This is a genomic window from Tropicimonas omnivorans, assembly GCF_031846565.1.
Classification (GTDB): domain Bacteria; phylum Pseudomonadota; class Alphaproteobacteria; order Rhodobacterales; family Rhodobacteraceae; genus Tropicimonas_B; species Tropicimonas_B omnivorans.
In genome coordinates, this window is the sequence record NZ_JAVRHL010000001.1 from 388426 (window position 1) to 445970 (window position 57545).

Annotated in this window: 53 protein-coding genes (2 of these 53 only partly in view); 31 read left to right on the top strand and 22 right to left on the bottom strand. The window is 67.2% G+C overall.

Annotated features, from left to right (window positions below):
• The 5 genes from RM543_RS01970 to RM543_RS01990 all read right to left on the bottom strand — a co-directional run.
• Window positions 1–1557: the 5' portion of a mechanosensitive ion channel domain-containing protein gene (locus RM543_RS01970; protein ID WP_311689114.1), read on the bottom strand. Its footprint begins 933 nt before the window's first position; 1557 of the gene's 2490 nt are visible here — the first part of the coding sequence; the start codon lies at window positions 1555–1557; its stop codon lies beyond the left edge, outside the window.
• Between the two features lie 118 nt (window positions 1558–1675).
• The gene (locus RM543_RS01975) at window positions 1676–2536 is read right to left on the bottom strand and encodes an NAD(P)-dependent oxidoreductase (protein ID WP_311689116.1); all 861 of its coding nucleotides are present in this window, start codon (window positions 2534–2536) and stop codon (window positions 1676–1678) included.
• 37 nt (window positions 2537–2573) lie between these two features.
• Window positions 2574–3743 carry a tricarballylate utilization 4Fe-4S protein TcuB gene (gene tcuB / locus RM543_RS01980; RefSeq protein WP_311689118.1) on the bottom strand — a complete coding sequence of 390 codons (1170 nt, stop codon included), beginning with the start codon at window positions 3741–3743 and terminating at the stop codon, window positions 2574–2576.
• Window positions 3733–5136, bottom strand: coding sequence for an FAD-dependent tricarballylate dehydrogenase TcuA (gene tcuA, locus RM543_RS01985; protein WP_311689120.1), 1404 nt, complete (start codon window positions 5134–5136; stop codon window positions 3733–3735). Before tcuA ends, tcuB begins: the two co-directional genes overlap by 11 nt.
• Window positions 5133–5846 (bottom strand): GntR family transcriptional regulator, encoded by a 714-nt coding sequence (locus RM543_RS01990; RefSeq protein WP_311689122.1) that lies wholly within the window; start codon window positions 5844–5846, stop codon window positions 5133–5135. The genes tcuA and RM543_RS01990 overlap by 4 nt, the downstream gene beginning before the upstream one ends.
• A gap of 28 nt (window positions 5847–5874) precedes the next feature.
• Here RM543_RS01990 and RM543_RS01995 point away from each other — a divergent pair, with 28 nt between their 5' ends.
• The 6 genes from RM543_RS01995 (at window position 5875) to RM543_RS02020 (ending at window position 14089) form a co-directional block, all read left to right on the top strand.
• On the top strand, window positions 5875–6975 hold the full coding sequence (locus tag RM543_RS01995; RefSeq protein ID WP_311689124.1) for an AbrB family transcriptional regulator: 1101 nt from the start codon (window positions 5875–5877) through the stop codon (window positions 6973–6975).
• Window positions 6976–7130: 155 nt separating this feature from the next.
• Window positions 7131–8225, top strand: coding sequence for a tricarboxylate transporter (locus RM543_RS02000; RefSeq protein WP_311689126.1), 1095 nt, complete (start codon window positions 7131–7133; stop codon window positions 8223–8225).
• A gap of 99 nt (window positions 8226–8324) precedes the next feature.
• A complete protein-coding gene (locus RM543_RS02005) occupies window positions 8325–10337 on the top strand; it encodes a tripartite tricarboxylate transporter permease (RefSeq protein WP_311689128.1) in 2013 nt (670 codons plus the stop codon).
• A 13-nt stretch (window positions 10338–10350) separates the two neighbouring features.
• Complete coding sequence (locus tag RM543_RS02010; RefSeq protein WP_311689130.1) at window positions 10351–11445, top strand: 4-oxalomesaconate tautomerase; 1095 nt, start codon at window positions 10351–10353, stop codon at window positions 11443–11445.
• A complete protein-coding gene (locus tag RM543_RS02015) occupies window positions 11442–13115 on the top strand; it encodes a thiamine pyrophosphate-binding protein (protein WP_311689132.1) in 1674 nt (557 codons plus the stop codon). The genes RM543_RS02010 and RM543_RS02015 overlap by 4 nt, the downstream gene beginning before the upstream one ends.
• On the top strand, window positions 13112–14089 hold the full coding sequence (locus tag RM543_RS02020) for a D-2-hydroxyacid dehydrogenase family protein (RefSeq protein ID WP_311689134.1): 978 nt from the start codon (window positions 13112–13114) through the stop codon (window positions 14087–14089). Before RM543_RS02015 ends, RM543_RS02020 begins: the two co-directional genes overlap by 4 nt.
• Before the next feature lie 22 nt (window positions 14090–14111).
• On the opposite strand, the gene RM543_RS02025 is transcribed toward RM543_RS02020, so the two are convergent.
• Complete coding sequence (locus RM543_RS02025) at window positions 14112–15011, bottom strand: LysR family transcriptional regulator (protein ID WP_311689136.1); 900 nt, start codon at window positions 15009–15011, stop codon at window positions 14112–14114.
• A 76-nt stretch (window positions 15012–15087) separates the two neighbouring features.
• On the opposite strand from RM543_RS02025, the gene RM543_RS02030 reads away from it, so the two are divergent.
• The 5 genes from RM543_RS02030 (at window position 15088) to RM543_RS02050 (ending at window position 19671) form a co-directional block, all read left to right on the top strand.
• Entirely contained in the window at window positions 15088–15855 is a 768-nt protein-coding gene (locus RM543_RS02030; protein ID WP_311689138.1) for a sulfite exporter TauE/SafE family protein, read from the top strand.
• Between the two features lie 145 nt (window positions 15856–16000).
• Window positions 16001–16732, top strand: a complete 732-nt coding sequence (locus RM543_RS02035; protein ID WP_311689140.1) for a PIG-L deacetylase family protein — start codon at window positions 16001–16003, stop codon at window positions 16730–16732.
• Window positions 16732–17406 carry a 4-carboxy-4-hydroxy-2-oxoadipate aldolase/oxaloacetate decarboxylase gene (locus RM543_RS02040; protein WP_311689142.1) on the top strand — a complete coding sequence of 225 codons (675 nt, stop codon included), beginning with the start codon at window positions 16732–16734 and terminating at the stop codon, window positions 17404–17406. Before RM543_RS02035 ends, RM543_RS02040 begins: the two co-directional genes overlap by 1 nt.
• A gap of 13 nt (window positions 17407–17419) precedes the next feature.
• Window positions 17420–18460, top strand: coding sequence for a 4-oxalomesaconate tautomerase (locus RM543_RS02045; RefSeq protein WP_311689144.1), 1041 nt, complete (start codon window positions 17420–17422; stop codon window positions 18458–18460).
• 11 nt (window positions 18461–18471) lie between these two features.
• Window positions 18472–19671 carry a LysR family transcriptional regulator gene (locus RM543_RS02050; RefSeq protein ID WP_311689146.1) on the top strand — a complete coding sequence of 400 codons (1200 nt, stop codon included), beginning with the start codon at window positions 18472–18474 and terminating at the stop codon, window positions 19669–19671.
• Window positions 19672–19674: 3 nt separating this feature from the next.
• Here RM543_RS02050 and RM543_RS02055 read toward each other — a convergent pair whose 3' ends face one another.
• The 8 genes from RM543_RS02055 to RM543_RS02090 all read right to left on the bottom strand — a co-directional run bounded on the left by RM543_RS02055 (window position 19675) and on the right by RM543_RS02090 (window position 27866).
• Window positions 19675–20631, bottom strand: a complete 957-nt coding sequence (locus RM543_RS02055; RefSeq protein WP_311689148.1) for an ABC transporter ATP-binding protein — start codon at window positions 20629–20631, stop codon at window positions 19675–19677.
• Window positions 20628–21629, bottom strand: coding sequence for an ABC transporter ATP-binding protein (locus RM543_RS02060; RefSeq protein ID WP_311689150.1), 1002 nt, complete (start codon window positions 21627–21629; stop codon window positions 20628–20630). Before RM543_RS02060 ends, RM543_RS02055 begins: the two co-directional genes overlap by 4 nt.
• 6 nt (window positions 21630–21635) lie before the next feature.
• Window positions 21636–22544 (bottom strand): ABC transporter permease subunit, encoded by a 909-nt coding sequence (locus tag RM543_RS02065; RefSeq protein ID WP_311689152.1) that lies wholly within the window; start codon window positions 22542–22544, stop codon window positions 21636–21638.
• A gap of 1 nt (window position 22545) precedes the next feature.
• A complete protein-coding gene (locus RM543_RS02070; RefSeq protein ID WP_311689154.1) occupies window positions 22546–23553 on the bottom strand; it encodes an ABC transporter permease subunit in 1008 nt (335 codons plus the stop codon).
• Between the two features lie 138 nt (window positions 23554–23691).
• Entirely contained in the window at window positions 23692–25287 is a 1596-nt protein-coding gene (locus tag RM543_RS02075) for an ABC transporter substrate-binding protein (protein WP_311689156.1), read from the bottom strand.
• A gap of 172 nt (window positions 25288–25459) precedes the next feature.
• Window positions 25460–26764, bottom strand: coding sequence for a UDP-glucose dehydrogenase family protein (locus tag RM543_RS02080; protein ID WP_311689157.1), 1305 nt, complete (start codon window positions 26762–26764; stop codon window positions 25460–25462).
• 107 nt (window positions 26765–26871) lie between these two features.
• Window positions 26872–27306 carry a hypothetical protein gene (locus RM543_RS02085; protein ID WP_311689159.1) on the bottom strand — a complete coding sequence of 145 codons (435 nt, stop codon included), beginning with the start codon at window positions 27304–27306 and terminating at the stop codon, window positions 26872–26874.
• 5 nt (window positions 27307–27311) lie between these two features.
• Window positions 27312–27866 (bottom strand): ActR/PrrA/RegA family redox response regulator transcription factor, encoded by a 555-nt coding sequence (locus RM543_RS02090; protein ID WP_311689161.1) that lies wholly within the window; start codon window positions 27864–27866, stop codon window positions 27312–27314.
• Between the two features lie 170 nt (window positions 27867–28036).
• Between RM543_RS02090 and regB the strand changes: the two genes are divergently transcribed.
• The 11 genes from regB (at window position 28037) to hslU (ending at window position 43240) form a co-directional block, all read left to right on the top strand.
• A complete protein-coding gene (gene regB / locus RM543_RS02095; protein ID WP_311689163.1) occupies window positions 28037–29437 on the top strand; it encodes a sensor histidine kinase RegB in 1401 nt (466 codons plus the stop codon).
• Between the two features lie 80 nt (window positions 29438–29517).
• A complete protein-coding gene (locus tag RM543_RS02100; protein WP_311689165.1) occupies window positions 29518–31161 on the top strand; it encodes a PAS-domain containing protein in 1644 nt (547 codons plus the stop codon).
• A 58-nt stretch (window positions 31162–31219) separates the two neighbouring features.
• On the top strand, window positions 31220–31726 hold the full coding sequence (tsaE, locus tag RM543_RS02105; protein ID WP_311689845.1) for a tRNA (adenosine(37)-N6)-threonylcarbamoyltransferase complex ATPase subunit type 1 TsaE: 507 nt from the start codon (window positions 31220–31222) through the stop codon (window positions 31724–31726).
• A complete protein-coding gene (locus RM543_RS02110; protein ID WP_311689167.1) occupies window positions 31723–32739 on the top strand; it encodes an aminoglycoside phosphotransferase family protein in 1017 nt (338 codons plus the stop codon). Before tsaE ends, RM543_RS02110 begins: the two co-directional genes overlap by 4 nt.
• Window positions 32715–33404 (top strand): nucleotidyltransferase family protein, encoded by a 690-nt coding sequence (locus RM543_RS02115; protein WP_311689169.1) that lies wholly within the window; start codon window positions 32715–32717, stop codon window positions 33402–33404. Before RM543_RS02110 ends, RM543_RS02115 begins: the two co-directional genes overlap by 25 nt.
• Window positions 33397–36339 (top strand): double-strand break repair protein AddB, encoded by a 2943-nt coding sequence (gene addB / locus RM543_RS02120; protein ID WP_311689171.1) that lies wholly within the window; start codon window positions 33397–33399, stop codon window positions 36337–36339. Before RM543_RS02115 ends, addB begins: the two co-directional genes overlap by 8 nt.
• Window positions 36336–39707 (top strand): double-strand break repair helicase AddA, encoded by a 3372-nt coding sequence (addA, locus tag RM543_RS02125; protein ID WP_311689173.1) that lies wholly within the window; start codon window positions 36336–36338, stop codon window positions 39705–39707. Before addB ends, addA begins: the two co-directional genes overlap by 4 nt.
• 95 nt (window positions 39708–39802) lie before the next feature.
• A complete protein-coding gene (gene trxA, locus RM543_RS02130; protein WP_116084841.1) occupies window positions 39803–40123 on the top strand; it encodes a thioredoxin in 321 nt (106 codons plus the stop codon).
• Between the two features lie 206 nt (window positions 40124–40329).
• Entirely contained in the window at window positions 40330–40890 is a 561-nt protein-coding gene (hslV, locus tag RM543_RS02135) for an ATP-dependent protease subunit HslV (RefSeq protein WP_311689175.1), read from the top strand.
• On the top strand, window positions 40887–41936 hold the full coding sequence (locus tag RM543_RS02140; protein ID WP_311689177.1) for a hypothetical protein: 1050 nt from the start codon (window positions 40887–40889) through the stop codon (window positions 41934–41936). The genes hslV and RM543_RS02140 overlap by 4 nt, the downstream gene beginning before the upstream one ends.
• Window positions 41933–43240, top strand: coding sequence for an ATP-dependent protease ATPase subunit HslU (hslU, locus tag RM543_RS02145; protein ID WP_311689179.1), 1308 nt, complete (start codon window positions 41933–41935; stop codon window positions 43238–43240). Before RM543_RS02140 ends, hslU begins: the two co-directional genes overlap by 4 nt.
• A gap of 101 nt (window positions 43241–43341) precedes the next feature.
• On the opposite strand, the gene RM543_RS02150 is transcribed toward hslU, so the two are convergent.
• Both RM543_RS02150 and RM543_RS02155 read right to left on the bottom strand, forming a co-directional pair.
• Entirely contained in the window at window positions 43342–43956 is a 615-nt protein-coding gene (locus RM543_RS02150) for a Smr/MutS family protein (protein ID WP_311689181.1), read from the bottom strand.
• A 103-nt stretch (window positions 43957–44059) separates the two neighbouring features.
• Window positions 44060–44728, bottom strand: a complete 669-nt coding sequence (locus RM543_RS02155) for a Tim44/TimA family putative adaptor protein (protein ID WP_311689183.1) — start codon at window positions 44726–44728, stop codon at window positions 44060–44062.
• Window positions 44729–44862: 134 nt separating this feature from the next.
• On the opposite strand from RM543_RS02155, the gene RM543_RS02160 reads away from it, so the two are divergent.
• Together RM543_RS02160 and secB are read left to right on the top strand one after the other, a co-directional pair.
• A complete protein-coding gene (locus RM543_RS02160) occupies window positions 44863–45429 on the top strand; it encodes an FxsA family protein (RefSeq protein WP_311689185.1) in 567 nt (188 codons plus the stop codon).
• 122 nt (window positions 45430–45551) lie between these two features.
• A complete protein-coding gene (gene secB / locus RM543_RS02165; RefSeq protein WP_311689187.1) occupies window positions 45552–46091 on the top strand; it encodes a protein-export chaperone SecB in 540 nt (179 codons plus the stop codon).
• A gap of 4 nt (window positions 46092–46095) precedes the next feature.
• Here the strand turns inward: secB and dnaQ are convergent, their stop codons facing one another.
• From dnaQ to RM543_RS02185, 4 genes are read right to left on the bottom strand one after another with little or no spacing between them, the layout of a single operon-like run.
• Window positions 46096–46827, bottom strand: coding sequence for a DNA polymerase III subunit epsilon (gene dnaQ / locus RM543_RS02170; protein WP_311689189.1), 732 nt, complete (start codon window positions 46825–46827; stop codon window positions 46096–46098).
• Window positions 46820–47413, bottom strand: a complete 594-nt coding sequence (gene coaE / locus RM543_RS02175; RefSeq protein ID WP_311689191.1) for a dephospho-CoA kinase — start codon at window positions 47411–47413, stop codon at window positions 46820–46822. Before coaE ends, dnaQ begins: the two co-directional genes overlap by 8 nt.
• A complete protein-coding gene (locus RM543_RS02180; RefSeq protein ID WP_116084829.1) occupies window positions 47410–48243 on the bottom strand; it encodes a shikimate dehydrogenase in 834 nt (277 codons plus the stop codon). The genes coaE and RM543_RS02180 overlap by 4 nt, the downstream gene beginning before the upstream one ends.
• Window positions 48240–48836, bottom strand: coding sequence for a Maf family protein (locus tag RM543_RS02185; protein WP_311689194.1), 597 nt, complete (start codon window positions 48834–48836; stop codon window positions 48240–48242). The genes RM543_RS02180 and RM543_RS02185 overlap by 4 nt, the downstream gene beginning before the upstream one ends.
• Window positions 48837–49267: 431 nt before the next feature.
• Here RM543_RS02185 and hemJ point away from each other — a divergent pair, with 431 nt between their 5' ends.
• From hemJ to RM543_RS02220, 7 genes are all read left to right on the top strand, one after another.
• On the top strand, window positions 49268–49720 hold the full coding sequence (gene hemJ / locus RM543_RS02190) for a protoporphyrinogen oxidase HemJ (RefSeq protein ID WP_311689196.1): 453 nt from the start codon (window positions 49268–49270) through the stop codon (window positions 49718–49720).
• 126 nt (window positions 49721–49846) lie between these two features.
• Window positions 49847–51130: a transcription termination factor Rho gene (gene rho, locus RM543_RS02195; protein ID WP_311689198.1), complete on the top strand. Its 1284-nt coding sequence runs from the start codon at window positions 49847–49849 to the stop codon at window positions 51128–51130.
• A gap of 13 nt (window positions 51131–51143) precedes the next feature.
• A complete protein-coding gene (mnmE, locus tag RM543_RS02200; protein ID WP_311689200.1) occupies window positions 51144–52427 on the top strand; it encodes a tRNA uridine-5-carboxymethylaminomethyl(34) synthesis GTPase MnmE in 1284 nt (427 codons plus the stop codon).
• Between the two features lie 9 nt (window positions 52428–52436).
• Window positions 52437–54299, top strand: coding sequence for a tRNA uridine-5-carboxymethylaminomethyl(34) synthesis enzyme MnmG (gene mnmG / locus RM543_RS02205; RefSeq protein ID WP_311689202.1), 1863 nt, complete (start codon window positions 52437–52439; stop codon window positions 54297–54299).
• Complete coding sequence (gene rsmG, locus RM543_RS02210) at window positions 54296–54892, top strand: 16S rRNA (guanine(527)-N(7))-methyltransferase RsmG (protein WP_311689204.1); 597 nt, start codon at window positions 54296–54298, stop codon at window positions 54890–54892. Before mnmG ends, rsmG begins: the two co-directional genes overlap by 4 nt.
• A gap of 25 nt (window positions 54893–54917) precedes the next feature.
• A complete protein-coding gene (locus RM543_RS02215; RefSeq protein WP_311689846.1) occupies window positions 54918–55685 on the top strand; it encodes a ParA family protein in 768 nt (255 codons plus the stop codon).
• A 9-nt stretch (window positions 55686–55694) separates the two neighbouring features.
• Window positions 55695–56594 (top strand): ParB/RepB/Spo0J family partition protein, encoded by a 900-nt coding sequence (locus RM543_RS02220; protein WP_311689206.1) that lies wholly within the window; start codon window positions 55695–55697, stop codon window positions 56592–56594.
• On the opposite strand, the gene RM543_RS02225 is transcribed toward RM543_RS02220, so the two are convergent.
• Together RM543_RS02225 and hemW are read right to left on the bottom strand one after the other, a co-directional pair.
• On the bottom strand, window positions 56569–56928 hold the full coding sequence (locus RM543_RS02225) for a YbaN family protein (protein WP_311689208.1): 360 nt from the start codon (window positions 56926–56928) through the stop codon (window positions 56569–56571). The two genes, RM543_RS02220 and RM543_RS02225, sit on opposite strands and share 26 nt — an antisense overlap.
• A 4-nt stretch (window positions 56929–56932) precedes the next feature.
• Window positions 56933–57545, bottom strand: the 3' portion of a protein-coding gene (hemW, locus tag RM543_RS02230; protein ID WP_432280429.1) for a radical SAM family heme chaperone HemW. Its footprint extends 542 nt past the window's final position; only the last 613 of its 1155 coding nucleotides appear in the window; its start codon lies off the right edge, out of view; its stop codon occupies window positions 56933–56935.

Genomic DNA, 57545 nt, shown 5'->3' on the forward strand with positions numbered 1-57545 from the left:
GATCCGGCCGATGATCATGACGCCCCGCTCGGACGCGAGGCCGCCGCTGATGTCCACCAGTCCGATCAGGTCCACGACGACGGCTATGACGAGGAGGACCACAACCAGGCGCAGGACCCTGAGGACCATCGGGATCAGCCCGTTCAGCCTCGCCTGAAGCGTCGGAATGCGCCGGGTCAGACCGGCCGGCACGGTCACCCGCCGCCCGATGGTCCGCGTGAGAGCGGTGGAGATCATGAGGCCGATGATCACCGCCGCGACGACGAGGGCGGTGGACCACAGCAGCGGCAGAAGGACGTTGCCCGGCCGCGTCAGCACGATGGCGAGAAGGAACACGAGGTAGATGACGACGGGCCAGTACCAGATGCGGGCCAGCCGTTCGCGCTGCGTGTCGAAATAGCCGCCGTCCTCGGGCGGACTGAAGATCCAGCGCGCCACCTTTCCGCGACGCATCACGACGTAGAAGATCAGGAAGATCACGACGATCGCGCCGAGCACGGTCGAGAGCGCCCGCCCCACGAAGGGGGAGATGGATTCGCTCACCACCGGCACGAGCAGCAATTGCCCGTAGCCCAGGAGGTAGGTCAGCATCTGCACCACGCGCCAGATGCTCGCCACCGCGGCGTCGGACAGGGTGACGAGGCGCAGGTCGGGCGTGCGCGGGGAGAAGGCGAAGCGCCCGACCATGCGGGACATCTCGACCACGGTGAAGGCGCTGATGAAGATCTGCTGAAGCGTCGTGATCGTCTCCGGTCCGCCCTGCTTCAGGAGGATCGCGGTCACGGCGATGGCCGACGCCACCGGGATCGTGACGATATCGAGCAGGGAGGCGATGAGACGCATCCCGAAGGTGCGGGCCCAGCTCGCCTTGTGCGCCTTCGCGGCGAGACGCCGCCTGATCGGCCGCACGAGCATCCGCACGACGAAGAGCGTGCCGTAGGTCAGGGTGAAGAGCAGGCCGAGATCGAGAACCAGCTGCTCCATCAGGGACCGGTCGAAGGCGCGCCATGCAAGGGCGATCGTACGCGGAATGCGCTGCGCGCGATCCGCGAAATCCGAGATGCCCGCCGCCCAGCTTCCCAGGATCCCCTCGGTGAAGCCGACGAACCGCCCGGCGACGCTGGGCGCGCTGTCCGCGGCATCGCCCTCGGCGGCGGGTTCGACGAGGTCGGACGGCTCGCTGGCGTCCGCTGCCGCGGCGGTATCGCCCGGCGCCCCACCTTCGGTCGCCTCCGGAGCGACGTCGAGGCTCGCGGCGTCCTGCGCCTGCTCGAGCTCGGCGATCAGCGCATCGCGGGCGGCATCGTCACGGAGGATGTCGATCAGGGCCTGCGTGGGATTGGCGGCGGTCGCCTCCCCGGCCGGATCGGCGGCGTCGGTGCCACCGGCCTCCCCGGTCTCCACCCCGGTCGCTGGCGCCTCTTCTTCGGGCGCGGCCTCCTCGTCACCGCTCCCGAGGCCGAGCCCGGGCAACGGGAACGGCTGTGCCACCCCGTCATGCGGCGCGGCGAGAGCCGCAAAAAGGATCAGGAGGCCGGAGAAGAGGAAACGAAGCATCGATCGGGCCGCTTGTGGAAAGGTCGGCGCATCGCTGCCACGTCGGCCGCACCGCCTCAAGCCGCCAAGTGCATCCTCACGGTGCTTTCATGTGGAGAGAGGAGAGCGGCCCTGGCCCTCATGCTCCCTTTCGGATCTGCGCCAGAGCGGCGACGGCCTCCTCGAAGGGCAGGTCGGGCAAATCGGTCATCGGGGCCGCGCCCTGCTTGTCCTGCACCTCCGCGATCTGGGCCGCGAGGCCTCCCGTCAGGCCGAGCTCGTCGAGCGTGGCCGCGCTTTCGCGCATTTCGGCGGCGCGGCGGGCGCCGTGGTGGAGGGTGCGCTCGAAGGCATAGGTCGCGTGATCCGGCCAGCCGAGAGCCGGGTAGCTCTTGGACAGCGAAGAGAGGACACGGTCGAAGCAGCCGGACACGGAGGCCGCAAGAAGCGCCTCCACGGTGATCGCCTCCAGCCCCTTCACGAAGAGCGACCGGACCATCTTGATCGCCGTCGCCTCGCCGGGCTCCGTGCCGACGACCTCCGCCGCGAAGCCCGCGGCATCGAGGTCGGCGTGGAGCGTCTCCGCCTCCGGGCCGGCAAGGAATACCGGCGTGGCATGACCGCGGGGATGAACCGGTGCCATCACCGCCATGTCGAGATAGCGCCCGCCGGCCTCGGTGACCTTCTCAGCCGTCTCGCGCTTGCGCCCGGGAGAGACCGAGTTGAGGTCGACGAAGATCTGACCCTGCACCAGGTGCGGCACGGCGGACATCGCGGCGTTCAGGCTCTCGTCCGCCGTCACCGCGGAAAAGACCCAGTCCGCCCCCGACATCGCATCCTCGGGGCTTCCGCCCAGCCGGACGAACCGCGCGGCCATTGCGGCTTCCATGTCATCATCGGTCTTCCGGTCGAAGGCCGAGAAACTGTGATCGCCCGTTTCCCGCAGGGTGTCGGTAAAGGCGCGGGCGGCTTCTCCGAAGCCGATGAATGCGATTCTCATGGGTATGTCGTCTCCTCCTCGATCGTGCTGGCTGCCCTCAGGCGCCCTTGGCCGCGTCCGGCATCGCGGGCGGCTCGGGTGATTGCGGCGGTGCCTTCGGCAGCGGCGCTGGCGCCCGGTCCTGCGCGTCCTTCACCAAAGCGGCGAAGCGATAGAACCCGTGCGCCATCTTGGAGTAGGGCATCAGCAGGAAGAACGCGAGTACCCCGCCGAGGTGCAGCGCGAGGACCCCACCCGTCAGCCCCGTCCCCCGCACCGCGTAGAGCACGAGGCCGGACAGGCCGACGAAGCCCAGAAGCCAGATGAAGCCGTATTCGCCGGAGCGGCGGCCGGGCGTGCCGAGCTCCGGGTCCGACTGGTGCTTGAGCCAGAGCAGGAGGGCGCAGCCGACGGTGAGCAGGATGCCGCCGGGAATGCCGAAGAGCTTCGGGATCGAGACGAGCCCGTAAGGCGCCCTGATGTCGAACAGGTAATGCAGGATCGTGCCGGAGCTGGTGGAGGCGAAGCAGAGGAGGAACCCGTAGAGCACCGCCTGGTGCGCATGACGGCGCGCATCGGTGTAGCGGTCCTCCTTCTCGAAGTTGCAGCCCTGCCCCTGGCCGCCGGACAGGTTCTTCATCCGCCCGGCGCGGCCAGCCGCATGCTTCAGATCGCCCCACTTGACCCGTCGCCCGCCGACCTCGCGCCAGTAGCGCCGGAGGCTGATCGCGATCGCGAAGAGCGGCAGCAGGAAGGCCGGCGCGAAGATCGCCACCATCGCCGAGTGGCCGAGATAGGCGTAGAAGCCTTCACCCTCGCCCGGCAGCGCGGTTATCGCGAGGAACAGAATCGCAAAGCCCGCCACGAACGCCGCCGCGAGAGCGACGCCGCTCTTCTGGAACGTCCGCGCGAGGCCGCCCGGCCAGGCCAGGCGCTCCCAGCTTTCGGTCCGCGCCGCGGCGAGTGCCTTCGGCAGGTTCAGCTCGAACGCATGGGGCGGCGTGTACTGGCACGAATAGTAGCAGCCCCTGCAATTGTGACAGAGGTTCGCGAGCTGCGTGATGTCCCCCTTGGCGAACACCTTGTCCCGCGTGATGGCGGGAAAGACATCGCAGAAGCCCTCGCAGTAGCGACAGGCATTGCAGATCTCCACCTGCCGGCGCGCCTCGGAGGTGGGGTCCGTGGCGATGGCTTCGGGGTCGGTCTGGAGCGTTACGTCAAGCGACATGCTTTGCGGCCTCCTGTCCGGCGATCCGCCCGAAGACGGTGCCAATGGTCATGCCGAATCCGGCGAGATAGCCCTGCCCGAGGATGCTGCCGGCGACCATTTCGCCGGCGCTCCAGAGGTTTTCGTAATAGCCTTCGGGGCCCTTGGCGCGGGCGCGGTGGTCCACCTTCAGACCCAGGTAGGTGAAGGTGACGCCGGGCCGGAGCGAGTAGCCGTAGAACGGCGGCTCCGAAATCGGACGCGCCCAGTTCGTCTTCGGCGGCTCGATGCCGTCCGTGGCGAGACCGTCGAGCTCCTGTGGGCTGAACTCCCCCTCGGAGCAGGCCGCGTTGAAGCGGTCGACGGTGTCCTTCACCTTGTGCGCGGGCAGGCCCATCTTCTGGGCCAGTCCCTCGACCGTGTCCGCCGTTTCGGGCGGGTAGACGGAGGGCATGAAGAGGTCGATCGAGCGGCTGTCGATGATCGAGTAGGCGACCTGATCGGGCTGCGCGGCGACGAGCCGGCCCCAGATCGCGTAGCGCTTGGGCCAGACGTCCTCGCCCTCGTCGTAGAAGCGCTCCCCGTCGCGGTTCACAACCACGGAGAAGGGCACGCAGTCGAGGCGGGTGACGATTCCGCCGTCGAACTTTGGCGCGCGCCCGTCGATGGCGACGGCGTGGCACTGGGTCGGATCGCCGACCGTTTTGGCGCCCTGATCGACCATGTCCTTCAGCACCACGCCCTTGTTGTAGGGTGTGCCCCGGATGAGGAAGTTCCGTGCGCTCTCGCCCCAGGCCCGGGCGAGCCACTCGATATCCGACTGGAAGCCGCCCGAGGCGAGGACCGCGGCCTTTCCCTCGATCCGCAACCGTTCGCCACCGATCTCCACCTCGACATGGGTGAAGCGCGTCCCCTCGATGCCGATGTGGCGCACCTGCGTCTCGTAGACGACGGTGACGCCGAGATCCGCGGCGGTGTTGTAGTATGCGTTCACGAGGGCCTTGCCGCCGCCGAGGAAGAACGCGTTCGTCCGCCCCAGCGACAGGGTGCCGGACAGCGACGGCTGGAAGCGCACGCCGTGGGCCTGCATCCACGGCAGGCACTCCTCGGAGGTGCGGATGGCCATGCGGGCCAGCCCCTCGTCGGTCTTGCCCTTGGTCACCTTGAGCAGATCGTCGAAGAACTCGTCCTCGTCGTAGGTCTCGATCAGGGGGCCGAGGTCGCCGTGATGCATGCAGCGGAAGTTGCGGGTATGCCGCGAATTGCCGCCCCGGTAGTCCTTCGGCGCGCCTTCGAGCATCAGCACGCGCGCGCCCGTCTCGGCGGCCTCGATGGCAGCGCAGAGCGCGGCATTGCCCCCGCCGACGATCACGACGTCCCACGTCGTCTTCGTCAGGTCCGTCGATGTCGTCATTCGCTGTCTCCTTCCGGCGCGGGCACTGGCGATCCGCTGGTGCGCAGGAGCCGTAGCCGGGTCTGCTGCGCGCTCTCCATGTGGGCCCGCATGGTCTCCTCCGCCGCGGCGCCCTGCCCGGCCCGGATCGCGCGGATGACGGCGGCATGCTCGGTCACGGCGGCGCTGGCGCGCTCCGGCACCTCGAGCGTCGAGCGGCCCAGGATCATCAGCGCGCTGTGGACCGAATTGGCCGAGCGCACGAGAAAGCGGTTCCGCGCGGCGAGGATCAGGGCGCGGTGAAAGTCCTGGTTGAGCGCGAAGAGCCTCTGGGCGTCCCCCCTGGCCTCGCGCATCTCCTCGTTGATCGCCTCGAGCTCGGCCAGCTCCACATCGGTCGCGGCGCGGGCGGCGAGCCGTGCGGCGGTGCCTTCGAGCACCGTGCGCATCTCGTAGAGCTCCATCACCTCGGCATAGTCGAGCGTGCGGACGGTGGCCCCGCTCCGCGGCTCGTGAGCGACGAGCCCGTCCGCCTCGAGCCGGCGGATCGCCTCGCGGACGGGTGTGCGCGAGATGCTGAGGCGGCTCGCGATCTCCGTCTCGGTCAGGCGGGCGCCGGGCTTGAGGTCGCCGCGGCGGATCTCGTCCAAGAGCTGCTCATAGGCGTCCTGTCCCTGCAGCCGGCCGATCCTGCTGCGCGGTTCGACCGCGAGGTTGCTGCTTTCCTTCATGGGCACCGTCGTATACAGCGGGATACAAATGCGTCAAGACAAAGCTCAAACCCAGCCTGCCCTGCGCACCGTCCTCTTCCGGCGCGGCGCGACGCTCGCCATGGCCCTTGCCGGCGCGGCGCTCTTCTCGTGGCTCCACCTCCCCCTGCCGTTCCTCTTCGGGCCGATGACGGCCTGTCTCGTCACCGCTCTTCTGGGTGTGCCGCTCTCGCACTTCTCGCTCGTTTCCCGCGGCGCGCGGACGATCCTCGGCGCGGCCGTCGGCGCTTCCATCACGCCAGCGGTGATGCATCAGATCCCCTCGATGCTCGGCTCGGTGATGTTCGTCCCCCTCTTCGTCGCGATCATCGGGGCCGTCGGTGTGCCCTATTTCCGCAAGGTTTGCGGCTTCGACCTGGCGACATCGTATTACGCCGCAATGCCCGGCGGGCTTCAGGACATGGTGCTCTTCGGCGAGGAAGCGGGCGCGGATGTGCGGGCGCTTTCGCTCATCCATGCGACCCGCGTGCTCATCGTCGTGACCATCGTTCCCATCGTGATGACGCAGGCCTTCGATCTGTCGCTTCGGGGCTCGCTCGGGGACAGCGCTTCCGCGATCCCGCCGCTGGAGTTGTTTCTCATGGCGACGGCCTGTCTCGTCGGCTGGCTCGGCGGGCAGCGCCTCGGCCTCTTCGGCGCGCCCATCCTCGGCCCCCTGATCCTGACGGCGGCGCTCTCCCTCGGCGGCATGATCCAGCACCGGCCGCCGAGCGAAGCCATCCTGGCGGCACAATTCTTCATCGGGACGGGCATCGGCGTCGGGTATGTCGGGGTGACGATGCGGGAGTTGCGCAAGGATGTCCTGGCCGGCGTCGTGTTCGTCCTCATCCTCGCGGTGCTGACCTTCGGCATCACCGAGATCGTCGTCCAGCTCGGATTCGCCACGCCCCTCTCCGCGTTCCTGTCCTTCGCGCCCGGCGGGCAGGCGGAGATGGCGGTTCTGGCGATCATCGCGGGCGCGGATCTCGGATTCATCGTCGTCCACCATCTTGCCCGGATCACGCTCATCATTACCGGAGCGCCCATCGTCGCGGCGGCGCTCCGCGTGAAGGAGCGGCGGTCGGCGGCAAGCGAAGGGCATGATCGGTGAGCATGAACGACACCCGTAATTCTGCAGCGCGGCAATGGATTACGACCATCGGCGCGGCCAGACTAGCGCTTGCAAAGCGCACCATGAATGTTTTTCAATGGCATTCGCAAGACGTCGTGCCGGATCGCGCGCGCCGTCACCACAGGGAGAGAGACATGAATTTCCGCAGTATCGTAACCGGCGGCACCGCCGCCCTTCTCGGAGCCGGCTCCGTCGCCTCCATGGCCTCGGCCCAGGACGTATCGCTGAGCGGCGAGACGGTCGAGTACGTCATCCCGTTCTCAGAATCCGGCGGGTCCGCTGCCTGGGCCAACTTCTACGCACCGCGCCTGTCGGGCGCGCTGCCGGGAGAGCCGACCGTCGTCGTGCGGTATCGTCCGGGCGCCGGGTCCACCGAGGGCGCGAACTGGTTCCAGCAGAACCAGGACACGACCGATGGCACGCTCATCTTCGGCACCTCCGGCTCGACCCAGTTTCCGTACCTGCTCGGGGATCCGCGGGTTCGTTATGAGTACAACGACTGGCAGGTCGTCCTCGCGTCCGGCACCGGTGGCGTCGTCTACCTGCCGCCCGAACTCGCCGAGAACTTCGACGGCGACGTCGACGATCTGAAGGACGAGTTCTTCCTCTACGGCTCGCAGGGCGCCACCACGCTCGATCTCGTGCCGCTCCTCGCCTTCGACATGCTCGGCATGATGGTCGATCCGGTCTTCGGCGTGGAAGGACGGGGCGACGGTCGCCTGATGTTCGAGCGCGGCGAAGCCAATATCGACTACCAGACGACGGCTGCCTACCTCTCGAACGTGACGCCTCTGGTCGAGGAAGGCTCCGCGGTTCCGATCTTCACCTGGGGCTCGCTGGATGACGACGGTAACATCGTCCGCGATCCGACCTTCCCGGACATGCCGACCTTCAAGGAAGTCTGCGAAGCGACCGAGGGCTGCGAAACCGAGGGCGTCGCATGGGACGCGTGGAAAGCGTTCTTCATCTCCGGCTTCGCGGCGCAGAAGATGATCTTCCTGCCCGGCGATGCCTCGCAGGAGCTTGTCGATGCCTATAGCGACTCCATCCGCAGCGTGGTGAGCGCGGACGGGTTTGCCGAAGAGGCCGAGGATATCCTCGGATCCTACCCGCAGCAGACCGGCGACGCGGCCCGCAATGCCGCCGAGCAGGCAACCTCGATCACGCCCGAGGCGAAGCAGTACGTCCTCGACTGGCTGCAGGAGAGCTACAACGTCAGCGTGGAATGATCCGCGCGCACTGACCCTGCACCGCCGTCCGGTTCCTGACCGGGCGGCGGTTGTTACGCAGGCCCGCCTGCACACCTGCTTCACCAAGGAGCCCCCCAGGTGGATTTCATTTCTACGACGATCCCGGCCCTTCAGGACGCGTTCAGCCTGATCCTGCAGCCCAACCAGATCATGATGTTGATGGCCGGCGTTCTTCTCGGCCTGTCCATCGGGGTCCTTCCGGGGCTTGGCGGCATCGCCGGCCTCTCCCTCGTCCTTCCGTTCATGTACGGCATGGATCCGGTGTCCGGCCTCGCGGTCATGGTCGGCCTCGTCGCAGTCATCCCGACCTCCGACACCTTCTCCTCGGTCCTTCTGGGCATTCCGGGCTCCTCGGCCTCGCAGGCGACGGTGCTCGACGGGTTTCCACTTTCGAAACAGGGACATGCGGCAAGGGCGCTCTCGGCGGCCTTCTCCTCCTCGCTGTTCGGCGGACTCTTCGGCGCCACGATCCTCACGTTCTTCATCTTCATCGCGCGACCGCTGATCCTCGCCTTCGGCCTGCCCGAAATGCTGATGATCACCGTCCTCGGCCTGTCGATGGTCGCGATCCTCGCCGGCCGCGTGCCGCTGAAGGGGATCGTCGCCGCGGGCCTCGGGCTCATGGTCGGCACCATCGGCGCGGCGCCGGCGGGCGGCAGCCTGCGGATGTCCACTTACGACATCCCCTACCTCGTCGACGGCTTCCAGCTCGTCATCATCGGCCTCGGCATCTACGCGATCCCGGAGATCGTCTCGCTCCTGCGGCAGGACCGGCCCATCTCCGACAGCGGTGAACTGGGCGACGGCTGGATCCAGGGCGTCCAGGACTGGTGGCAGCACAAGTGGCTCTCCATCCGCTGCGCCACGATCGGCGTTCTCGTCGGGACCATTCCGGGCCTCGGCGGCTCCGTGGTGGACTGGCTGGCCTACGGCTCGGCGGTGCAGACCGCCAAGGACCGCTCGATGTTCGGTTCGGGGGATATCCGCGGTGTCATCGCGCCCGAGAGTTCCAACAACGCCAAGGAGGGTGGCGGCCTCGTCCCCACCCTGATCTTCGGCATTCCGGGCTCCGGCTCCATGGCGATCTTCCTCGGCGGCCTCGCGCTCCTGGGAATGACGCCGGGGCCCCAGATGGTCCGCTCCAACCTCGACGTGACCTACACCATCGTCTGGTCCTTGGCCCTCGCCAACGTCTTCGGCGCCGGCCTCTGCATCCTGCTGTCGAAGTACATCGCCCGGCTGACCACGGTGCGCTTCACCGTGGTCGCGCCCTACCTCTTCATGCTGATCGCCTTCGCCGCGTTCCAGTCCCGCCAGTCCACGGCGGACCTCGTCGCGCTGATCGGCATCGGCATCGTCGGCATCCTGCTCCGCCGGTTCGATTACTCCCGCCCGGCCTTCCTCATCGGCTTCGTGCTCGCGAGCCAGTCGGAGATTTTCGTTAACCAAGTGTTCCAGATCGCAGGGGCGCGGTTCCGCAGGGGCGCGGAATACGGGTGGGACTACCTGCTCTCCCCGATTACCATCGGTCTCATCATCATCACGCTGGTGTCCATCGTCGTCGGCATCAAGGCGTCCAAGAACATCCGCGAGAACATCGACAGCCCGACGGGCGGCAAGCGCGCGCCGCTGATCTTCCTCGGCGTGGTCACGCTCTACATCACCTGGGCGTCCATCGATGCGGCCCTCGTGCCGCGCCTCCAGGACCGGGTCTTCCCGCTGACCATCGGTCTCGTGACGCTGGCGGGCTGTATCGTCCTGCTTGTGCGAATGGTACAGAAACCCGCGACGGACGATGCCTTCATCGATCTCGAACAGGGCGAGGACGGGGATGCGCCGCACGGTCTGTGGAGGACGCTGGCGTGGTTCGGCTACCTCCTGGCCGGAACGTTCCTCTTCGGACTGATCATCGCGCTGACCGGGTTCCTGCTGGCCTTCTTCCGCACTCGCGGCGGGTTCAGCTGGATCCGCAGCGCGCTATGTACCGCCCTCGGTCTCTTCTTCATCATCGGCCTCGGCGCCATCCTCGGACGGGACTTCCCGCCGGGACTGCTGCAGAGCTACTTCGATCTCCCCTGGCCATTCACCTGAGGTCCCGACCCCCATGCCCCAAACGGCAATTCCCTTCCACTTCCTGCGCGGCGGCTCGTCGCGCGGGCCCTACTTCAAGCGCTCGGACCTGCCCGAGGACCGCGAGACGCTGAGCGAGGTCCTCATGGCCGCGGTCGGCGCCGGGCATCCGCTGAACATCGACGGCATCGGCGGCGGCAATGCCGTGACCACCAAGGTCGCGATGCTCTCCCGCTCCGAGCGGGACGATTGCGACGTGGACTATTTCTTCGCCCAGGTCGCGGTGGAGAAGCGGGAAGTGGATTACCGCCCGACCTGCGGCAACATCCTCTCGGGCGTCGGCCCGGCCGCGATCGAGATGGGGCTGGTCGAAGCCCGTGACGGCGAGACGACGGTCCGCATCCATGCGGTCAACACCGGCGCACGCATCGAGGCCAAGATCCAGACGCCGGGCGGCCAGGTCCAGTACGAGGGCGATACCGAGATCGCCGGCGTTCCGGGCGCCCACGCGCCCATCGCGCTCGACTTCCTCGACACGGTCGGCTCCGTCACCGGTGCGCTCCTGCCGACCGGCAACCTCCGGGACGAGATCGACAGCATCGAGGTGACCTGCATGGACGTCGCCATGCCGGTGATGATGGCCCGCGCTGACGCGTTCGGCCTGACCGGCCACGAAACGCAGGAAGAGCTCGACGCCAACACGGCCTTCTTCGAACGTGCGGAGGCGATCCGCCTCGAGGCCGGCAAGCGGATGGGCATGGGGGATGTGACGAGCTCCGTCACGCCCAAGATCACGCTTCTCTCTCCGCCGTGCTGGGGCGGAACGGTCACTGCGCGCTATTTCATGCCGTGGTCCTGTCACCCCACGATGGCCGTGACCGGCGCGCAGTGCATCGCCTCCTGCGTGATGACACCCGGAACCGTCGCGGACGGGCTCGGAGAGGGGCTCGGCGGTACATCCCCCGAACTCGTCAAGATCGAGCATCCGATGGGCACGATCGACGTCAACGTCTCCTTCGACAGCGGCGCGGACGGCTTCGAACTCAAATCGGCCGGACTCGTGCGCAGCGCACGGTTGCTGGCGCGGGGCGAGGTCATGGTCCCCGCTTCGATCTGGCGCGGCAGGTGAGCAAGGTCTACGAGATCCTGGCGGAAGTCTTCCGCCGAGAGGACACCCCGGTCTGCTTCTCCCTCCTGGGCGATGCCAACATGAACTGGGCCGGGGCGCTCGCCGCGCGCGGGACGCGCATGATCTACACCCGGCACGAACATGCCGCCGTCGCCGCCGCCACGGCCCATGCGCGGCGGACCGGCCGCACCGGCGTCGCCACGGTGACCTGCGGGCCGGGCCTGTCGCAGATCGTGACCGCCCTGCCCGCCGCCGTCCGCGCGTCCATCCCGCTGGTGATCTTCGCGGGCGAATCCCCGATCGGCGCGGCATGGTACAATCAGGAGCTGGACCAGGGCCCGGTCGTGACCTCCACCGGCGCCGCCTATGTCCCGCTTCACAGCATCAGTCGAATGCCCGAGGCGATCCGGAATGCCTTCGTGCAGGCGCACGAGGAACGGCGGCCCGTGGTCCTCGGCGTGCCCCTCGACCTTCAGTCGCGGGAGTGGCCCGGCGGCGATCTGCCCACGCCCTCCGCGGACATCATCGCCCGGCCGTCCCCGATGCCGCCCAATCCCGATGACGTGACCGCCGCCGCACGGCGCATCGCGAGCGCGAAACGCATCGTCGTCATGGGCGGTCTCGGCGCCGCCTCGTCCGGTGCGTCCGATGCCTGCCGGGCGCTGGCCTCCAAGCTCGGCGCGCTTTTGACGACGACGCTTCCGGCACGGGGGCTGTTCCAGGGCGATCCCTTCTGCGTCGGCATATCCGGCGGCTTTTCCAGCACCCTTGCGCGCGCGCTCTTCGCCGAGGCGGATCTCGTGATCTCCTTCGGCGCGCAGCTGACCTCGCACAATCTCGACAAGGGCAAGCTTTACCCGAACGCCGAGTTTCTGCGCGTCGACACGCGCCCGCAATCGGTCACGCAAGGTCTCGTCCTGCCCGGGACGCACCTGCGCGGGGATGCCAGGCTGACCGCCGAAGCGCTCGTGGAGGCGGTGGAGGAGGCCGGGGGATGGCGAAGTGACCGCCTTGCGGCTGCGATCGGGAGCGCCGTTTGCGACACCGCGACCTTCCCGCAGGATTCGTATCTCGATCCCAGGGACGTGACCTCCGCGCTCGACGCCGCCCTGCCGCAGGACTGGCAGATGGTGAACTCGTCCGGCCACTGCTCCTTCTATACCGCCCACATGCACAGGCCGTTCGAAACGTTCCTGACGATCCGCGAATACGGGGCCATCGGGAACGGCCTGCCCTATGCCATGGGTGCGGCGGCGTCCGACCCGGAGCGCCCCGTCGTCCTCTTCGACGGCGACGGCTCGATCATGATGAACGTGCAGGAGCTGGAAACCATCCGGCGCGAGGGCCTGAAGGTCCTCATCTGCTGCTACAACGATCGCGCCTACGGCTCGGAGATCCACAAGCTGCGGGACGAGGGGCTGCCGGATGACGGGGCGGTGTTCGGCGAGACGGACCTCGCGGCCATCGCCCGCGGCTTCGGTCTCGGCGGGCACCGTGTGGACGATCTGTCGGAGCTGCCGGACCTGATCGAGACGTTCCGCGCGTCAGGTGGCGCCATGCTGCTCGATTTCCACGTCTCGGACCGCATCGCCTCCCCCGTCGTGCGCCGCGCGCATCCCGGGGGACATTGCGGCACCGAACATCCCGTCTCGCTGGAGGGACTGCTGTGAAGATCCATATCCTCGACGACTGGTACGGGGACCTCGCCGGTCTCCCGGCGATGGACATGCTGAAGGACCACGACGTCACGATCTGGTCCGACAAGCCCGAGAGCGAGGACATTCTTGCCGAGCGGCTTCGGGACGCTGAGGTGGTCGTGCTCTTCCGGGACCGCACGCAAGTGACGGAGAGCCTTGCCGCGAAACTTCCGAACACGAAGCTGATCGCGATGCGCGGGAACTACCCGAACGTGGATGTGGACGGGCTGACGAAGCACGGCATCCTCTTCTGCTCTGACATGTCGTCGGGCGGCGCCAACGTCTCCACGGCCGAACTTGCATTCCTCCTCGGCCTCTCCACCCTGCGCTACCTGCCCGAGGCGATAGGATCCGCCCGCGCCGGCAAATGGCAGGGAGACGCCCCGCTCGGGCGCCGCGCCAGCGGCCGCATCTTCGGCCTCTACGGCTACGGCAAGATCGCCAAGGTCGTCGCCGGGTATGCCCGCGCCTTCGGGATGCAGGTGCTCGTCTGGGGAAGCGATGCGGGGCGGGAGCGCGCCCGCGCGGACGGGATCGAGACGGCGGACAGCCGCGAAGCCTTCTTCGGCCGCTGCGACGTGGTGAGCCTGCACGTGCGCCTGACGAAGGAGACCCGCGGGACGATCACGCGCGCCGACCTGATGGCGATGCGCGAGGACGCGATCCTGGTGAATACATCTCGCGCGGCGCTGATCGAACCGGGCGCGCTTCTGGAGACGCTGAACGCAGGCCGGCCGGGCCGCGCCGCGCTCGACGTGTTCGATGCGGAACCCGTGACGAATGCGGCCGATCCTCTGCTCTCGCATCCCAGGGTCATCCCGACGCCGCATGTCGGCTTCATCACCGAGGAGGAGCTGGATGGCCAGTTCTCCACGATCTTCCGCACCGTTCTGGCTTATGGTGCAGGAGAGCCGGACAGCGCGATCAACCCCGAGGTCCTGTCCTGACCGAAGGGCGCCCTTGCCGCGCTCAGGGAGCCGTCATGGCAACGACATACTTCTCGACCTTGCCGAGAACGTATTCCGCGGCAGGCGACAACGTGCTGTCCCGGCGCGTGATCACGGCGAGATCCCGTGCGATCCGGGTGTCGTCGATCGGGACCGAGACGACGTCCTGCGGCGCCAATGCGATCGCGGACATCGGCAGGACCGAGATCGCCGTGCTCCGCGAGACGATGCGTGTCGCCAGCGCCGAGGACTGCACCTCGTAGGGCCACTGGATCCGGGACGACTTCTCCTCCAGCGCCTTGTCGATGATCTGACGGGAGCGCTTGTGCGGCGCGAGCCGGACCATCGGCCACTCCACCAGATCCTCGAGGGTCACGCTCTTTCGCTCCGCAAGCCGATTGTCATTTCGCATGAAAGCGCAATACGGCTCCTCGCCCAGCGGTCGCGTAATCAGGTCGGAGCTTGCCGCACTGATGAGGGAAATGGCGAAATCACAGCGTCCGGTCCTGACCTTTTCTCCTATTTCGCGAAACGGAATTTCAATGACGTCGATTTCAAGATATGGATTTTCTTCCGCGATTTCGGAAAGAACCTGCGGCAGCAAAGCGCTCGCAAGGGTCGGAAGACAGGCGAATGCCACCTTGCCCGTCGGCTCCGCCTGACGGACGCGAACACTGTCATAGACCGCCTGAAGCTGGCTCAGAAGCGCTCCAGCCTTGGGAAGGAGCGCCTCGCCGGCGGCCGTGAGGGAAATCGCGTGGCTGCTTCGAACCAGCAGCTGCACCCCGAGATCGGTCTCGATCTTTCGCAGCCGGTGACTGAGGGCGGCTTGCGAAAGGCCCAGAAACTTTGCAGCACGCTGGAAGGATCCGTGATCGGCGATGGCGAGGAACGCCTCGATCCCAAGGTAGTCAATCCTCACCATGCCTCCTTCCGGCCTCGGAACGCTTACGCATCGAATTAATATCGATTGAATAATCACTTGGAGCAACACGGGAATGAATTTTTTTTATGACGCGATCATGCCTGACGGAATGTCGTACCTCGTTCTTCTGCTTCTCCTTGCGGCAAGCTTCGTCTCCTCCTTCATCACGGTGGCGTTCGGAATAGGCGGCGGCGCGATGCTGCTGGCCATCATGGCGACGCTCGTGCCCCCGGCCGCCCTCATTCCGACGCACGGCATGATCCAGATCGGCTCCAACCTGGGGCGCGCGCTTGTCGTGCTGAAGCACATCTTCTGGCCCGCCTTGCCCGCCTTCACCATCGGCTCCCTGATCGGCGCGGCCGTGGGCGGGTCTCTGGTGGTGAACATTCCGCCGGCCTGGATCCAGATCGCCGTCGGCTCCTTCATCATCTGGTCGATCTTCGGCCGCCCGCCCCGCGGTGTCCGGGACTGGCCGCTGGCCGTCGGCCTCTTCTCCAGTTTCCTGACGATGTTCTTCGGCGCGACGGGCCTTTTCGTCGCCACGTTTACCAAGTCCCACGAGCTGCCGCGGCATTCCCACGTTGCCACCCACGCCGCCCTGATGACGGTCCAGCACGGGGTGAAGACCATTGCCTTCGGGCTCCTCGGGTTTGCCTTCGGTGAATGGCTGCCCTTCATCATTGCGATGATGGTGCTTGGCTTTCTCGGCACGCTCGCGGGGAAGCTGCTGCTCAACAGGCTCGATGACAGGCGCTTTCGCTTCGCCCTCGACTTCGTCCTGGTCGTGCTGTCCGTCCGCCTCGTCCTCGGCGGAGCATGGGAGTTGTACCAGGGCCGGTGAGCGCGGGTGCCGTTGCGCTGACTGAATACTCGGGCGCGCTTTTGGATTGGTCCTTCGGGCCCGCTTTGCCATAGGCTCGGGGCAGAACTGAAACACGACAGGTCACGCCCGGCTCCGGGACGCGCGCCTTCGGGGGGAATACCGCATGAACACCGGCACCGCGCTCGTCATCAGCGCTCATTCGGCCGATTTCGTCTGGCGCTGCGGCGGCGCCATCGCGCTGCATCAGCAAAAGGGGATCGACGTGACGGTCGTCTGTCTCTCCTACGGGGAGCGCGGCGAGAGCGCCAAGCTCTGGAAGCAGGAGGGCATGACCCTCGACCGGGTGAAGACCGAGCGCCGCAAGGAAGCCGAAAGCGCCGCTGCGGCCCTCGGCGTGGCGGACATCCAGTTCCTCGATTGCGGAGACTACCCGCTCCAGCTGGACCGGGACGAGAAGTTCCGCCTCGTCGATGTGATCCGCAAGGTACAGCCGGGCTTCATCCTCACCCATTCGAAGTACGATCCCTACAACACCGACCACATGTATGCGTCCGAGCTCACGCTCGAGGCGCGGATGATCGCCCAGGCGTGGGGCCACAATCCCGGTGAGAAGGTCCTCGGTGCGCCGCAGGTCTACCTCTTCGAGCCGCACCAGACCGAGCAGATGGCCTGGAAGCCGGACGTCTTTCTCGACATCACCCCGGTCTGGGACCGCAAGTGGGCCGCGATCCAGTGCATGCAGGGGCAGGAGCATCTCTGGCATTACTACGAGAATGTCGGCGAGAACCGCGGCAACCACTTCCGCCGCAACTCGGGCGGTCAGTCGGGCGGTCGTGACTGCAGGTATGCCGAGGGCTTCCAGTCTGTCTTCCCCCGCACCGTGGACGAACTCTGATGGGCGGCGTCGTGGTTCGAGACGTCGAGCGCGCCGATCCCGAGACCGTCCGGGCGCTTGGCGCATGCGGCGTGGCGACGGTCCATGAGGCGCAGGGGCGCAAGGGACTGCTCGCCCCCTACATGTCGCCGATCTATGCGGGGGCGATGGTCGGCGCGTCCGCCGTCACCATCTCCGCCCCGCCGGGCGATAACTGGATGCTCCACGTCGCAATCGAGCAGGTTCGGGACGGGGACATCCTCGTCCTTTCCCCCACCTCCCCGTGCGATGACGGCTATTTCGGCGACCTTCTCGCGACATCCGCCATGGCGCGGGGTTGCCGCGGCCTCGTGATCGATGCGGGCGTCCGGGACGTGAAGGACCTGACCGAAATGGGCTTTCCCGTCTGGTCGAAATGCGTCCATGCGCAGGGCACGGTGAAGGAAACGGTCGGGTCGGTGAATATCCCCGTGGTCTGCGCCGGTGCCTTGATCCGCCCCGGTGACATCATCGTCGCGGATGATGACGGCGCCTGCGTCGTGGCGCGAGAGGAGGCGGAGGACGTTCTGCGAAAGGCACGCGAGCGTCTGGACCGGGAAGAGGAAAAGCGCGCGCGACTGGCCTCCGGCGAACTCGGCCTCGACATCTACGACATGCGCGCACGGCTCGCCGAGAAGGGCCTTGAGTACATCTGAGGGAGGATCGGCGATGCGGGCAGTGCGTGCGATGTGGATGCGGGGCGGCACCTCGAAGGGCGGTTATTTCCTAGCAGGCGATCTGCCGGACGACCGCGATGACTTCCTCCTGCGCGCCATGGGCTCGCCCGACCCGCGGCAGATCGACGGGATGGGCGGGGCCGACCCCCTGACCTCCAAGGTCGCCGTGGTCCGCCGTTCGCAGCGGGCCGGGGTGGATGTGGATTACCTCTTCCTGCAGGTCTTCGTTGACCGCGCCACCGTTTCGGATGCGCAGAATTGCGGCAACATCCTCGCCGGGGTCGGTCCCTTCGCCATCGAGCGGGGGCTGGTGCAGGCGTCGGGCGAGGAAACGGACGTCCGCATCTTCATGGAGAATACCGGCCAGATCGCGACGGCGCGGGTGCAGACACCGGGCGGCGCCCTGACCTACGAGGGCACCGCGCGGATCGACGGCGTCCCCGGCGCGTCCGCCCCCGTTCCGCTGACGTTCGAGGAGACCGCCGGATCGACCTGCGGCGCGCTCCTGCCGACCGGCAATGCCGTGGACGAGATCGACGGCATCGCCTGCACCCTGATCGACAACGGCATGCCCTGCGTCGTGATGAGCGCCGAGGCGATGGGGATCAGGGGAGACGAGGACCCCGCTGACCTTGAGGCCGATCTCGGCCTGCGGGAACAGCTGGAGGCGATCCGGCTGAAGGCGGGGGAGATGATGAACCTGGGCGACGTCACGGACAAATCAGTCCCCAAGATGACGATGGTGTCGCGCCCGATGGCCGGCGGCGCGCTGTCCACCAGAACCTTCATACCCCACCGCTGCCACAAGGCGATCGGCGTCCTCGGTGCAGCCACCGTCGGCACCGCCGCGCTGCTGCCGGGCAGTCCTGCCCATGCCGTCGCGACGCTGCCGGACGGAACGGAGAAAGCCCTGTCCATCGAGCATCCGACCGGGGAGATGACCGTTATCGTGACGCTGGAAGACGGCGAAGTGAGCCGCACGGCGATCCTGCGCACGGCCCGGAAGCTGATGGACGGGACGGTGTTCGGCTGAAGGGCGCGGCGGTGCAGGACGGGACCGCCCGCATCCCGAACCTCAGGCATGTCGCGGGGATCGAGGCCATCGGGCGGGAGGGCACCCTGTCCGCTGCCGCCGCCGCCGTGTCCCTCTCCCAACCGGCCATGACCCAAGGGCTTGCCGCCGTTGAGCACAGCGTCGGAACGCCCCTTTTCCTGCGCACCCGCTCGGGCATGACGCCGACCGAAGCCGGGGAGATCTACCTTCGGCGCATCCACCGGGGCCTCGCCCTCCTGCGCCGGGCGGGACAGGCGGCGGGCCGGCCGAATCTCTGGCGGATGGTGAGCCTCGGTCAACTCGCGGCACTGATCGCGGCGGTCGAGCACGGCGGGATCAGACCCGCTGCCGCCGCACTCGGGCGCGAGGCGTCCACCATCAGTCGCGGGTGCCGCGGGTTGTCGGACCTTGCCGGACTGCCGCTCTTCGAGGCGACCTCCCACGGGATGACCCCGAGCCGGCCCGCGCGAGACCTCGCCCGGCTCGGGCACCTCGCCCTCGCCGAACTGGAGCAGGCCCGCCTCGACGTGGCCGACTGGCAGGGCAGCTTCGGCGGGCGCATCGTCGTCGGGTGCCTGCCGCTGGCGCAACCGGCGCTGCTTCCCGAAGCCCTCTGCCGGTTTGCCGGGGAGTTTCCGACCGTTGCGATCAGCGTGGCGGACGGGCTCTATCCCGCCCTCGCGCAGGATCTCCGCCACGGCCGGATCGACCTTCTGATCGGCGCGCTGCGCGAGGAAAACCTGCCCGATGGCGTGACGGAGCGCATCCTCTTCTCGGACAATCTCTGCATCGCCGCGCGGCCCGGCCACCCGCTCGTCCGTGGCCCCGCGAGCGACGCCGACCTCGCCCGGTTCCCCTGGATCGCCCCCCGCAGCGGCGCCCCCTCCCGCGCGCATTTCGACGCGCTTCAGGCCCGCCTCGCGCCGGACGGGTGCCCCCGCCCCATCGAAACCGGCTCCTCCGCCGTGATCGCCGGGCTGCTCGCGCGGTCGGATCGGCTGGCTCTCGTGTCGCGAACGCAGGTTGAGGACGACCTGGCGGCGGGGCGCCTCTCCCTCATCGAGACCGAGATCCCGGACAGCCCGCGCGCCATCGGCTACGCGCACCGCTCGGACTGGCTTCCGAGCGTGCCACAGGCGCGCTTCCTCGAGATCTTCGAGGACGTAGTGGCGCGTCCCGGTCTGTCCTGAGGCTCAGGCTTCCGGAAAGAAGCACGCCGCCGGGTGAGGTTCGCCTTCGAGAACCGGGCGCTCGGCGCGGCACTTGTCCTGCGCTTTCCAGCAGCGGGGCGCGAAGGGGCAGCCGGGGGGGACGTTCATCGGAGACGGCAGCTCTCCCACCAGCTTGATCCGCTCGCGCCGGCTGGACGGCTCCGCGGAGGGCGTCGCCGACAGGAGCGCCTTGGTGTAGGGGTGCCGCGGCGCCGCGAAGACCTCGTCCTTCGGCCCGACCTCCACCGGCCGGCCGAGATACATCACCATGATGTCGTCAGCGACGTGCCGGACGACGGACAAATCGTGGCTGATGAAGAGGTAGGCCAGGTCGAGCCGCTCCTGAAGGTCGTTCAGCAGGTTCAGGATCTGGCTCTGGATCGACAGATCGAGCGCGGAGACCGGCTCGTCCAGCACCAGCAGCTTCGGCTCCAGCATCAGCGCGCGGGCAACCGCGACGCGCTGGCGCTGACCGCCGGAGAACATGTGGGGGTAGCGGTCGTAATGCTCCTCGCGCAGGCCGACGAGGCGCATCATCTCCTTGGCCGCCGCGCGCCGCTCCTTGGCGCTCATCTTCGGACGGTTGATCTTGAGCGGCTCCTCGAGGATCGCGCCAACGCGCTTGCGCAGGTTCAGCGAGCCGTAGGGGTCCTGGAAGACGATCTGCACGTCGGTCCGCAGGGAGGGCCAGTCTGGCTTGGTCGCGCTTCGCCCGTCGATCTCCAAGGTGCCGCTCGTGGGCTCCTCGATGAGCGTGACGAGCCGCGCGAGGGTGGACTTGCCGCAGCCTGACTCGCCGACGACGGCCAGCGTCTTGCCGGCCTCGATGGAGAAGGACGTGCCGGCCACGGCGCGAACGATGCCGGCGTCCGAGAACAGCCCACCGCCGACCTCGTAGTCGCGGCCCAGATCCTTCGCGGTGACGACGGTGGCGCTCATGCGCTCGCTCCTTCGACCTTCGCCGGCACGACGCCCCCCGGCACCTCCAGCGGATAGTGACAGCGCGCAAGGCCGAGCGGACGCGGCTGCACCGGCGGCGGCACGATGCGGCAGGTCTCGTCAGCGAACTTGCAGCGCGGCGAGAAGAGACAGCCCTCCGGTCGGTCGTGCTGCCCCGGAACGACGCCCGGAATGGTCGGCAGCCGCTTTTCCGTGGCCCGCTCCGGCAGGGCGGCGAGAAGGGCGGCCGTATAGGGGTGATGCGGCGCCCTGAAGAGATCCGCGACCGGCTGCTCCTCCACCTTCTGCCCGGCATACTGGACCGCCACCCGTTCCGCCGTCTCCGCGACGACGCCCATGTCGTGCGTGATGAGGATGAGGCCCATCCCGGTATCCCTCTGCAGGCCGGTCAGGAGATCGAGGATCTGGGCCTGGATCGTCACGTCGAGCGCCGTGGTCGGCTCGTCCGCGATCAGGAGGCGGGGGCGGCAGGAGATCGCCATGGCGATCATGACCCGCTGGTTCATGCCCCCTGAAAGCTGGTGGGGGAATGCGGACAGGCGCTTCTCGGGCGACGGGATTCCGACCATCTCGAACAGCTCGATGCAGCGGGCATGGCGCTGCTTGCGGTCGAGGTCGGTATGCTTGCGAAGCGCCTCCTTGATCTGAAAGCCGACGGTGAAGCACGGGTTCAGCGAGGACATCGGTTCCTGGAAGATCATCGACAGGTCCGCGCCGATGAGCCGGCGCCGTTCCGGGCCCGACATGGCGCGCAGGTCCCGCCCGTCGAAACTCATTTCGTCTGCGGTGACCGTCGCGGTCCAGGGCAGAAGGCCCATCGTCGCCAGCATGGAGACGGACTTGCCGGACCCGGACTCGCCGACGATGGCGAGGATCTCGCCCGCGCGCACGTCCACGTCGACGCTGTCGACCGCGCGGAAGCGGCCCGAACCGGTGGTGAACTCCACCGAGAGATTGCGGATGGTCAGAAGGGACATCTGGAATCAGCTCCGCTTCAGCTTGGGATCGAGCGCGTCGCGAAGGCCGTCGCCCATCAGGTTGATCGCGAGCACGGTGACGAGGATGGCAAGGCCGGGGAAGGTCACGACCCACCACGCCCGGAGGACGAATTCCCGCGCATCGGCGAGCATCGTGCCCCATTCGGGTGTCGGCGGCTGCGCGCCCATGCCGAGGAAGCCGAGCGCGGCGGCGTCGAGGATCGCGGTGGAGAAGGACAGCGCGGCCTGCACGATGATCGGCGCGAGGCAATTGGGCAGAACGGTCAGGAACATCTGCCGCAGCGGCCCGGCGCCCGCGACACGGCTGGCGATGACGTAATCCTTGGTCCGCTCGTTCAGAACGGAGGCACGCGTAAGGCGGACGTAATGCGGCTGAAGGACCAGCGCGATGGCAATCATGGCGTTCAGGAGCGACGGCCCGAGAACCGCCACGAGCACCAGCGCCAGGAGGAGCGACGGAAAGGCGAGGACGATATCCATCAGGCGCATGATCAGCGTGTCGAGCCACTTCGGCGCGAAGCCCGCGACGAGGCCGAGGAAGATGCCCCCCGTCGCCGCGACGACGACGACGACGATGCCGACGAAGAAGGAGAACCGCGCCCCATGGATCAACCGGGAGAGCATGTCCCGCCCCAGCGCGTCCGTTCCGAGGGGAAAGCCCCATGTCCCTCCGTCCTGCCAGACAGGCGGTTGCAGGATCGCGGAGCGGAACTGCGTCGAGGGATCGTAGGGCGCGATGAGATCGGCGAACAGCGCAACGAAGACGAAGGCGATGAAGACGTAGAGCCCCATAACCGCGCCGCGGTTTTCCTTGAAGTACGTCCAGAACTCCCGAAGTCGGCCGGGGCGGCGCGTCGGGACGGTACTGGCGATTTGAGACGAGGCGTCGGCCATGTCAGCGCTTCCGGATCTTGGGGTTGATGAGGCCGTAGAGCACATCGACGATGAGGTTCACGATCATCACGATGACCGCGATCATCAGAAGGCCGCCCTGAACCACCGGGTAGTCCCGGCGGAAAATGCTGTCGACCATCCATTTGCCGATGCCGGGCCAGGAGAAGATCGTCTCGGTCAGGATCGCCCCGGCGAGAAGCGTACCGACCGAGAGGCCGATGACGGTGATGACGGGGATCATGGCATTGCGCAGCGCATGGAGCCCGTTCACCCGGCCGGGGGACAGGCCCTTCGCGCGCGCGGTGCGGATGTAGTCCTCGCTCAGGACCTCCAGCATCGCCGAACGCGTCTGTCGCGCGATGACGGCGAGCGGGATGGTTCCCAGGACGATGGAGGGCAGGATCAGGTGCTGCACCGCCGACTTGAAGGCGCCGCTCTGACCGGACAGCAGCGAGTCGATCAGCATGAAGCCCGTCACGTCGTCGAAGAAGTACATCAGCCCCATCCGGCCCGAAACGGGCGTCCAGCCGAGGTTACCGGAGAAGACGATGATGAGGAGCAGGGCCCACCAGAAGATCGGCATCGAGTAGCCGACGAGCGCAGTGGACATCAGCGCCCGGTCGAAGAACTTGCCGCGATAGACCGCGGCGATGATCCCCGCAGGCAGACCGAGCACGATGGCGAAGATGATCGCGCAGAGCGACAATTCCAGCGTCGCCGGGAACAGGGAGAAGAACTCGTCCCAGACCGGGCGATTGGTCACGAAGGACCGGCCGAGGTCACCCTGAAGGACGCCGGTGAAATATTCCCAGAACTGAATGGGGAGCGGACGGTCGAATCCGAACTGCTGGGACAGCGCTTCGTACCGTTCCTGGGTCATGCCCCTCTCGCCGGCCATGACGATGATCGGATCGCCGGGCAGGACGCGGATGAAGCCGAAGGAAACGATGCAGACGCCGAGGAACGTCGGCACGAAAGTCGCGAGCCGCGACAGGAGATACTTGAGCAATGAACCCGCTTTCCGTTGGCTGCTGGTCGGCGCTGAAGGCGATCTGGCGTGCCGTCCGACCTGTCTCCCGCTTGGGGAGACCGCGGACAGGGGCGGGCCGGGTAGCCCGCCCCCTTATTGGTCGTCAAGACGCGAGGATCACTCGCTGGCGAGGCTCACGTCGTCGAAGAGGTGGCCGCCGAGCGGGTGCACCACGTAGCCTTCGACTTCCGGGCGGACCGGCATGAAGACGACGGAGTGGGCGATCGTCGCCCAGGGTGCCTGCTCCTTGAAGATCACCTGGGCCTCTTCGTAGAGCGCGGCGCGCTCCTCCTGCGTCGGCAGGGTCTTGGCTTCCTGGATGATCTCCTCGAACTCCTCGTTGCACCACTGGGCGCGGTTGGCGCCGCCGACGCCGTCACAGCCGAGAAGGACCGCGAGGAAGTTGTCCGGATCGCCGTTGTCCCCGGTCCAGCCGAGGAGCACGGCGCCGTCACGATCCTCGTCGGAGGACCGCTCGAGGTACTCGCCCCACTCGTAGGACACGATCTCCACGTCGACGCCGATCTCGGAGAAATCCTCCTGGATCAGCTCGGCCATGCGGCGTGCATTGGGGTTGTATGGGCGCTGCACCGGCATCGCCCACACCTTCATGGACAGGTCCTCGACGCCGGCCTCTTCGAGCATCTGACGCGCGGCCTCGGGATCGTAGGAATCGTCCTCGACCGCCTCGTTGTAGGACCACATGGTCGGCGGAATCGGGTTCTTCGCCGTCTCGCCGTAGCCCTGGAAGATCACCTCGATGATGGCGTCCTTGTCGATCGCCATGTTCAGGGCCTTGCGGACCTGAGGATCGTCGAACGGTTCCATCGTGGTGTTATAGGCGAGGTAGCCGACGTTCAGACCCTCCTGCTGGAGCATCTCGACATCGTCGGCATCCATCATCGCCTGGATGTCGGCAGGGTTCGGATAGGGCATCACATGGCATTCGCCGGCCCGCAGGCGCTGGTAGCGCACGGACGCGTCGGGCGTGATCGCGAAGACGAGATTGTCGACCTTCGGCGTGTCCTCTTCCCAGTACTCCTCGTTCGCGGTGTACCGGATCACGGCGTCCGTCTGGTAATCCTGGAACGAGAACGGGCCGGTGCCGACGGGCTGCTGGTTCAGCATCTCCGGCGTACCGGCTTCCTCCATCGCGTCCGCGTATTCCTTGGACATGATGGACGCGAAATCCATCGCGAGGTTCGCGATGAAGGGCGCTTCGGGGCGGGTCAGGTTGAACCGGACCGTCATGTCGTCGACCTTCTCGATGCTCTCGATCAGGTCCGGCATGGACATGCTGTTGAAGTATTCCCAGGAGCCCGCATAGGAGAAATACGGGTTCTCTTCGTCCATCTGCCGCTCGAAGCTGAAGATGACGTCATCGGCGTTCATCGGGCGGGTGGGGGTGAACATGTCGTTCGAGTGGAACTGCACGTCCGGACGCAGGGTGAAGGTGAAGGACGTGCCGTCCTCGGACACCTCCCAGCTCTCGGCAAGGCCGGGAACGACGTTCGTCGTGCCGGTCTCGAACTCGGCGAGCTGGTTGTAGACGGTGTGGGACGACGCGTCGAAGGTCGTGCCGGCGGTGTAGAGCGCGGGGTCGAAGCCTTCGGGCGAACCCTCGGAGCAGTAGACCAGCGTCTGGGCGCCGGCGGCGCCGGCGGCGAGGGTCAGCGCAAGGCCGCTCACCGCGAGATGGTTTACGAATTTCATCCGTAACTCCCTGTCATTCACGCCACCGGCCCTGGAGGCGCGGCAGCTCGCCGGATCGGTTTCCGCCCGGCGTTCATGATGCAGAGGTTACTCAGGAGCGGCTCGCCTCGTCCAGCCCTGCGGCGGGAAGACGCAGCGACCGTTTGCCAGCTAAATGGGCAAATGCCCTCTTTTATCGCCCCACAGCGACGTATGCCTCGAAACCCGCCGCGACGACGTCCTCGCGGGAGTAGACATTGCGCAGGTCTGCGAAGCGGGGGGAGCTCATCGAGCCGGCAATGCGGTCCAGATCCAGGGCGCGGAACTCGTTCCACTCGGTGAGAATCACGATGGCATGGGCGCCCTCGGCCGCGGCATAGGGGTCCTCGGTCCATTCGACGCCGGGCAGCATCCCTTCGCCCTCGCGGCGGCCCTGCGGGTCGACCACGCGGACCTTCGCGCCGCCGCCGATGAGGGCCGGGACCAGGGTGAGGGACGGCGCATCGCGCATGTCATCGGTGTTGGGCTTGAAGGTGACGCCGAGCACCGCGACGGTCTTGCCGTTGAAGGACCCGTCCAGAAGGTCCTGAAGCTTGTCCACCATCCGGCGCTTCATCTGCTCGTTCACGTCGATGACGGTCTCGGTGATGTGCAGGGGCGCGGCGTGGTCCTGCCCCATCCGGGCGAGCGCCTTTGTGTCCTTGGGGAAACAGGAGCCGCCGTAGCCGGGGCCCGCATGCAGGAACTTGTTCCCGATCCGCCCGTCGAGGCCCATCCCCTTCGAGACCGACTTGATGTCCGCTCCGACCTTCTCGCACAGCGTCGCGATCTCATTGATGAAGGTGATCTTCGTCGCGAGGAAGGCATTCGCCGCGTACTTGATCATCTCGGCCGATTCCAGGTCGGTGTAGACGATGGGAAAGTCCCGCAGGAACAGGGGCTTGTAGATATCCCCCATCACCGTCTGCGCCCGCTCCGTCTCGACGCCGACGACGACGCGATCGGGCCGCATGAAATCGTCGATGGCCGCACCTTCGCGCAGGAACTCCGGATTGGAGGCGACGTCGAACTCGGCATCCGGGCGCGCCGCGCGAATGATCTCGCCCACCTTGCGGTTGGTGCCGACAGGGACGGTGGATTTCGTGACGATGACAGTCGGTCCGGTCAGCGCTGCCGCAATTTCTTCCGCAGCGGAATAGACATAGCTCAGATCCGCATGGCCATCGCCCCGGCGCGTCGGCGTGCCGACGGCGATGAAGACCGCATCCGCGCCCGCCACCGCTTCGGCGAGATCGCCGGTGAAGGAAAGCCGGCCGCCAGCGACGTTCCGTGCCATCAGATCATCGAGACCCGGCTCGTAAATCGGAACCTCGCCGCGCTCCAGCATGTCGATCTTGGCGGGGTTCTTGTCCACGCAGACGACCTCGTGGCCGAAGTCCGAGAAGCAGACGCCTGAGACGAGGCCGACATAGCCCGTGCCGATCATCGCGATTTTCATGCCAGACGTCCTCGCTCTTCCAACCTGTCCTTGCGTCCGGTCGGATGCGGCATGGGGCAGAGGCTGTCAATGCCGCGGGCGGCACTCCCTCGCCTGCGGGTTGCGCTTCAGGCGCAGGCGAGCCCGGCGGACAGCCGCTCAGGCGCTACGCGGATGGCGCCCTCGCCGGTGAGGTCCGGAGCATCGCTGCGATCCCCGCCGGTCGTTCGGACAGGCGTGCCGGATCGATCGTAGGACCAGCCGAGAAAGGCGCCGCCGCGCATGATTGCGGTCAGTCCGCCGGCCCAGTCATACGCACGCGCCGGCCCGCCGCAGGACACCTCCCGCACGCTGACCGGCCGCGCACCCGTGAGGCGGCTCGCCGCCGTCAATGTGCTTGCCTCGGTCCGGCCGAAGCCGATCTCCATCCCAGTCGCGCCGGCGCGCAGGCCGTCCGGCGCCAGCACCAGGGGCGGCCCGGACGGCGCACGGGCCACCGATGTTTCGGGGGCGCTGGCGGTACAGCCGCCGAGAGCCGCGCCCAGCGCGAGGGCCAGAGCCACGCGCCTCACTTGGGGCTGCGCTTGGCAAGAATGCGCTGGAGGGTGCGGCGGTGCATGTTCAGACGCCGGGCCGTCTCGCTCACGTTGCGGTCGCAGAGCTGATAGACCCGCTGGATATGCTCCCAGCGCACCCGGTCGGCGGACATGGGGTTGTCGGGCGGGGGCGGAAGATCGCCGGACCCCGAAAGAAGCGCGGCCGTCACGTCGTTCGCATCGGCAGGCTTCGAGAGGTAATCCGTCGCGCCGATCTTCACCGCGGCCACGGCCGTCGCGATGGCGCCGTAGCCCGTCAGGACCACCACCTTCGCATCGGGGCGCTTTTCCCGGATCGCCTCCACCACGTCGAGGCCGTTGCCGTCCTCGAGGCGCAGGTCCACCACGGCATAGGCCGGGGGCCTCGCGCTCGCCTGCGCCTTGCCTTCCGCCACGCTCAGCGCCAGCTCCACCTCGAAGCCTCGCTTCTCCATCGCGCGCGCAAGACGCCGGAGGAACGCCTCGTCGTCGTCGACGATCAGGAGGGAAGGATCGGGCCCGATCTCCGGCACTTCACGCTCGCTCATGGCCGCGGTCCTTTTTTGAAGCTGTTGCCTCATGTCCTAGCACCTCAAGGGCCGGGGTCAAACGGGCCGGCGGACGCGAAGGAGCCCGATGCGCCGGGCGATGGACGCCGCCCTCGCCCGGGCTTACCCTTGCCGGACCCCCGACCCCGCCCCTCCACCGGAGACGTGACATGGCAGATACGTCAGCCGATCTTCCGGGCAGCTTCGGCGAAGAGACGAACCGCATTCGTCTCAGGACGCTGATCGTCCTGCGCTGGATCGCGATCCTCGGTCAGATCGCGGCGATCGAGGTCGGCCGCCGCGCCTTCGGCCTCGAGCTTCCTGTGCTGCTTTGCTACGCCGCGATCGGCACTGCCGTCCTCGCCAATCTCGTTGCGATCTTCCTCTACCCGGAAACGACGCGCCTGACCGAGGGGGAGACGGTCCTCACGCTGATGTTCGACGTGGTGCAGCTCGGCTTCCTGCTGATGCTGTCGGGCGGGCTCAACAATCCCTTCGCGCTTCTGATGCTTGCGCCCGTGACGATCGCGGCCACGGCGCTTCGGCTCGACTCCGCCCTGATGATCGGAGCGGCGGCGACGGCACTGCTCACGGTCCTGGCCTTCGTCTATCTGCCGATTCGCAGCGAGGGCGGGGAGGTGCTGCACCTGCCGATCCTCTTCCTCTTCGGGTTCTGGGCGGCGACGGTCATCGGCGTCGGCTTCGTCGCGGGCTTCGTGCGGCAGGTCTCGGGGGAGATCCAGTCCATGTCGGATGCCCTCCTTGCCACGCAGATGGCCCTCGCCCGCGAGCAAAAGCTGACCGATCTCGGCGGCGTCGTCGCGGCGGCGGCGCACGAGCTCGGGACGCCCCTTGCCACCATCAAGCTCGTCAGCTCCGAACTGGTGGACGAGCTGGGGAGCACCGAACACGGTGAGGACGCCCGCCTTATCGGTGAGCAGGCTGACCGGTGCCGGGACATCCTGAGGTCGATGGGCCGGGCCGGGAAGGACGACCTCCATGTCCGGCAGGCCCCGCTGGACGGCGTGCTGCGAGAAGCCGCGGAGCCGCACGAGAAGCGCGGCAAGGACATCGCAATCGACTGCGCGCCGGCGCCGGGCGCCGATTCGCGGCAACCCGTGATCCTGAGACGGCCCGAGATCATTCACGGCCTGCGCAACCTGATCCAGAACGCGGTGGATTTCGCCGCCGCCCGCGTCTGGATCGAGGTGCGCTGGACGGATTCGCGCGTGACGCTGCGCATCACCGATGACGGGCCGGGCTTTCCGCCCAACCTGATCGGGCGGATCGGCGATCCCTTCGTCGCGCGGCGGCGGGACGGCATGACCACCGGCGGCGCGCGGCGGCCGGGATATGAGGGGATGGGCCTCGGCCTCTTCATCGCCAAGACGCTTCTGGAAAGAACCGGCGCAAAGCTGGTTTTCTCCAATGCGGGCGACACGTTCGATGCGGGCGACGAGCCGGTGCGCCACGGCGCGAGCGTGCAGGTGACCTGGCCTCTTTCGGCCATCGCCGCCCCGCGCCGGGAAGACGGCGGTCTCGGCCGGAACGAACCCAACGCGTGGCCGTGAATTTTGCAATTTGCGACGAGTTAACGTCTTGTTAACCGCCTTATAGGCAAGACTCCGCTGAACATCGGGAGTCGCATGCCATGTTTCCCTCGCATATCGCAATGGCGGCCGGTCTGGTCGGGACGTCCCTGGTCTCGGCGCTGCTGGCGGTCTTCGTCACGGTCCTGATCCCGTCCCGGCGCCGGTCGACGCTTCCGCCCCTGTCGGATGGCAACCTGCGGGCCGTTTTCCTGTTCGACGGGCATGACCTCATCGATGCGACGCCAGCCGCGCGGCGCCTGCTGGACGGGGTCGACGCGGATGGGGCGGCGGCGGACGGGATCGATGACGGCGACATGGAGGAGGAGGGCGGCGAGTGGCCGCGCCTCGCTGCCCGCCTCGCCCCCCGGTTTCCCGGCCTCGCCGAGCGGGTCCAACGGCTTCCCCGAACCGGCCACTTCCTCCTTCGCCCGGATCCCTCCGTCGGCGGACCGACATTGGAGGCGGAGTGGCTCGACGGGGTGATGCGGATCACCCTCGATGCTCTCACCAGCACCGAGGCAGAGTCCGGGAACCTCGCGCAAACGGCTGAACTCACGACCCTGCGCGCAGTCGTCAACACCTCCCATTTGGCGATCTGGACGGAGGACCCCGACGGAGCGGTGCGCTGGGCGAACACGGCCTATCTCAATCTCGCACGCACCCGGCTCGGCCCGGACGAGGAGCTCGGATGGCCATTGCCCCGCCTCTTCGAGCGCGCCGCGGAGGTCGCGGAGTCGCAACCCCACCGCGTCTGCCTGCCCGGCCCCGACGGCCTTGCGCAGACCTTCGACCTCACCGTGCGGAGGGCACCGAAGGGGAAAGGCGCCTCGCCCGTTCCCGGATGGGGCGGTACCCTGACATGCTTCGCCACGCCGGCGGACGATCATGTGGCGGCGGAGCGGGGACGGGACGAGGTCGTGCGGACCCTCGCATCCATCTTCGCGCACATCCCCTCCGGCCTCGCGATCTTCGACGGGGAATGGCGCCTTGCCCTGGTCAATCCCGCGCTCTCCCTCATCACCGGGCTCGACGAGAGCATCCTCGACGGCAAGCCCTCCCTCGGGCTCTTCCTCGATGCCCTCAGGGACCGGCGCCGCATCCCGGAGCAGAAGGATTACCGAAGCTGGCGCGCCAGTCTGCTCGAGGCCGCGCGGTCAGGGTCGCACAGCGAAACATGGACCCTGCCGGACGGACGGACCCTGCGCGTCACCATCCGCCCCCATGCCGGTGACTGCCTCGCATTCGTCTTCGACGACGTGACCTCCGAAATGGCGATCACCCGGCGCTTCCGCTCCGAACTGGAAGTCGGGCAGTCCATCGTGGATTCGCTGTCCGAAGCGATCGCGGTCTTCTCCTCGGCCGGGAGCCTGCTGATGTCGAACGTCGCCTACGACAGGCTCTGGCAATGCGATACGCAGCACAACCTTGGCGAGGTTCGGCTGGAAGACGCCGCGCTCCACTGGCAGAGCCTCTGCGCCGAAGCGCCCGATTGGGAGGCCTTTGCCGAAGCGGAGGAGGGAAAGGAGCGCCAGTCCCGCCACGCGCTCGCGCTTCATATGGACGGCCGTCGCCTTTTATGCCGGTTCACGCCGCTTCCCGGCGGGACACTTCTCGTGGGCTTTGCCGAGAAATCGCACCCGCAAAGGATGCGCCCGGGGGCCATTTCGAACGACGTTCAATCGGAAACCGAAGCCGCCGAGTGAGGGCATGAGGGGCCGGTGCCGCTTGCAGCCGGACTCCGCCATCGTCATCATGCGCCGGATGATCGCGCCCGCCCCCTCCCGCACACCCCAGATCGCCCTACCGGACGCAGATGCGACGGAGGCCCTCGGCCGGCATCTGGCCGCCCTGCTCCAGCCAGGGGACACGCTCCTGCTCGACGGTCCCATCGGCGCGGGCAAGTCCCACCTCGCCCGTGCGATCCTTCACGCGATGATGGCGGAGGAGGGCGGCGCGATCGAGGACGTCCCCTCCCCGACCTACACCCTCGTCCAGACCTACGCCGTTCCGCGCGGAGAGGTCTGGCACGCCGATCTCTACCGCCTGGGCGATCCGTCCGAGGTGGAGGAGCTGGGCCTCGAGGCCGCGATGGGGCGGGACATCTGCCTGGTCGAATGGCCGGACAGGCTGGGCGGCGGTCCCCTCGGCGGCAGCACGCTCGGCGTCTCGATTTCCCATGACGGTGAAGGCCGGATCGTCCGGCTGACCCCCCACGGCCAGCGCGCCCAGCGCATCGCAGATACCCTTGCTCCGGAGAGCGCCCAATGAGCCGACCCGACGCCGCACGAGACTTCATCGCCGCCGCAGGATGGGGCGCGGCCGAGAACGCTCCCCTCGCCGGGGACGCCTCCAACCGCTCCTACCGCCGGTTGACGGCCGCGGATGGCTCCACCGCCGTCCTGATGGACGCGCCGCCGGAGACGGGGGAGGATGTCCGTCCCTTCCTCGCCATCGCGCGCCACCTGACCGCGCTCGGCCTGTCCGCCCCAGCGATCCTGAAGGCGGACGAGGACGCGGGCTTTCTTCTTCTCGAAGACCTCGGGGACGAGCTCTTTACCCGCGTCGTCGAGGCGCACCCGGACAAGGAGGAGGAGCTCTACGCAGCCGCCGTCGATCTCCTCGCCGGGCTTCATCGCCATCCGGCGCCGGACAGCCTGCAGGCCTACGATGCCCCTCGTCTCGCCGAACTCGCCGCCCTACCCTGGCACTGGTACCGCATCGGCTGCGGAGAAGATGCGGCCGATGCCTCGGAATTCCGTCAGGAGCTGGAAGAGATCGTCCGGACGCTCGCCGACGACACGTCGGCCCTTGCCCTCCGCGATTTCCACGCCGCGAACCTGGTCTGGCTGCCGGATCGGGAGGGGCCGGCGCGGGTCGGCCTTCTCGACTTCCAGGACGCGATGTCCGCTCATCCGGTCTACGATCTCGTCTCCCTTCTCGAGGACGCCCGACGCGATGTACCTGAGAAGATCAGGACCGCGATGTCGGAGCGGTACATGGAGAAGACAGGTCTCGAGCCCGACGAATTCGAAGCCGCCGCCGCCATCCTCGGCGCCCAGCGCGCCCTGAGGATCCTCGGCGTCTTCGCCCGCCTATCGCTGCATTACGGCAAGACGCAGTACATCCCGCTCATTCCCCGCGTCTGGGATCACCTGCAACGTGACCTCGGCCACCCGGCCCTCGCCCGCATCCGGGAGCTGGTCTTGCGGGATCTGCCGGAGCCGACGGCCGAGCGCCTGTCCCGCATGGAGGCACAATGCGGCACGATACCTTCCCTCTGATGCTGTTCGCCGCCGGGCGCGGCACGCGGATGAAGGCCCTGACGAAAAACCGGCCGAAGCCGCTCATCGAAGTCGCCGGGCGCTCCCTTCTGTCCCATGCGCTCGGGCTCGGGCAGGCGGCCGGTGCCGCGCCCATCGTTGCGAACGCGCACTATCTCGGCCAGCAGATCGAGGACGCGCTGGCCGGCGAGGGCGTCGCCATCTCCCGCGAGGAGGTGCTGCTGGACACCGGCGGCGGCTTGCGCGCGGCGCGCCCGCTCCTCGGGGAGGGACCGGTCTGGACGCTGAACTCGGACGCGATCTGGACCGGACCGAACCCTCTTCAGGCTCTCGCGGCCGCGTGGGACCCGGGCCGGATGGACGCGCTTCTCCTCCTCGTCCCGCCGGGCCAGGCGGAAGGCACGTCGAGCGCGGGGGACTTCGCTTTGGGAGCGGACGGCCGCCTCTCCCGCGGGCCGGGATACATCTACACCGGCGCGCAGATCCTCCGGCCGGACGGGCTGTCCGCGATCGGGGAGGATGTGTTCTCCCTCAACGTGCTCTGGGACAGGATCGCGGCAGAAGGGCGGCTCTACGGCATCGTCTTCCCCGGCGGCTGGTGCGATGTGGGCCGGCCCGAAGGGATCGCTCTCGCCGAAGCGATGCTGGAACGCGCCGATGCCTGAGCGCGGTGTCTTCGGTCTGCCGCCCGGCGTGGATTTCCCGGCGGCGCTGGTTGCCGGGCTGGAGGACCGTCTCGCCGGCGCACCGCCTCAGGACTGGGCGCGAGTCACCATCTTCGTCAATACCGGCCGGATGCAGCGGCGGCTGAAGGCTCTCTTCGAGGAGGGGCCGCCGCGGCTCCTCCCGCGCATCCGGCTCATCACCGATCTCGCGGCCGAGGCGGGCTTCCCCGATCTGCCTGACGCCGAGCGCCCGCTGCACCTGCGGCTCGAACTCGCCGAACTGATGCGGCGACTGATCGAGGCAAATCCCGGCCTCGCCCCGGCCTCCGCCGCCAATGGACTTGCGGAAAGTCTCGCCGCGTTGATCGACGAGATGGCGGGTGAAGGTGTTCCACGTGAAGCGCTCGAGGACCTCGATGTCGGCGCGCATGCCGCGCACTGGCAGCGCAGCCTCGTCATCCTCTCCGCCGCGTTCGATCATTTCGGGACCGGCGCGGAGCGGGTGCCCTCCGCCGAGGCGCGGCGGCGTCTGGTGGTCGAGGCCCTGAAAGGGCGCTGGGCGGAGCGACCGCCCGAAGACCCCGTCATCGTCGCCGGGTCCACCGGCTCGCGCGGGACCACGCGGGCGCTGATGGAAGCGGTCGCCGCCCTGCCCCGCGGCGCCGTCATCCTGCCCGGATTCGACTTCGACATGCCGCGCGACGTCTGGTCTTCCCTCTCCTCCTCCGCCGAAGCGGAGGATCATCCTCAGTACCGCTTCGCGGCGTTCCTCGGCGCGCTCGGCCGCGCGCCGGAAGAGATCTCGCCCTGGACCGGGATCCAGTCCCCCTCGCCGGAACGGGCGCGGCTCGTGTCGCTCTCGTTGCGCCCGGCTCCCGTCTCGGACCGCTGGATGGAGGAAGGGCCGAAGCTGGAGGGCCTGGGCCGCGCCGCCGCCGGCCTGACCCTGATCGAGGCGCCGGACCCGGCGTCGGAAGCTGCCGCCATCGCGCTCTGCCTCCGCCGCGCCATCGACGAGGGCAAGAGCGCGGCACTGGTGACGCCCGATCGCCTCCTCGGCCGCCGCGTCACCGCTCAGCTCGATCGCTGGGGCATCCGCCCCGATGACAGCGCCGGCATCCCGCTGAACCAGTCCGCCCCCGGTCGCCTCCTGCGTCAGATCGCCGAGGCCGCGGGCGAGGGACGTCTGCCGCTCGCGGACCTGCTGACGCTTCTGAAGCATCCGCTCCTCGCGACGGGCGGCGAGAACCGGCGCAGGCACACCCTTCTCGTCCGGCGGCTGGAGCCGTGGCTGCGTCGGAAGGGCCTGCCCTATCCCGGTGCGGATGCCCTCTTCGAATGGGCCCGGGACGAGGAGCAGTCGGCGTGGGCAGCTTGGGTCTCCGAACGCCTCGCCGATCTGTCCGCGCTGCCATCCGAAGCCACCACCGGGACGCACATGGCCGCGCAGCTCGCCGTCGCCGAGGCGCTGGCGGCCGGCCCCGGAGAGACGGGATCGGGTGGGCTCTGGGAGCAGGCCGCCGGATATTCCGCAAGGTCGGTCGCCGAGATGCTGCTGGAGGCGGGAGAGACAGGCGGCGCCATGCCCGCGCGGGACTTCTCGGATCTCCTCGCCGGCGAGCTCGCGGCCCTTCCCGTCCGCGACCCGCGCCTCGCCGATCCCCGCGTCGCGATCTGGGGCACGCTCGAGGCACGGGTCGGCGGTGCCGACGTCACCATCCTCGGCGGTCTGGCCGAAGGCGTCTGGCCCGCCTCCCCTGCCCCCGATCCCTGGCTCAACCGGGTGATGCGGGACCAGGTCGGCCTCCTGCTGCCGGAGCGCCGGATCGGCCTTGCCGCGCATGACTACCAGATGGCGGTCTGCGGCGCGGAGGTCGTGCTCAGCCGGCCGCTCCGGGATGCAGAGGCAGAGACGGTCCCCTCCCGCTGGCTCAACCGCCTGACGAACCTGCTCGGCGGGCTCGGCCAGGCCGGCGAAACCGCCCTTGCGGGAATGCGCGGGCGAGGCGCGACGCTCTTGGCGGAGGCGAGGGCGCTCGATCTGCCCGCCGAGACCGTCCCGCCCGCCGCGCGCCCGTCCCCGCGCCCACCGGAGGATGCGCGGCCGACGGAGCTGCCCGTCACCTCGATCCAGCGCCTGATCCGCGACCCCTACGAGATCTACGCCCGCCGGATCCTCGGCCTCCAGCCGATGCCGCCGCTGGCGCCGCTCGCCGATGCCGGGATGAAGGGAAGCCTGCTGCACAGGATGATGGAAGCGTTTCTCAAGGCGCGGGAGGAGTGGCGCGGCGATCCCGAAAAGGCCGCCGCGGTGCTCGAACGGATCTCGCAGGAGATGCTGTCGGAGGCGGAGGACTGGCCGATGGAGCGCGCCGTCTGGGCCGCCCAGCTGTCGGACGACCTCCCCGCACTCGCCTCCGCCGAAATTGCGCGGCTCTCCCTCGGGGAACCTGCGCTTCAGGAACGCAAGGGCCGGGCCTCGCTCACCGGGCATGACTTCACCCTGACCGCGACGCCCGACCGGGTGGACCGGCTGACGGACGGGCGCTACGCGCTCTACGACTACAAGACAGGCACCGTGCCGTCCGAGAAGGTGGTCGCCGCATTCGACTTCCAGCTGCCCCTGACCGCCGCCCTGCTCGAGCGCGGCGGGTTCGACGGGCTGCCCGCCGCGGAGGTGGCGACGCTCGCCTACCTGAAGATGGACGGCGGGGACCGGACCATCGGCGAGCTGGACAAGGAAGGCCGGCGCCGCGCCGATGTCGCGTGGGAGGGCCTGCACCGGCTGATCGCGCGGTATGCCCGCCGCGCGCAGGGCTACACCGCGCGCCGCGCCCTGATGACGACAGCCCGCGAAGGCGATTACGACCACCTCTCCCGCCACGGGGAATGGACCATCGCGGATGAGGCACGGCCCGAGGAGGTCGGCCCATGAGCCGGTTCGACGACGCGACGCTCCGTCAGATCCGCGCTGGCGATCCGGACCGCTCCACCTGGGTCGCCGCCAATGCGGGCTCCGGCAAGACGCGGGTGCTGACGGATCGCGTGGCGCGGCTGCTCCTGCGGGGTGTGCCGCCGCAAAACATCCTGTGCCTGACCTACACCAAGGCCGCCGCGTCGGAGATGCAGAACCGCCTGTTCAAACGGCTCGGCGAATGGGCGATGATGCCGGATGCGGAGCTTCTGGCGAAGCTCGCCGATCTGGAGGAGGAGCCGCCGGACCGCGCCGCCTCCCTCGCCGAGGCCCGCCGTCTCTTCGCCCGCGCCATCGACGCGCCGGGCGGGCTCAAGACCCAGACGATCCACTCCTTCTGCGCGGGCCTTCTCCGCCGCTTTCCCGTCGAGGCCGGCATTCCGCCCGGCTTCACCGAGATCGATGACGAGGCGGGGGCGGAGCTGGTCGCGGGTATCGTCGGGCGCCTCGCCGAAGACCATCCGGATGCCTTCGCCGGCCTTGCGCGGCTGCCCGGCGGCGGCGACCCGATATCGCTCGCGCTCGAGATCACCGGCCTGCAGGACGAGCTGCCGGGCGAGGCCAGCGAGGCCGCGATCCTCCGCGCGCTGGGGCTACCCGACGGGACGACGCGGGACGCGGCCCTCACCGCCCCGTTCGATGCAATCCCGCCCGGCGGTGCCGAAGGGCTGGCCGAACGCCTTGCCGCGCAGACAGCGACCGCGAAGAAGGTGGGGGATGCGCTGGTCGATCTGGAGAACAACGGCCCGTCCCCCGAGCGGATGGGCGCTCTGACGAAGGCACTCCTCGTCCGGGACGGGGACCGGATGAACAAGAACGTCCTCTCCGAGAAGCGCCGGCCGAACATCGAGCCGTGGCTGGAGACGTTCGATCAGCTCGTCGAGGACTGCATCGTCTCCGGCGACACGCTCCGATGCCTCGATGCTGCGGAAAGGACACTGACGCTTCACGCCTTCGCGGCGCTGTTCCTGCCCGAGTGGCGGGCGGCGAAGCTGTCCCGCGGATGGCTTGATTTCGACGACCTGACCCGCGGCGCCGAGCGGCTCCTGACGCGGGAGGGCGTTGCGGACTGGGTCCTCTACAGGCTCGACGGCTCGCTGGATCATGTCCTCGTGGACGAGGCGCAGGACACGAGCCCCGAGCAATGGCGGGTGATCGACCGTCTGACGGCGGAGTTCGCGGCCGGTCTCGGCGCGGGAGAGGACCGGCCCCGCACCGTCTTCGCGGTGGGAGATCCCAAGCAGTCGATCTACTCCTTCCAGGGCGCGGACCCTTCGGGCTTCGAGCGGATGCGCGCGCGGTTCTCGGAGCGCCTGACGGCGGCCGGACGCGCGTTCCAGCGCAGCGAACTGACCCATTCGTTCCGCTCCGCGCCGGCGATCCTCCGCACCGTGGACACCGTCTTCCGGAGCGACCGGCGCGAGGGGATGGGGGACTATACCGATCACATCGCCTTCAACGCCGAGATGCCGGGGCGCGTCGACCTGTGGCCAAACGTGGAGCCCGAGGAGAGCGCCGCGGACGAGGACTGGACGGATCCCGTGGACCTGCCCGGCAGCCATTCCGCCCCCGTGATCCTCGCCCGCCGCATCGCATCCGAAGTGCAGCGGATGATCCGGGAAGAGGTGCTGTGGGGGCCGGCCAAGGATGGGCATCCGCCGCGGCGGATCGGACCGGGGGACATCCTTATCCTCGTCCAGGGCCGCGGGGCGCTGTTCCACGAGATCATCTCGGCCTGCAAGGAGGCGGACCTGGAAGTGGCCGGCGCGGATGTGCTGCGGCTGACGGAGGACCTCGCGGTCAGGGACCTGCTTGCGCTTCTGTCCTTCGTGTCGTTGCCGGAAGACGACCTCTCGCTGGCCGCGATCCTGCGCTCTCCCCTCTTCGGCTGGTCCGATGACGACCTCTTCCGCCTTGCGCACGGACGGCGCGTGCCGCTCTGGGCCGTGCTGCGGGATCGGCAGGAGGCCCACCCAGAGACCCATGCCATCTTGCGAGACCTTCTCGATCAGGCCGACTACCTCCGTCCCTTCGAGCTTCTGACCCGCATCCTCGTGCGCCATGACGGGCGCCGCCGCCTCGTCGCGCGTCTCGGCCGGGAGACGGAGGATGCGATCGAGGCGCTGCTGACCCGCGCGCTGAATTTCGAGGAGGAGGGCATACCGGGGCTGACCGCCTTCCTCGCCTCCGTGGAGGGGACGGATCTCAAGGTGAAACGCCGCCCCGAGGCCCGTGGCGGGAAACTGCGCGTGATGACGGTGCACGGCGCGAAGGGTCTCGAAGCGCCCGTCGTGTTCCTGCCGGACACGTCGCTCCGTCCCGAGCGGATGCGCGGCAGGCTGGTCGCGACGCCGGACGGCCTGCCCGTCTGGGCCGCAAGCAAGGCGGAGGCGTCCAGCCGCATCGCCGAATTCCGGGAGGCCGCCCTGGAGAAGGAGCGGCAGGAGCGCAGGCGGCTCCTCTACGTCGCCATGACGCGGGCGGAGCAATGGCTGATCGTCGGTCATGCCGGAAAGGAGCCGAAGGACGCGTCCTGGTACTCCGAGGTGGCCGACGGGCTGGAGACGGCCGGTGCGGCTAAGGTCGAGATGCCGGGCGGCGAGGGGCTGCGCCTCGAAGAGTTCTGGCGGGATGCAGTGCCGCCACCCGCCCCCGAAGTCACCGCGCAGACGCCACCGGACGCCAGAGACCCCGGCCGCCCCCTTCCGCCGCCTGCCCCGCGCGCGGTCTTGGCGCCGTCCGACATGGGCGGAGCGAAGGTCCTGTTCCTGCCGGTGCCGGAGCCGGGCCCGGAGGGCGCGCTTCCCCTGCCCGAGGCCGAGGCGCTGCAACGCGGCCGCCGCATCCACCTTCTCCTGGAACACCTTCCCGCCCATCCGAAGGGCGAATGGCCACGGCTCGCGCCCGCGATCCTGCGCAGCGCCGGCGAAGAAACGGAGGATGTCGATGCCCTTCTGGACGAGGCCGCGCGCGTCCTGTCGGACGACGCCCTCGCCCCGCTCTTTTCCGCCGAGGCGCTGGCGGAAGTGGAGATCACGGCGGACCTGCCGGGCCGTCCCGAGCGCCTCCGCGGTGTAATCGACCGGCTGATCGTGACGCCCGAGGTCGTGACCGCGGTGGACTTCAAGACCAACGCCATCGTTCCTGCGCGCGCGGAAGACGTCCCGGACGGCCTTCTGCGCCAGATGGGCGCCTATTCCGCCGCGCTGCAAACGCTTTACCCCGGACGTCGCATCGACACCGCGATCCTCTGGACCCGCACTCCGGAGCTCATGCCGCTGCCGGGCGGCCTCACCCGCGACGCCCTCGCCCGGACGCCGCTCGCTTGACGCATCAGGGGGGCAGGCATATCTCGGCCTCTGAACATGTCAGTTCAGCCGGGGTTCTCCCGGCGATGAACGCCTCAATTTCAGGAGACAGCGCGATGGCAACCCAAGCCGTGACCGACGCGACCTTCGACGCCGAAGTGAAGCAATCCGACCTGCCCGTGGTCGTCGATTTCTGGGCCGAATGGTGCGGCCCCTGCAAGCAGATCGGCCCCTCCCTCGAGGAAATCAGCGAGGAAATGGGCGACAAGGTGAAGATCGTGAAGGTCAACGTCGACGAGAACCCGCAATCGCCGCAGGCGATGGGCGTCCGCGGCATTCCGGCGCTCTTCCTCTTCAAGGATGGCGAAGTCGTCTCGAACAAGATCGGCGCCGCGCCCAAGGCCGCGCTCAAGGACTGGATTGAAGAGTCGATCTGAGCCCACCGAGGCTGATACGAGTTGATAGGAAAGGGGCGCTTCGGCGCCCCTTTTTTCACGCCGTGCCCCGGCAGCCCCGCGCGCCCCGCCGGCCGGAACCCCCCGTTTTCAATGCGCTGCAGTTCGCCGCCCGTCCGGCCCGCCCGGTTGCGAGGAGCCCGAGGGGGGGCCATATAGCGCCCTGCACTGATCAACGGAGCGACCTCATGAGCGACTTTCCCGGCTGGCACGGCACGACCATCATCGGCGTGCGTAAGGGCGGCCGCGTCGTCGTCGCGGGCGACGGACAGGTTTCCCTGGGGCAGACCGTGATCAAGGGAACCGCCCGCAAGGTCCGCCGCCTGTCGCCCGGTGGCTCCGACGTCGTGGCGGGGTTCGCCGGTTCCACCGCCGATGCCTTCGCGCTTCTCGAGCGGCTGGAAGCCAAGCTGGAAAAGACGCCCGGTCAGCTTCAGCGCGCCTCAGTCGAACTCGCCAAGGACTGGCGGACGGACAAGTATCTCCAGAAGCTCGAAGCCATGCTGATCGTCACCGACGGGACGGATCTTCTGGTCATCACCGGCGCCGGGGACGTGCTGGAGCCGGAGCACGACGTCGCCGCCATCGGGTCGGGCGGGAACTTCGCCCTTGCTGCCGCCCGTGGTCTGATGGAGGGCGATTTCGATGCCGAGGAGATCGCCCGGAAGGCCATGGCGATCGCGGCTGACATCTGCGTCTACACCAACGGCAACGTCCTCGTGGAGACCATAGAGGGCGCCTCTTCGTGAGCGTCGGCGCCGAGGACATCCGCGCCGCCGTGCGCGCGGGCATGATCTCCGAGGCTCAGGCCGCGTCTCTGATGACCCTGGCCGATGCGCGGCGCGGCGCGCGGGAGAACCTGGACGGGCTGGACGAGCCTTTCGAGCTGTTCCGGGGGTTCAACGAGATCTTCATCGTCGTCGGCCTCGGCATCCTCTACGGCGGGTGCATGAGCGTCCTCGCGGCGCGGTTCTTCACCGGCAACGGCGACGTGATCGGGGCGCTCGCCCTCCTCGCGGGGCTCTTCGGGCTTTCGGTCTATTTCACGCTCCGGCGCCGGATGGTCGCGCCGTCCATCGCGCTCGTTGTCATGACGACGCTGACCGGGGTCGCGGCCGGCGCCTCGCTGATGGATGCAACTGGATTCGCCTACAGGCTGCCCGTCGTGCTGGGCACGGCGACGCTGACGGCGCTGGTGCATTTCGTGTTCTTCCGGGTTCCCTTCGGCGCGGCCGTGATTTCGCTCGGTATCATCGCGACGCTCTCCGCCGCCCTCATCGGTGAGGTGCCGCGGATGCCGGACCTGCTTCTGCTGTCGCAAAGCGGGCCCGCAGCCTGGATCACCATCGGCGTCGGCCTTTGCACACTCGTTCTCGCGCTCCGGCTCGATCTGTCCGATCCTCACCGCGTCACCCGGCGGGCGGCGACGGCCTTCTGGCTGCACGTCGTCGCGGCGCCCGCAATCGTCAATTCCGTGGCTTTGTCTCTTCTCGACGCGGACTGGGCCGGCTCCAACGCCGTCCTGCTCCTCTTCGTCGCCATCGCCGCGCTTTTCGCCGTCGTCATCGACCGCCGCTCCTTCCTCGTCTCGGGTGTGGGCTACGTCGTGGCGCTGTCGTTCACCGTCCTCGACGATTCCGCGCCGCTTGCGGTCATCGCTCTCGGTGCCGGGCTCGTCCTTCTGGGCGCGTTCTGGGAGCGCCTGCGCGCCGGATTGATGAACGCCCTTCCCCGTTTTCCCGGCAAGGATCGCTTGCCGCCATGGACCCTGATTGCTTCCAAGGAGGCCCAATGACCGACCTGACCCCGCGCGAGATCGTCAGCGAGCTCGACCGTTTCGTCATCGGACAGAAGGACGCCAAGCGCGCCGTCGCCGTCGCCCTGCGCAACCGCTGGCGCCGCAGCCAGCTCGGCCCGGAGCTGCGGGACGAGGTGTATCCCAAGAACATCCTGATGATCGGCCCCACCGGCGTCGGCAAGACCGAGATCAGCCGCCGGCTCGCCAAGCTGGCAAGGGCGCCCTTCATGAAGGTCGAGGCGACGAAGTTCACCGAGGTCGGCTATGTCGGCCGGGACGTGGAGCAGATCGTCCGGGACCTGATGGACGCCGCCATCGCGATGACCCGCGAGTACATGCGCGAGGAGGTCAAGACCCGCGCCCGCGAGGCCGCCGAGGAACGGGTCCTGGCTGCTGTCGCCGGCGATGGCGCACGCGCGCAGACGCTGGACATGTTCCGCCGCAAGCTTCACGCCGGTGAACTGGACGATACCGAGATCGAGCTGGAGATCGCCGAGGCGCCCCCCTCGATGCCGATGATGGAGATTCCCGGCCAGCCCGGCGGCGGAATGGGCGGCATGAATCTCGGCGACATCTTCGGGAAGGCCTTCGGCGGGCGCACCGTGAAGAAGCGCATGACCGTCGCCGCCAGCTACGAGGTGCTGATCGGAGAAGAGGCCGACAAGCTGCTCGACGACGAGACCGTGAAGGCCGCCGCGAAAGAGGCCGTCGAGGAGAACGGCATCGTCTTCATCGACGAGATCGACAAGGTGTGCGCGCGATCCGATGCGCGCGGCGGCGACGTCTCCCGCGAGGGCGTGCAGCGGGACCTGCTTCCGCTGATCGAAGGGACGACCGTTTCCACCAAGCACGGGCCGATCAAGACGGACCATATCCTCTTCATCGCCTCCGGCGCCTTCCACGTCGCCAAGCCTTCGGACCTGCTGCCGGAGCTTCAGGGCCGTCTGCCGATCCGTGTGGAACTGAGCGCCCTGACGGAAGGCGACTTCGTCCGGATCCTCACCGAGACGGACAATGCCCTCACCCGGCAATATGCCGCCCTGATGAAGACCGAGGGCGTCAACGTCGAGTTCACCGACGAGGGCATACACGCCATCGCCCGCATCGCGGCCGAGGTGAACGGCAGCGTCGAGAATATCGGTGCCCGGAGGCTCTATACCGTCATCGAACGGGTGTTCGAGGAGCTGAGCTTCGCCGCGGCGGACAAGGGCGGCGAGGACGTGATCATCGACGCGGACTACGTCGAGAAGAACATCGGCGAGCTGTCCCGCTCCACGGATCTCAGCCGCTACGTGCTCTGAACGCGCGTTTCGCCGGCGTCATCGGGGCCAGGGTCCGGGCCCTCCCCCGATGCCTGCCGGTCTCGCGGCGGCGGACCGCACCGCGCGGACCGTCGCGGCCCCTACCCCCGCGTGCGGGCGAGGTAGACGTAGTAGGCCCCTGATCCGCCATGGCGCTCATGGGCCGGGGTGATCTGCTGAACCACAGGTCCGAGCGGCGGAAGCCGGAGCCAGTCCGGCACCTGGTGGCGCAGGATGCCGCGGCGCACCGGGATAGGTCCGTCACCCGGCCTGTCCCTGCCCTTTCCGGTGACGACGAGAACGAGGCGCTTTCCGTCCGACGCCGCGCGCAGGATGAAGGAGACGAGCACCGGGTGCGCCGCCGACAGCGTCATTCCGTGCAGGTCGATCTTCGCCTCTGGCCTCAGCTTTCCGCGCACCATGCGGCGATGCGCCTTGGCATCCATCGTGACGGGCGCGGCGCGCAGGCGGCTCTCGATGGCCGGCGCGCTGGTCGTTGCGGGACCGCGGGGCGCCTTCGACCTCTCACCGAGGCGGAACGGCGGGACCGGCGGGGCAAGGGCGTCGGGGGCGAAGTCCTGTTGCGGCTGCGGTCCCTCGGACGGTTTTTCATGGGCGCGCATCGATTTCGGAAGCGGCGCCGTGCGGCGGACGGAGGCGGACACCTCGCGCCAGACGGCGAGGTCGTCGTCGCTGAGCTTCCGCCGCCGGCTCACGATGCACTCACGTCACAGCAAAAGACCGGCCCCGCGAGGGAGACCGGTCCGGTCACAACCGCGACCTGTGCAAGAATATCGCCCGGCAGGGGCTGCCCCTGCCTCATTCTCCGGTGGCGACCAGCTTCCAGTTCGGATCGCCGACGCCCATCTTCCGCGCAAAGCTCCAGACATCGCGCTGGCGGCGGATCGTCTGGGCATCGCCCTCGATGACCTCGCCCGCGGCGTCCTTCACGACAGAGGTCAGCTCGCCGACGAAGCGCACGGTGATTTCCGCCATCTCCTCGGCCCGATCGTAGGTCGCCTCGACGATTCCGATCTCACGCAGGCCGACGAAGTTCGCATCGACGGTCAGCCCCTGCGCGTCGCGTTCGGCGACCACATCGGCGAAGGCCTGGTAGACGTCGTCAGCGAGGAAGGGACGCACCTCCGTCAGATCGCCCTGCTCGAAGGCCATCAGGATCATCTCGTAGGCTCCGCGCGCCCCCGAAAGGAACTCGCCGACGTTGAAGGACGGCTCGGCGTTCTTCATGGCCGCGATTGCCTTGGCGCTCTCGCTGTCCTCGGGAACGTGGTCGACGATGTCACGATCCGGACCGCCCTCGATCACCTCGAATTCCGGACGGTTCGCCGGGCGGCTGTTCGGCGTCTCGTTCGCGGGGAGCGTGGGTTTCTCGTACCCCTCCCGCGTCCCGAGAACGGATTTCAGGCGCACGATCAAGAATATCGCAATTCCTGCCAGCACAAGAAGCTGGATCACGGCAGCACTCATTGGAACCTCGTTTCGGGTCGGGGTTGGTAAGCCCCCTTCGCGTTCCCTATGTAAGGTCGGCCAATGCCCAAGTCCACCGAGGCCGGCACGGCTTCGCATCGCGAAGTCCCGGCTGACGACATATAAGGATCACGATGCCGCTATTCCTGCTCTTTCTCGCCGTGCCGCTGATCGAGATCGCACTTTTCATCCAGGCCGGAGAAATCGTCGGCCTCGGATGGATCCTGTTGACCGTGATCGTGACCGCGATCGCCGGTACCTGGCTCGTCAAGAAACAGGGGCGCGGCGTGCTCAGGGAGCTGCAGCTTTCCATGAGCGAGATGCGCGATCCCTCCCGGCCCCTGGCGCATGGGGCCATGATCCTCTTCGCCGGGGCGCTTCTGCTGACACCGGGCTTCTTCACGGACACGGTTGGCCTGCTCCTGTGCATTCCCGCCGTGCGGGACTGGGCCTGGTCCCGCATCGGCAAGCGCGTGGTCGTGATGAGCGCCGGCGGCGCGCGGCGGGCCGGCCCCGGCGCACCACCGCGCGGCGGCCCCGGCCCCCGGCCCGGCGGAGATCCGCGCTTCGGCACGGGCCCGGGAGGGCAGACGCCGCCCCGGACCGGACCGGTCATCGAAGGCGAGTACGAAGAGACCGATCCCGAGGAGACGCCCTCCGCGCCTCCGCGTCCGGGCTCATCCGGCTGGACGAAGACCTGACCCCGCAGCCGAACCGATCCCGCAACCGGAGCCGCGAGCGCCGTTCAGTTGAGGGATCATCGAGGGTTTGATATGCCCTCGCCCGACTTTCACGATTTTGCAGAACAACCCGAGGAGTTCCCATGTCCGATACCCCCGCCGATACCGGCACCGACGCGCAGCAGCCCCAGACCAACGGCAGCGCCCCGGCCGCGCCGAAGATGCAGGTCCTCGCGCAATACATTCGCGACATGTCCTTCGAGAACATGCTCGCGCAGAAGGGTGCGCAGGGCGACGTGAAGCCGGACGTCCAGATCCAGGTGAATCTCGATGCCAAGAAGCGGAACGTCGAAAACCAGTTCGAGGTGATCCTCAAGTTCCGCGTGGAGAGCAAGAACAAGGAAGGCGACGCCACGCTCTTCCTCCTCGAGCTCGAATATGCCGGCATCTTCCAGATCGAGAACGTTCCGAACGAGCAGATGCACCCGTTCCTGCTGATCGAATGCCCGCGGATGCTGTTCCCCTATGTCCGCCGCATCGTCGGAGACGTGACGCGGGACGGTGGCTTCCCGCCGCTCAACATGGAGAACATCGACTTCGTCCAGCTGTACCGGCAGGATCTTGCCCGCCGCAGCAAGGCGAAGGCCGCCGAGGCGCAAGACGCGCCGGTCGGCACCGCCTGATCTCTCAGGACGCCTTCGCGGCCGGCATCTCGAAGCTGGCCCAGAGGGCGTCCGATCCCAGCCGCTCCACGAGGGCGGCATGGGCCGCGATCTCTTCCTCCGTCAGCCGCGGGGGAAGAGGCTCCGGGCGGGACAGCGGCGTCCAGCCCGGCTGCGCCCGCGCCTTCGCCTCCTCCCGGTCCCGGGACGCCGCGTCCCGCTCCGGCGCAAGGACGAGGTCCGGCTGACGCCCCCCGATCAGCTCCAGATAGACTTCGGCGAGGATCTCGCTGTCGAGCAGCGCGCCGTGCTTCGTGCGCGCCGAGTTGTCGATGCCGAACCGGCGGCAGAGCGCATCGAGCGAGGACGGCGAACCGGGAAAGCGGCGCCGTGCGATGGCGAGCGTGTCGAGCGCCTGATCCGCTGGCAAGGTGCGCTTGCCGCACCATCCAAGCTCCGCATTGAGGAAGCGCATGTCGAACTCGGCATTGTGGATGACGAGCTTGGCGTCCTGAACGAAGTCAAGGAACGCCTGGGCGATCTTCTCGAAGACGGGCTTGTCCGCGAGGAACTCCGAGCTGATGCCGTGAACGTTGAACGCGCCTTCGGGCATGTCCCTCAGCGGGTTGATGTAGACGTGGAACGTCTTCCCGGTGGGCATGTGGTTATGGAGTTCGACGGCCCCGATCTCGACGATCCGATGACCGTCATGGGGATCGAGTCCCGTGGTTTCTGTATCGAGCACGATCTCACGCAAGGCGGGTCTCCACGTCTTTCATCACCTCTCGCACCCCGGCCCGCGCGCTGTCCAGCGTCGTCGTGTCGATGATGCGGTCCGCCCGGGCGCGCTTCTCGGCATCGGGCATCTGCTTCGACAGGATGCGCTCGAAGGCCGCCGCCGTCATCCCCTCCCGCTCCAGGACGCGGCGACGCTGCTCCCGGACGGAGGTGGACACGCAAACGGTCAGGTCCATCCAGCGATCCGATCCATTCTCGAACAGAAGCGGGATGTCGAAGAGCAGGACGGGCGCGGTCGCCTCGCGCGCAAATCGGTTGCGATCCTCGGCGACGAGCGGATGCACGACCGCCTCGATCCGCCCGAGCGCCGCGTCATCCCCGGCGATCCACAACTTCAGCCGCTCGCGGCTCACGGCACCGTCCACGATGGCGTCCGGGCGAAGCTCCTTCATGGGCACGACCGCAGCCCCGTCCCTGCCATAGAGGCGGTGGACGGCGGCGTCCGCATCCCACACGGCGACGCCCTCCTCGGCGAACATGCCCGCGGTGGTGGACTTGCCCATACCGATGGAGCCGGTGAGGCCGATGCGGAACGGGCGGCTCATGCCGAGAGCGCAGCGTCGCGCAGGGCGTCGTCCACGAGCGGGCGCGTGCCGAACCAGCGCTCGAAGCCGGGCACGGCCTGGTGCAAGAGCATCCCGAGCCCGTCCACGATGCGGGCGCCCCGGGCCTCGGCTCGGTCCAGGAAATCGGTGCGAAGCGGCGCGTAGACGAGATCATTGACGACCGCGCCCGGCTCGATCCCGTCCAGCGGGACGCGGAACTCCGGCTTGCCGACCATGCCGAGCGAGGTCGTGTTCACCACGGTCGCCGCTCCTTCGAGGATCGTGCCGGCCTTCACCCAATCCACAACGGTGATCTTCGGGCCGAACTCCGAGCGCAGCGCATCCGCGCGCGCGCGGCCGCGGTTCGAGAGGCGAATCTCGGAGACACCGGCATCGATCAGCGCCGTGATCACCGCGCGGGACGCGCCGCCTGCGCCGAAGACAGCCGCCGGGCCCGCCTTGGGATCCCAACCGGGCGCGTTCTGGCGAAGGTTGGCGAGGAAGCCGTAGCCATCGGTATTGTCCGCGTGAACCTTGCCATCTTCCCGGAAGATCAGGGTGTTGGCCGCTCCGATCAGGGACGCGCGATCGGTGACGAGATCGGCGAGGGAAAGAACGGCTTCCTTGTGCGGCAACGTCACGTTGAGCCCGACGAAGCCCATCTTCGGCAGTGTGCGGATGACCTGCGGCAGGTCGGAATGACTGACCTGCATCGGAATGTAGTGGCCCCGCAGGCCGAGGCTCTTCAGCCAGTAGCCGTGAACCGCCGGGGATTTCGAATGCCCGATCGGCGATCCGATGACGCCGGCAAGGGGAATGCGCTCGCTCATGCTTCGATGTCTCCTGTCAGCGCGAGATACGACAACAGGGGCAAGAGGGGCAAACCGAGGATGGTAAACGGATCGCCCTGCACCTGCGCGAAGAGCCGGGCCCCCTCCGCCTCGATCAGGTAGCCGCCGACGGAATGGCGAATCGTCTCCCAGTTCCGGGCGACATACGAATTGAGATAGGAGTCCGACGGCTGACGCATGGTCATCCGGGCGGACGTGATCTGCCGCCACACGGGCTCGCCGCCGCGATAGATCACCGCGGCGGAATGCAGGAAATGCGTCTTGCCCGACAGGCGGGAGAGCTGGTCGCGCGCGGCCTCCTCGGTGGCGGGCTTCGACAGGAGCTCTCCCTCCAGGTCCAGAACCTGGTCCGACCCTATGACCAGGGCGTCCGGATCCCGCTGCGACCCGCGCCGCGCCTTGTGCTCGGCGAGCGCGTCCGCGACGTCCCGCGGCCGGGCGCCCTCGGCGGTGAGCGCCATCTTCACGGCGTCTTCGTCGACGCGAACGGGGCTGACGCGGTGCGCGACGCCGGCCTTCGCCAGCATCTCGGTCCGGGTCCGCGAGCCGGAAGCGAGAACGATCTCGGTCATTGTACAAACCTGTGGATAAGTCTGAGGATAGCTGTTGGCATCTATGTGACTTCGGCGAGCCGGCTCGTCCAGCCCCGGCCGATCTGGGGAGAAGGGGGCCTGAGAGCCCAAGTTGTCCTGTCTTGATGACTCTGTGCGACACCGGTGGACGACTCGGAGCGCGTCCTCGATGTCCTACACAGCCTTCCGCCAACATGTTAACGAAGTGTTAATCCGGCAAAGGCTTGGAATCGCGGCGGAGTTTTACCCTTTGTCCCAGCCTGTGGATAAGATGCGACGAACTTGTCCGGGCTGTGGGGGTAAGCCGATCCCGATCCGACTTATCCCGATGTTAGACCTCCCTATTACAACCACCCTTCTTTAATCTTTCTTTATTGAAGAGTAGCGAAGCCTCTGCACCGCAGCCGTGTACAAACGGACGAAGCCAACCGATGACCGATCTGCTCTCAGCCGCGTATCCATGGGTGAAATCCGCCCACGTCATCGCCGTCGTCGCGTGGATGGCCGGGCTGTTCTATCTGCCACGGCTCTTCGTCTACCACGTCGAGGCGGTGGAGGCCGGCAGCGGGACCGACGCGCTCTTCCAGACCATGGAACGCCGGCTCCTCCGGGCGATCATGAACCCGGCGATGATCGCGACGTGGATCTTCGGGCTCTGCCTCGTCTTCACGCCAGGCATCGTCGACTGGTCCCAGATCTGGCCATGGACGAAGGCGGCGGGTGTCCTGACGCTCACCTGGCTGCACCATTGGCTGGGGAAGCGGAGGAAGGATTTCGAGCGCGGTGAGAACCGGATCTCGGGGCGATCCTACAGGATGATGAACGAGCTGCCGACGCTCGCGCTCGTGGTCATCGTGGTCTCCGTCATCACCCGCTACGCGTGATTCCGTTGACAAGGCGGCCGGGGTTTTCTAGGTGCGAACAGGCGCGGCCGTCCGGTCGTTGCTTTTTCCTGCCAGAACCGACGTGCGCTGCCCGATTTTCGGGACGCCCCGGAGAGACGTGATCCCATGCTTGACGATGACACCCAAGAGTCGCTGACGCTCGCCGACCTGAAATCCAGGACGCCGGCCGACCTTCTCGCGATGGCCGAAGAGCTGGAGATCGACAACGCCTCCACGATGCGCAAGGGCGACATGATGTTCGCCATCCTCAAGGAGCGCGCCGAGGACGGTTGGGAAATTTCCGGGGACGGCGTTCTCGAGGTGATGCAGGACGGCTTCGGCTTCCTCCGCTCCCCCGAGGCGAACTACCTTCCGGGTCCGGACGACATCTACGTCTCGCCCGAGATGATCCGCCAGCACGGCCTCCGCACGGGGGATACGGTTTACGGCGTCATCGCCGCGCCGCGGGAGAACGAGCGGTATTTCTGCCTGGTGCGGGTCGCTGAGATCAACTTCCAGCCGCCCGAGAACGCCCGCCACAAGATCAATTTCGACAACCTGACGCCGCTCTATCCGGATGAGCGGCTTCATATGGAATTGAGCGACCCGACGGTGAAGGACCGCTCCGCGCGAATCATCGATCTCGTTGCACCGATCGGGAAGGGGCAGCGTAGCCTCATCGTGGCGCCGCCGCGTACCGGCAAGACGGTCCTGCTTCAGAACATCGCCACGAGCATCGAGCAGAACCATCCGGAATGCTACCTGATCGTCCTTCTGATCGACGAGCGGCCAGAGGAAGTCACCGACATGCAGCGGTCGGTCAAGGGCGAGGTCATCTCCTCGACCTTCGACGAGCCCGCCACGCGCCACGTCGCGGTGTCCGAAATGGTGATCGAGAAGGCCAAGCGTCTCGTGGAGCACAAGCGGGACGTCGTGATCCTGCTGGATTCGATCACGCGCCTGGGCCGCGCCTACAACACCGTCGTGCCGTCCTCCGGCAAGGTCCTCACGGGCGGTGTGGATGCCAATGCGCTGCAACGCCCGAAGCGGTTCTTCGGCGCCGCTCGGAACATCGAGGAGGGCGGCTCGCTCACCATTATCGCGACCGCGCTGATCGATACGGGCAGCCGCATGGACGAGGTGATCTTCGAGGAGTTCAAGGGGACGGGCAACTCCGAGATCGTCCTCGATCGCAAGGTGTCCGACAAGCGCGTCTTCCCGGCGATGGATATCCTGAAGTCCGGGACCCGGAAGGAAGAGCTCCTGACCGACAAGTCGGACCTCCAGAAAACCTTCGTGCTCCGGCGGATTCTCAACCCGATGGGCACCACGGATGCGATCGAGTTCCTGATCTCCAAGCTGAAGCAGACGAAAACGAACTCCGACTTCTTCGACTCGATGAATACCTGATTTGGTGGCGTCCTTGGACGCAGATACTATATATGCTGTAGCGACGCCGCCGGGACGGTCTGGCGTTGCCGTGATCCGCGTCTCCGGACCGGGTGCTTTCTCCGCATGTCGTGCGCTTGCCGGTGACGTCCCCGAGGCCCACCGCGCGCGCGTCCGCACCCTCCGGGAGGAGGGCAGGGTCCTCGACCAGGCGCTTGTCCTGACGTTTCCAACAGGGGCAAGCTTCACCGGCGAAGACGTCGTGGAGTTTCACACGCACGGCAGTATCGCCGTCATCCGCCTGGTTAGCGATGCACTTTCGAAGATGGAGGGTCTCAGGCCAGCGGATGCAGGGGAATTCACCCGCCGCGCTTTAGAAAATGAACGGCTGGACCTGACACGCGTCGAAGGCCTGTCCGATCTCCTCGAAGCCGAAACCGCGGAGCAGCACCGGCTGGCAATGGCCACGTTTGGCGGCGATCTCTCCAGCCAGGTCAATTCCTGGCGGGAGCGGTTGGTGCAAGCGGCCGCCCTGATCGAAGCGTCTGTCGACTTCTCGGATGAAGAACTCCCCGAGGGACTGATCGATGGGGCGCTCGCAGAAATTCGTGACTTGAGGGACGCTATACGCCACGAGCTCGATGGCGTTTCTGCGCGGGAGAGGATCCGGGATGGCTTCGAGGTCGCCATCGTCGGTGCCCCGAATGTCGGGAAATCGACGCTGCTTAACCGGCTGGCCGGCCGGGATGCGGCCATTACGTCCTCGATCGCTGGGACGACCCGGGATGTGATCGAAGTGCGGATGGATGTGGAAGGGCTGCCCGTCACGTTCCTCGATACGGCCGGGCTTCGGGATACGGATGACGAAGTCGAGCGGATCGGGGTTGCGCGGAGCCGAGCAAGAGCCGAGCGCGCGGATCTCCGGATTTTCCTCGGCGTCGAAAGCGAGGGGGTAAAGCGCCGGCCTGGCGACGTCGAGGCGCTTGGCAAGGCCGACTTGCAGGACGGATCGGATGGCCATGCTCTGCGTTTATCCGGTTTGACGGGGCAGGGAATCGAGGACCTTCTAGCCTTGGTTTCGAATGAGCTTGAAAAGCGGATCGCCGGATCGGGGCTCGCGTCAAGGGAGCGTCATGGCCGTGCGTTGGAAGACGGGCTGCTTTCGCTCGAATCGGCCGCGACGCGGTCGGCCGTCCATGCCGAACTGATCGGCGAAGATCTGCGGAATGCCGCCCATGCCCTCGATTGCCTGCTCGGTCGCATCGGGGTAGAAGACCTTCTGGACAAGATTTTCTCATCCTTCTGCATCGGAAAGTAGGTGTTTCACGTGAAACATTTCGACATTCTTGTTGTGGGTGGCGGTCACGCCGGCGTCGAGGCCGCTGCGGCTGCTGGCCGTATGGGCGCGGACGTTGCCCTGATCACGATGCGACGCTCGGACATCGGTGTCATGTCCTGCAATCCGGCAATCGGTGGTTTGGGCAAGGGCCACCTCGTTCGGGAGATCGACGCCCTCGGCGGGATCATGGCCGAAGCAGGGGACCGCGGGGCAATACAGTATCGACTGCTGAACCGGCGCAAAGGCCCCGCCGTTCAGGGGCCGCGAACCCAAGCTGATCGGAAACAGTTCCAGGCCGCGACGTCTACGCTCTTGGATGCAACGCCCGGCGTGACCCTGATCGAGGGCGAAGTCGTCGACCTCTCGGTCGGAGATGGTGATGCTCGCGTCGTTCTGGCGGATGACAGCGAAATCAGAGGGCGTGCCATTGTCCTAACGACCGGCACCTTCCTCAACGGCGTGGTCCATATCGGGGACGTATCCTATCCAGCTGGCCGCGCGGATTCCCCCGCGTCGCAGCGTCTTGCCTCCCTCATTCGCGACCATGACCTTTCGGTCGGACGCCTGAAAACCGGGACGCCGCCGCGTCTCGACGGGCGCACGATTCGGTGGGACGAGCTGGAAAAGCAGCCGGGAGACGAGTCCCCGACGTATCTCTCGTTTCGCACGTCGAACACGCACCTGCGGCAAGTTCCGTGCGGTATCACCCACACGAATTCCAAGACCCACGATATAATCCGGGCCAATCTCGATCGCTCGGCAATGTATGGCGGCCACATCGAGAGCGTTGGTCCGCGGTACTGCCCGTCGATCGAAGACAAGGTGGTCCGGTTTGGGGACAAGGACTCGCACCAGATCTTTCTTGAGCCCGAGGGGCTCGATGATCCTACTGTCTATCCGAATGGTATCTCGACCTCGCTCCCAGAGGATGTCCAGCTCGATTACGTCCGCTCCATCTTTGGACTGGAACAGGTCGAAGTACTCCGTCCGGGCTACGCGATTGAGTACGATTACGTCGATCCAAGGGCACTGACCCGCGGCCTCATGGTTCGCAATCTGCCTGGTCTTTTCCTGGCTGGTCAGATCAATGGCACGACGGGGTACGAGGAGGCCGGGGCTCAAGGGCTTATGGCGGGTCTTAACGCCGTTCGCCACGTCCGGCACGAAGACCACGTCGTCCTGTCTAGGTCCGAGGCCTATATCGGGGTCTTGATCGACGATCTGGTGACCAAAGGCGTAAACGAACCCTACCGGATGTTTACGTCGCGCGCGGAGTTCCGTCTCAACCTTCGTGCGGACAATGCAGATCAGCGGCTGACCGACATGGGTCGCTCGCTCGGACTGATCGGAGATGCGCTTGCCGCGGGATGGGATCGTAAGCGGAAACTGCTTGATGCGGGGAGAGAGGCGCTGCGTACTAATTCGGTGAGCGCTGCAGAAGCGGCGCGTATTACCGGTGGCAAACCGGGGCCGGCGAGGCGATCTGTTTGGGAGTTGTTGGGTCAGACGTCCTTGGAGGAATTGGCCGCGAAGCACGTGAGGATGCCTCCAGACACGGCCCCCGTAATTGAGCTCTTGGCAGCAGAAGCTCTATACGAGCCATATATCGAACGGCAGCTGCGTGATCAGCAGGCATTGCAGCGCGAGGAGGGACTCCGGATCCCCGCCGATCTGAATTACGACACCATGTCTGGCCTCACCTCCGAATTGCGATCGAAACTGAAAGCCGCGAACCCAGAGACGTTGGGGCAGGCAGGTCGGATCGCCGGCATGACCCCCGCCGCCTTATCTCTCATCCTGGCGCGACTGCGTCGGCGCCAGGCAGCCGATGGCTTGGCCCAAAGCGCATGAACCACGCGATCGATGTTTCACGTGAAACGGAAGCTCGGCTCGCGGCGTTTTCGGAGCTGTTGCTGAAGTGGAATCGCACGATCAACCTTATCGGGCGAGCCAGCGAGCTCGAGGTCGCGACCAGGCACATCGCTGATTCCCTTCAACTCGTCGAGCACATACCGGCCGCGGCACAAACATGGATCGATCTTGGATCCGGCGGTGGGTTTCCAGCCATTCCCTGCGCGATCGCAATGCCCAATCCTCCAGAGATCACGCTGGTCGAGTCGGACAAGCGCAAGGCCGCCTTCCTCTCGACAGCCGCACGCACCTTTCAGCTTCCAATCAAGGTGAAGGCAAAGCGTGTCGAGGAGCTGAACGACGAAGCATGCGATGTCCTTTCCGCACGCGCCCTCGCTCCGCTGACCGAGCTTCTGACGCTAAGCGAGCACCTTCGCCGAAAAGACACCGTTTGTATCTTCCCCAAGGGGATCAGAGCGAAGGACGAAATCGGCATCGCGCGTGAGGCGTGGCGCTTCAATCTGAGTACCTACCCCTCTATAACCGTTGAAAACGCCTCGATCCTGATCTTGAAGGACATCGAACGTGCCTGAGCAGTCCATCCGCAAACCGAAAATCATGGCAGTTGCGAACCAGAAGGGTGGCGTCGGAAAGACGACGACGGCGATCAACCTTTCTGCAGCGCTTGCGCGGCTAGGAAAGCGAGTGCTGATCCTTGACCTCGATCCCCAGGGCAACGCCTCGACGGGGCTCGGAATCCAGCCGAGCAGCCGCCAGCACACGACGTTCGACCTCTTGATGGGAGAGCGTACGCTTGCGGAGATCGCGCTCCCGACGCAGGTAGACAACTTGTCGATCGCACCCGCGACGCAGGATCTGGCATCTGCCGATATCGAGCTCGGCCAGCGAGAGGGTCGGATCCGTTTATTGCGCAAGGCCTTGGTAGGGCAGGCGAGCGAGCCCTACGATCACATCCTTGTCGATTGCCCTCCGTCTCTGAATCTCCTGACCGTCAATGCCATGGTCGCGGCCCATTCCGTTCTCGTACCGCTCCAGAGTGAGTTCTTTGCACTCGAGGGTCTGTCGCAGCTCATGCTGACGCTGAAACAGATACGGCAATCCGCGAATCCAGCCCTCCGGACGGAGGGCATCGTTCTGACGATGTATGACGGACGCAACCGTCTGTCACAGCAAGTCGAGCAAGATGCACGCGATGCGCTCGGCGATCTGGTGTTCCGAACCCGCGTTCCTCGGAACGTGCGCATCAGCGAGGCGCCGAGCTACGCGATGCCCGTCTTGGACTACGATCCCGTTTCGAAAGGCAGCCAAGCTTACCAAGCGCTGGCGGAAGAGCTGTTGGAACGCAACGCCCCAATTGCGGCATAGGTAAATAAAATGAGCAAAAATAGAGGCTTGGGCCGGGGCCTGTCCGCGTTGATGGCGGAGGTTCCGGTTGATGGAGATGCAGCGACCGGATCGCCCGAGACGCTTCAGTCGGCCGACCGAACAGTCCCGATCGAAGCGGTCGAGCCGAACCCGGATCAGCCGCGCAAGGATTTCAAGCGGGATGCCCTGGAGGATCTGGCAAGTTCGATCCGCGCTAAGGGCATCCTGCAACCGCTGATCGTCCGGCCCAGCCCAAGGGCATCGGGAAAGTTCGAGATCGTCGCGGGCGAACGACGCTGGCGCGCCGCACAGCTTGCCAAGCTGCACGAAGTCCCGATCATCGAGCGGGAGCTGGACGATCTTGCGATGCTCGAGATCGCGATCATCGAGAACGTCCAGCGCGCGGACCTGAACCCTGTGGAGGAGGGTCTCGGCTATCGCGCCTTGATCGACCGGTTCGGGCATACGCAGGAAAAGCTCGCAAGTTCGCTAGGCAAGAGCCGCTCGCATATCGCCAACTCGATGCGCCTTCTCAACCTCCCCGACGAGGTTCTTTCGATGGTGCGGGAGGGCTCGCTGACGTCCGGCCACGCCCGCGCGCTGATTACGGCGGACAATCCTGCCGAGCTTGCGCGGAAGGTGATCGCCAAGGGCCTGTCCGTGCGCGAGACGGAGCGGCTTGCTAAGGCCGAGGCGCCTGCCAGACAGAAGACGCGATCCTCAGCCAAATCCGAGAAGGATGCCGACACCCAGGCGCTGGAATCCGACTTGTCCGCCAACCTCGGACTCAAGGTCGACATCCGGCACCAGGAGGGCGACGGGGCAGGGTCCATGACACTGAGCTACAGCAATCTCGACCAACTGGACGCTCTTTGCCGGATCCTCAGCTCGGCCCCCCTGGGCGAGTGAGGATGAACAGGGCACCGATCGCCATGAGGCTGCCTTGTAGCGCGATGGCGTAGGCCGGCAGGCCGATGATGGCCGAAAATACGAGCACGGCCGACATCGTGCCGATTGCGAAGATCTTGGCGCGCGTCGAGATCGCGCCGTGAGCTTCCCAGTTTCGTATCGGAGGTCCGAAGTGCCTGTGCTCCGTCAGCCAGCGGTGGAGACGCGGGGAGGAGCGGGAGAAGCAGAGCGCCGCAAGAAGCAGGAAGGGTGTCGTTGGAAGTAGCGGCAGGACGACACCGAGGATCGCGAGCATCATCGCGGCCCATCCGGCAAGGATCCATACAGCCTTCATCGCACTATTCCAGCAACAGCTCCGAGACCACGCGGTTCAGAACCATGCGCCCCGCCTCGGTGACCGCGAGGCGCGATTCCGATCGTTCAACCAAGCCGTAGCCTTCTAGGTCCGTCAGACGTTCGGCATCCAGCGGACGCCCTGCCATGCTCTCCAGCCTCGTGAGCGATATCCCGTCCCGCAGGCGCAAGCCCATCATGAGATATTCGTTTGCCCGGTCGACGCTGCCCAGTCGTTGCCGGGATTCATGTCGTCCGTCGGGCACTCCGGCAAGCCAATCTCGCGGCAGGAGGGCCTGTTCCGTCGCGATCCGCTCGCCGCTGAGCGTGAGCCGACCGTGAGCACCCGGACCGATTCCGCCCCAATCGCCGGCGTTCCAATAAATCAAGTTGTGGGTCGAACGGGCGCCGTCGCGGGCGAAATTCGACACTTCATAGGCCTCGAAGCCATGATCGGCGCAAATCTCGGTGGTCGCTTCGTATAGGTCCGCGCCCAGATCCTCGTCCGGCAGACCCTTCAGACCACCGGCTTGCCTACGGTCCCAGAAGGCGGTGCCCGGCTCGATGGTCAGTTGGTAGAGCGAGAGGTGGTCCGTTCCCAGGTCCAGCCCCCGAAGG

Excerpts from the sequence above, each read along its gene's own strand:
- RM543_RS01975 (WP_311689116.1), bottom strand. The coding sequence starts at position 2,536 with ATGAGAATCGCATTCATCGGCTTCGGAGAAGCCGCCCGCGCCTTTACC.
- tcuB (WP_311689118.1), bottom strand. The coding sequence starts at position 3,743 with ATGTCGCTTGACGTAACGCTCCAGACCGACCCCGAAGCCATCGCCACG.
- tcuA (WP_311689120.1), bottom strand. The coding sequence starts at position 5,136 with ATGACGACATCGACGGACCTGACGAAGACGACGTGGGACGTCGTGATC.
- RM543_RS01990 (WP_311689122.1), bottom strand. The coding sequence starts at position 5,846 with ATGAAGGAAAGCAGCAACCTCGCGGTCGAACCGCGCAGCAGGATCGGC.
- RM543_RS01995 (WP_311689124.1), top strand. The coding sequence starts at position 5,875 with ATGCGTCAAGACAAAGCTCAAACCCAGCCTGCCCTGCGCACCGTCCTC.
- RM543_RS02000 (WP_311689126.1), top strand. The coding sequence starts at position 7,131 with ATGAATTTCCGCAGTATCGTAACCGGCGGCACCGCCGCCCTTCTCGGA.
- RM543_RS02010 (WP_311689130.1), top strand. The coding sequence starts at position 10,351 with ATGCCCCAAACGGCAATTCCCTTCCACTTCCTGCGCGGCGGCTCGTCG.
- RM543_RS02030 (WP_311689138.1), top strand. The coding sequence starts at position 15,088 with ATGAATTTTTTTTATGACGCGATCATGCCTGACGGAATGTCGTACCTC.
- RM543_RS02035 (WP_311689140.1), top strand. The coding sequence starts at position 16,001 with ATGAACACCGGCACCGCGCTCGTCATCAGCGCTCATTCGGCCGATTTC.
- RM543_RS02040 (WP_311689142.1), top strand. The coding sequence starts at position 16,732 with ATGGGCGGCGTCGTGGTTCGAGACGTCGAGCGCGCCGATCCCGAGACC.
- RM543_RS02045 (WP_311689144.1), top strand. The coding sequence starts at position 17,420 with ATGCGGGCAGTGCGTGCGATGTGGATGCGGGGCGGCACCTCGAAGGGC.
- RM543_RS02055 (WP_311689148.1), bottom strand. The coding sequence starts at position 20,631 with ATGAGCGCCACCGTCGTCACCGCGAAGGATCTGGGCCGCGACTACGAG.
- RM543_RS02060 (WP_311689150.1), bottom strand. The coding sequence starts at position 21,629 with ATGTCCCTTCTGACCATCCGCAATCTCTCGGTGGAGTTCACCACCGGT.
- RM543_RS02065 (WP_311689152.1), bottom strand. The coding sequence starts at position 22,544 with ATGGCCGACGCCTCGTCTCAAATCGCCAGTACCGTCCCGACGCGCCGC.
- RM543_RS02075 (WP_311689156.1), bottom strand. The coding sequence starts at position 25,287 with ATGAAATTCGTAAACCATCTCGCGGTGAGCGGCCTTGCGCTGACCCTC.
- RM543_RS02080 (WP_311689157.1), bottom strand. The coding sequence starts at position 26,764 with ATGAAAATCGCGATGATCGGCACGGGCTATGTCGGCCTCGTCTCAGGC.
- RM543_RS02090 (WP_311689161.1), bottom strand. The coding sequence starts at position 27,866 with ATGAGCGAGCGTGAAGTGCCGGAGATCGGGCCCGATCCTTCCCTCCTG.
- regB (WP_311689163.1), top strand. The coding sequence starts at position 28,037 with ATGGCAGATACGTCAGCCGATCTTCCGGGCAGCTTCGGCGAAGAGACG.
- RM543_RS02100 (WP_311689165.1), top strand. The coding sequence starts at position 29,518 with ATGTTTCCCTCGCATATCGCAATGGCGGCCGGTCTGGTCGGGACGTCC.
- tsaE (WP_311689845.1), top strand. The coding sequence starts at position 31,220 with ATGATCGCGCCCGCCCCCTCCCGCACACCCCAGATCGCCCTACCGGAC.
- RM543_RS02110 (WP_311689167.1), top strand. The coding sequence starts at position 31,723 with ATGAGCCGACCCGACGCCGCACGAGACTTCATCGCCGCCGCAGGATGG.
- RM543_RS02115 (WP_311689169.1), top strand. The coding sequence starts at position 32,715 with ATGCGGCACGATACCTTCCCTCTGATGCTGTTCGCCGCCGGGCGCGGC.
- addB (WP_311689171.1), top strand. The coding sequence starts at position 33,397 with ATGCCTGAGCGCGGTGTCTTCGGTCTGCCGCCCGGCGTGGATTTCCCG.
- addA (WP_311689173.1), top strand. The coding sequence starts at position 36,336 with ATGAGCCGGTTCGACGACGCGACGCTCCGTCAGATCCGCGCTGGCGAT.
- trxA (WP_116084841.1), top strand. The coding sequence starts at position 39,803 with ATGGCAACCCAAGCCGTGACCGACGCGACCTTCGACGCCGAAGTGAAG.
- hslV (WP_311689175.1), top strand. The coding sequence starts at position 40,330 with ATGAGCGACTTTCCCGGCTGGCACGGCACGACCATCATCGGCGTGCGT.
- hslU (WP_311689179.1), top strand. The coding sequence starts at position 41,933 with ATGACCGACCTGACCCCGCGCGAGATCGTCAGCGAGCTCGACCGTTTC.
- RM543_RS02155 (WP_311689183.1), bottom strand. The coding sequence starts at position 44,728 with ATGAGTGCTGCCGTGATCCAGCTTCTTGTGCTGGCAGGAATTGCGATA.
- RM543_RS02160 (WP_311689185.1), top strand. The coding sequence starts at position 44,863 with ATGCCGCTATTCCTGCTCTTTCTCGCCGTGCCGCTGATCGAGATCGCA.
- secB (WP_311689187.1), top strand. The coding sequence starts at position 45,552 with ATGTCCGATACCCCCGCCGATACCGGCACCGACGCGCAGCAGCCCCAG.
- coaE (WP_311689191.1), bottom strand. The coding sequence starts at position 47,413 with ATGAGCCGCCCGTTCCGCATCGGCCTCACCGGCTCCATCGGTATGGGC.
- RM543_RS02180 (WP_116084829.1), bottom strand. The coding sequence starts at position 48,243 with ATGAGCGAGCGCATTCCCCTTGCCGGCGTCATCGGATCGCCGATCGGG.
- RM543_RS02185 (WP_311689194.1), bottom strand. The coding sequence starts at position 48,836 with ATGACCGAGATCGTTCTCGCTTCCGGCTCGCGGACCCGGACCGAGATG.
- hemJ (WP_311689196.1), top strand. The coding sequence starts at position 49,268 with ATGACCGATCTGCTCTCAGCCGCGTATCCATGGGTGAAATCCGCCCAC.
- rho (WP_311689198.1), top strand. The coding sequence starts at position 49,847 with ATGCTTGACGATGACACCCAAGAGTCGCTGACGCTCGCCGACCTGAAA.
- rsmG (WP_311689204.1), top strand. The coding sequence starts at position 54,296 with ATGAACCACGCGATCGATGTTTCACGTGAAACGGAAGCTCGGCTCGCG.
- RM543_RS02215 (WP_311689846.1), top strand. The coding sequence starts at position 54,918 with ATGGCAGTTGCGAACCAGAAGGGTGGCGTCGGAAAGACGACGACGGCG.
- RM543_RS02220 (WP_311689206.1), top strand. The coding sequence starts at position 55,695 with ATGAGCAAAAATAGAGGCTTGGGCCGGGGCCTGTCCGCGTTGATGGCG.
- RM543_RS02225 (WP_311689208.1), bottom strand. The coding sequence starts at position 56,928 with ATGAAGGCTGTATGGATCCTTGCCGGATGGGCCGCGATGATGCTCGCG.